At 29.2% G+C, this 57,671-nt stretch carries 51 protein-coding genes and 1 other annotated feature (1 of these 52 only partly in view); of the genes, 13 read left to right on the plus strand and 38 right to left on the minus strand.

Going from position 1 to position 57,671, the window contains the following annotated elements:
• Window positions 1-84 precede the first annotated feature (84 nt).
• Window positions 85-1,632, minus strand: coding sequence for a malonate decarboxylase subunit alpha (locus tag L3B98_RS16950; protein ID WP_238917621.1), 1,548 nt, complete (start codon window positions 1,630-1,632; stop codon window positions 85-87).
• A 392-nt stretch (window positions 1,633-2,024) separates the two neighbouring features.
• Between L3B98_RS16950 and L3B98_RS16955 the strand changes: the two genes are divergently transcribed.
• Together L3B98_RS16955 and L3B98_RS16960 are read left to right on the plus strand one after the other, a co-directional pair.
• The gene (locus tag L3B98_RS16955) at window positions 2,025-2,939 is read left to right on the plus strand and encodes a YIEGIA family protein (RefSeq protein ID WP_015393902.1); all 915 of its coding nucleotides are present in this window, start codon (window positions 2,025-2,027) and stop codon (window positions 2,937-2,939) included.
• 4 nt (window positions 2,940-2,943) lie between these two features.
• Window positions 2,944-3,150, plus strand: coding sequence for a hypothetical protein (locus L3B98_RS16960; RefSeq protein ID WP_238917622.1), 207 nt, complete (start codon window positions 2,944-2,946; stop codon window positions 3,148-3,150).
• A gap of 243 nt (window positions 3,151-3,393) precedes the next feature.
• Here L3B98_RS16960 and L3B98_RS16965 read toward each other — a convergent pair whose 3' ends face one another.
• From L3B98_RS16965 to L3B98_RS16990, 6 genes are all read right to left on the minus strand, one after another.
• Entirely contained in the window at window positions 3,394-4,614 is a 1,221-nt protein-coding gene (locus L3B98_RS16965) for a U32 family peptidase (protein ID WP_238917623.1), read from the minus strand.
• Window positions 4,615-5,201: 587 nt separating this feature from the next.
• A complete protein-coding gene (brnQ, locus tag L3B98_RS16970; protein WP_015393905.1) occupies window positions 5,202-6,551 on the minus strand; it encodes a branched-chain amino acid transport system II carrier protein in 1,350 nt (449 codons plus the stop codon).
• 348 nt (window positions 6,552-6,899) lie between these two features.
• Window positions 6,900-8,342, minus strand: coding sequence for a proline--tRNA ligase (gene proS, locus L3B98_RS16975; RefSeq protein WP_238917624.1), 1,443 nt, complete (start codon window positions 8,340-8,342; stop codon window positions 6,900-6,902).
• Between the two features lie 65 nt (window positions 8,343-8,407).
• Window positions 8,408-8,629, minus strand: a binding site (T-box leader).
• Between the two features lie 89 nt (window positions 8,630-8,718).
• Entirely contained in the window at window positions 8,719-8,979 is a 261-nt protein-coding gene (locus L3B98_RS16980; protein WP_015393907.1) for a hypothetical protein, read from the minus strand.
• An 87-nt stretch (window positions 8,980-9,066) separates the two neighbouring features.
• A complete protein-coding gene (locus tag L3B98_RS16985; RefSeq protein ID WP_238917625.1) occupies window positions 9,067-9,942 on the minus strand; it encodes a PHP domain-containing protein in 876 nt (291 codons plus the stop codon).
• Window positions 9,943-9,953: 11 nt separating this feature from the next.
• Window positions 9,954-10,655 carry an MBL fold metallo-hydrolase gene (locus L3B98_RS16990; RefSeq protein ID WP_015393909.1) on the minus strand — a complete coding sequence of 234 codons (702 nt, stop codon included), beginning with the start codon at window positions 10,653-10,655 and terminating at the stop codon, window positions 9,954-9,956.
• A 444-nt stretch (window positions 10,656-11,099) separates the two neighbouring features.
• On the opposite strand from L3B98_RS16990, the gene L3B98_RS16995 reads away from it, so the two are divergent.
• Entirely contained in the window at window positions 11,100-11,306 is a 207-nt protein-coding gene (locus L3B98_RS16995; RefSeq protein WP_015393910.1) for an alpha/beta-type small acid-soluble spore protein, read from the plus strand.
• 92 nt (window positions 11,307-11,398) lie between these two features.
• Here L3B98_RS16995 and nudC read toward each other — a convergent pair whose 3' ends face one another.
• Window positions 11,399-12,220 (minus strand): NAD(+) diphosphatase, encoded by an 822-nt coding sequence (gene nudC, locus L3B98_RS17000; protein WP_238917626.1) that lies wholly within the window; start codon window positions 12,218-12,220, stop codon window positions 11,399-11,401.
• 527 nt (window positions 12,221-12,747) lie between these two features.
• On the opposite strand from nudC, the gene L3B98_RS17005 reads away from it, so the two are divergent.
• From L3B98_RS17005 to L3B98_RS17015, 3 genes are all read left to right on the plus strand, one after another.
• Window positions 12,748-13,503, plus strand: coding sequence for a threonine/serine exporter family protein (locus tag L3B98_RS17005; RefSeq protein ID WP_077364472.1), 756 nt, complete (start codon window positions 12,748-12,750; stop codon window positions 13,501-13,503).
• 5 nt (window positions 13,504-13,508) lie between these two features.
• Window positions 13,509-13,958, plus strand: coding sequence for a threonine/serine exporter family protein (locus tag L3B98_RS17010; RefSeq protein ID WP_238917627.1), 450 nt, complete (start codon window positions 13,509-13,511; stop codon window positions 13,956-13,958).
• Between the two features lie 102 nt (window positions 13,959-14,060).
• Entirely contained in the window at window positions 14,061-14,369 is a 309-nt protein-coding gene (locus L3B98_RS17015) for a DUF6506 family protein (RefSeq protein ID WP_238917628.1), read from the plus strand.
• 250 nt (window positions 14,370-14,619) lie between these two features.
• Here the strand turns inward: L3B98_RS17015 and L3B98_RS17020 are convergent, their stop codons facing one another.
• From L3B98_RS17020 to L3B98_RS17050, 8 genes are all read right to left on the minus strand, one after another.
• The gene (locus tag L3B98_RS17020; protein ID WP_238917629.1) at window positions 14,620-15,693 is read right to left on the minus strand and encodes a phospholipase D-like domain-containing protein; all 1,074 of its coding nucleotides are present in this window, start codon (window positions 15,691-15,693) and stop codon (window positions 14,620-14,622) included.
• A 402-nt stretch (window positions 15,694-16,095) separates the two neighbouring features.
• Window positions 16,096-17,244 (minus strand): FAD-dependent oxidoreductase, encoded by a 1,149-nt coding sequence (locus L3B98_RS17025; protein WP_238917630.1) that lies wholly within the window; start codon window positions 17,242-17,244, stop codon window positions 16,096-16,098.
• A gap of 202 nt (window positions 17,245-17,446) precedes the next feature.
• On the minus strand, window positions 17,447-17,572 hold the full coding sequence (locus tag L3B98_RS28965) for a hypothetical protein (protein WP_275298440.1): 126 nt from the start codon (window positions 17,570-17,572) through the stop codon (window positions 17,447-17,449).
• An 11-nt stretch (window positions 17,573-17,583) separates the two neighbouring features.
• Window positions 17,584-19,356, minus strand: a complete 1,773-nt coding sequence (gene cydC / locus L3B98_RS17030; protein WP_238917631.1) for a thiol reductant ABC exporter subunit CydC — start codon at window positions 19,354-19,356, stop codon at window positions 17,584-17,586.
• Entirely contained in the window at window positions 19,353-21,068 is a 1,716-nt protein-coding gene (cydD, locus tag L3B98_RS17035) for a thiol reductant ABC exporter subunit CydD (protein ID WP_238917632.1), read from the minus strand. The genes cydC and cydD overlap by 4 nt, the downstream gene beginning before the upstream one ends.
• Window positions 21,069-21,085: 17 nt before the next feature.
• Window positions 21,086-22,090 (minus strand): cytochrome d ubiquinol oxidase subunit II, encoded by a 1,005-nt coding sequence (cydB, locus tag L3B98_RS17040; RefSeq protein ID WP_238917633.1) that lies wholly within the window; start codon window positions 22,088-22,090, stop codon window positions 21,086-21,088.
• Complete coding sequence (locus L3B98_RS17045; RefSeq protein ID WP_238917634.1) at window positions 22,081-23,463, minus strand: cytochrome ubiquinol oxidase subunit I; 1,383 nt, start codon at window positions 23,461-23,463, stop codon at window positions 22,081-22,083. The genes cydB and L3B98_RS17045 overlap by 10 nt, the downstream gene beginning before the upstream one ends.
• Window positions 23,421-24,065, minus strand: a complete 645-nt coding sequence (locus tag L3B98_RS17050) for a B12-binding domain-containing protein (protein WP_238917635.1) — start codon at window positions 24,063-24,065, stop codon at window positions 23,421-23,423. The genes L3B98_RS17045 and L3B98_RS17050 overlap by 43 nt, the downstream gene beginning before the upstream one ends.
• A gap of 350 nt (window positions 24,066-24,415) precedes the next feature.
• Here L3B98_RS17050 and L3B98_RS17055 point away from each other — a divergent pair, with 350 nt between their 5' ends.
• Window positions 24,416-25,366 (plus strand): polyprenyl synthetase family protein, encoded by a 951-nt coding sequence (locus L3B98_RS17055; RefSeq protein WP_238917636.1) that lies wholly within the window; start codon window positions 24,416-24,418, stop codon window positions 25,364-25,366.
• A gap of 146 nt (window positions 25,367-25,512) precedes the next feature.
• Here L3B98_RS17055 and L3B98_RS17060 read toward each other — a convergent pair whose 3' ends face one another.
• From L3B98_RS17060 to L3B98_RS17080, 5 genes are all read right to left on the minus strand, one after another.
• Entirely contained in the window at window positions 25,513-26,484 is a 972-nt protein-coding gene (locus L3B98_RS17060) for a methyl-accepting chemotaxis protein (protein ID WP_238917637.1), read from the minus strand.
• 12 nt (window positions 26,485-26,496) lie between these two features.
• Window positions 26,497-27,528: an FIST N-terminal domain-containing protein gene (locus L3B98_RS17065; protein ID WP_238917638.1), complete on the minus strand. Its 1,032-nt coding sequence runs from the start codon at window positions 27,526-27,528 to the stop codon at window positions 26,497-26,499.
• An 809-nt stretch (window positions 27,529-28,337) separates the two neighbouring features.
• Window positions 28,338-29,441: an NADH-ubiquinone oxidoreductase-F iron-sulfur binding region domain-containing protein gene (locus L3B98_RS17070; protein ID WP_238917639.1), complete on the minus strand. Its 1,104-nt coding sequence runs from the start codon at window positions 29,439-29,441 to the stop codon at window positions 28,338-28,340.
• 14 nt (window positions 29,442-29,455) lie between these two features.
• Complete coding sequence (locus L3B98_RS17075; RefSeq protein WP_238917640.1) at window positions 29,456-31,546, minus strand: FAD-dependent oxidoreductase; 2,091 nt, start codon at window positions 31,544-31,546, stop codon at window positions 29,456-29,458.
• Between the two features lie 145 nt (window positions 31,547-31,691).
• Window positions 31,692-33,173 carry an FAD-dependent oxidoreductase gene (locus L3B98_RS17080; RefSeq protein ID WP_238917641.1) on the minus strand — a complete coding sequence of 494 codons (1,482 nt, stop codon included), beginning with the start codon at window positions 33,171-33,173 and terminating at the stop codon, window positions 31,692-31,694.
• A gap of 844 nt (window positions 33,174-34,017) precedes the next feature.
• On the opposite strand from L3B98_RS17080, the gene L3B98_RS17085 reads away from it, so the two are divergent.
• Window positions 34,018-34,914 carry a LysR substrate-binding domain-containing protein gene (locus L3B98_RS17085; RefSeq protein ID WP_275298441.1) on the plus strand — a complete coding sequence of 299 codons (897 nt, stop codon included), beginning with the start codon at window positions 34,018-34,020 and terminating at the stop codon, window positions 34,912-34,914.
• An 89-nt stretch (window positions 34,915-35,003) separates the two neighbouring features.
• Here the strand turns inward: L3B98_RS17085 and L3B98_RS17090 are convergent, their stop codons facing one another.
• The 6 genes from L3B98_RS17090 to L3B98_RS17115 form a co-directional block, all read right to left on the minus strand.
• Window positions 35,004-35,639 carry a tRNA-uridine aminocarboxypropyltransferase gene (locus L3B98_RS17090; RefSeq protein WP_015393929.1) on the minus strand — a complete coding sequence of 212 codons (636 nt, stop codon included), beginning with the start codon at window positions 35,637-35,639 and terminating at the stop codon, window positions 35,004-35,006.
• Window positions 35,640-35,858: 219 nt separating this feature from the next.
• Window positions 35,859-37,559 carry an acyl-CoA dehydratase activase gene (locus L3B98_RS17095; RefSeq protein WP_238917643.1) on the minus strand — a complete coding sequence of 567 codons (1,701 nt, stop codon included), beginning with the start codon at window positions 37,557-37,559 and terminating at the stop codon, window positions 35,859-35,861.
• Entirely contained in the window at window positions 37,556-38,827 is a 1,272-nt protein-coding gene (locus L3B98_RS17100; RefSeq protein ID WP_238917644.1) for a 2-hydroxyacyl-CoA dehydratase family protein, read from the minus strand. Before L3B98_RS17100 ends, L3B98_RS17095 begins: the two co-directional genes overlap by 4 nt.
• Before the next feature lie 313 nt (window positions 38,828-39,140).
• A complete protein-coding gene (locus tag L3B98_RS17105; protein ID WP_238917645.1) occupies window positions 39,141-39,977 on the minus strand; it encodes a Cof-type HAD-IIB family hydrolase in 837 nt (278 codons plus the stop codon).
• Window positions 39,978-40,023: 46 nt separating this feature from the next.
• Window positions 40,024-40,785 carry a GNAT family N-acetyltransferase gene (locus tag L3B98_RS17110; RefSeq protein ID WP_238917646.1) on the minus strand — a complete coding sequence of 254 codons (762 nt, stop codon included), beginning with the start codon at window positions 40,783-40,785 and terminating at the stop codon, window positions 40,024-40,026.
• Between the two features lie 359 nt (window positions 40,786-41,144).
• The gene (locus L3B98_RS17115; protein WP_238917647.1) at window positions 41,145-42,866 is read right to left on the minus strand and encodes a methyl-accepting chemotaxis protein; all 1,722 of its coding nucleotides are present in this window, start codon (window positions 42,864-42,866) and stop codon (window positions 41,145-41,147) included.
• Between the two features lie 480 nt (window positions 42,867-43,346).
• On the opposite strand from L3B98_RS17115, the gene L3B98_RS17120 reads away from it, so the two are divergent.
• Window positions 43,347-43,664, plus strand: coding sequence for a hypothetical protein (locus tag L3B98_RS17120; RefSeq protein ID WP_238917648.1), 318 nt, complete (start codon window positions 43,347-43,349; stop codon window positions 43,662-43,664).
• 62 nt (window positions 43,665-43,726) lie between these two features.
• Here L3B98_RS17120 and L3B98_RS17125 read toward each other — a convergent pair whose 3' ends face one another.
• On the minus strand, window positions 43,727-44,656 hold the full coding sequence (locus L3B98_RS17125) for a ComEC/Rec2 family competence protein (RefSeq protein ID WP_238917649.1): 930 nt from the start codon (window positions 44,654-44,656) through the stop codon (window positions 43,727-43,729).
• A 664-nt stretch (window positions 44,657-45,320) separates the two neighbouring features.
• Here L3B98_RS17125 and L3B98_RS17130 point away from each other — a divergent pair.
• Complete coding sequence (locus L3B98_RS17130; protein WP_238917650.1) at window positions 45,321-45,800, plus strand: S-ribosylhomocysteine lyase; 480 nt, start codon at window positions 45,321-45,323, stop codon at window positions 45,798-45,800.
• A gap of 174 nt (window positions 45,801-45,974) precedes the next feature.
• On the opposite strand, the gene L3B98_RS17135 is transcribed toward L3B98_RS17130, so the two are convergent.
• From L3B98_RS17135 to L3B98_RS28970, 3 genes are all read right to left on the minus strand, one after another.
• The gene (locus L3B98_RS17135; RefSeq protein WP_238917651.1) at window positions 45,975-46,142 is read right to left on the minus strand and encodes a hypothetical protein; all 168 of its coding nucleotides are present in this window, start codon (window positions 46,140-46,142) and stop codon (window positions 45,975-45,977) included.
• 114 nt (window positions 46,143-46,256) lie between these two features.
• Entirely contained in the window at window positions 46,257-46,520 is a 264-nt protein-coding gene (locus L3B98_RS17140; protein WP_015393939.1) for a TfoX/Sxy family protein, read from the minus strand.
• A gap of 121 nt (window positions 46,521-46,641) precedes the next feature.
• Window positions 46,642-46,776, minus strand: coding sequence for a hypothetical protein (locus L3B98_RS28970; protein WP_275298442.1), 135 nt, complete (start codon window positions 46,774-46,776; stop codon window positions 46,642-46,644).
• Window positions 46,777-47,209: 433 nt separating this feature from the next.
• Here L3B98_RS28970 and L3B98_RS17145 point away from each other — a divergent pair, with 433 nt between their 5' ends.
• Window positions 47,210-48,340, plus strand: coding sequence for a DUF362 domain-containing protein (locus L3B98_RS17145; protein WP_238917652.1), 1,131 nt, complete (start codon window positions 47,210-47,212; stop codon window positions 48,338-48,340).
• Between the two features lie 185 nt (window positions 48,341-48,525).
• Here the strand turns inward: L3B98_RS17145 and L3B98_RS17150 are convergent, their stop codons facing one another.
• Window positions 48,526-49,131 (minus strand): superoxide dismutase, encoded by a 606-nt coding sequence (locus L3B98_RS17150; RefSeq protein ID WP_077364516.1) that lies wholly within the window; start codon window positions 49,129-49,131, stop codon window positions 48,526-48,528.
• 239 nt (window positions 49,132-49,370) lie between these two features.
• Between L3B98_RS17150 and L3B98_RS17155 the strand changes: the two genes are divergently transcribed.
• Window positions 49,371-49,784, plus strand: coding sequence for a bacteriohemerythrin (locus L3B98_RS17155; protein ID WP_077364518.1), 414 nt, complete (start codon window positions 49,371-49,373; stop codon window positions 49,782-49,784).
• Window positions 49,785-50,225: 441 nt separating this feature from the next.
• On the opposite strand, the gene L3B98_RS17160 is transcribed toward L3B98_RS17155, so the two are convergent.
• Entirely contained in the window at window positions 50,226-50,693 is a 468-nt protein-coding gene (locus L3B98_RS17160) for a hypothetical protein (RefSeq protein ID WP_077364520.1), read from the minus strand.
• Window positions 50,694-50,864: 171 nt separating this feature from the next.
• On the opposite strand from L3B98_RS17160, the gene L3B98_RS17165 reads away from it, so the two are divergent.
• On the plus strand, window positions 50,865-51,446 hold the full coding sequence (locus L3B98_RS17165; RefSeq protein WP_238917653.1) for a hypothetical protein: 582 nt from the start codon (window positions 50,865-50,867) through the stop codon (window positions 51,444-51,446).
• An 88-nt stretch (window positions 51,447-51,534) separates the two neighbouring features.
• Here the strand turns inward: L3B98_RS17165 and L3B98_RS17170 are convergent, their stop codons facing one another.
• The 5 genes from L3B98_RS17170 to L3B98_RS17190 all read right to left on the minus strand — a co-directional run.
• Window positions 51,535-51,960, minus strand: coding sequence for a response regulator (locus L3B98_RS17170; protein ID WP_015393946.1), 426 nt, complete (start codon window positions 51,958-51,960; stop codon window positions 51,535-51,537).
• Between the two features lie 49 nt (window positions 51,961-52,009).
• The gene (locus L3B98_RS17175) at window positions 52,010-54,859 is read right to left on the minus strand and encodes a response regulator (RefSeq protein WP_238917654.1); all 2,850 of its coding nucleotides are present in this window, start codon (window positions 54,857-54,859) and stop codon (window positions 52,010-52,012) included.
• Between the two features lie 15 nt (window positions 54,860-54,874).
• Window positions 54,875-55,945 (minus strand): HD domain-containing phosphohydrolase, encoded by a 1,071-nt coding sequence (locus L3B98_RS17180; RefSeq protein WP_077364526.1) that lies wholly within the window; start codon window positions 55,943-55,945, stop codon window positions 54,875-54,877.
• A 276-nt stretch (window positions 55,946-56,221) separates the two neighbouring features.
• Window positions 56,222-57,106, minus strand: a complete 885-nt coding sequence (locus L3B98_RS17185; RefSeq protein ID WP_077364528.1) for a cysteine ABC transporter substrate-binding protein — start codon at window positions 57,104-57,106, stop codon at window positions 56,222-56,224.
• 26 nt (window positions 57,107-57,132) lie between these two features.
• Window positions 57,133-57,671, minus strand: the 3' portion of a protein-coding gene (locus L3B98_RS17190; protein WP_275298443.1) for an amino acid ABC transporter ATP-binding protein. The gene runs 211 nt beyond the window's last position; 539 of the gene's 750 nt are visible here — the last part of the coding sequence; the start codon falls outside the window, past its right edge; the stop codon is at window positions 57,133-57,135.

Consider the following 57,671-nt stretch of genomic DNA (forward strand, 5'->3'; position numbering starts at 1 on the left):
TCCGAATTGTGGCATAGCCACTCTTTTTATAGTAAAAATGATCCGAATTGTGGCATAGCCACTCTTTTTATAGGTGTATATCTTCTATTCCTTTATTCCCATTAATTCATCATAAAATATTCTCTTGTCCATAAGCTTAAGATTCTCATCTATTATTGGATTAAAGTCCATTAAATCTAATACATCTTTTTTAATATCAATTCCTGGTGCTATTTCTACTAGATGCAATCCATCTTCTTTTAATTCAAATACAGCTCTTTCAGTTATATACATAACTGGTTGATTAGTCCTCAATGAATATTGTCCACTAAAAGTAATTTGCTCAACAGAATTTACAAATTTTTTTTCTTTACCCTCTTTTAAAATTTCTAGTATTCCATTTACAACATTAACAACTAACCCCTTAGCAGTTAATGTTCCACAAAAGACTACCTTTCTAGCGTTTTGAGTTATATTAATAAATCCACCGCAACCAGCAACCCTTGTTCCAAACTTGCTGACATTTATATTCCCGTGTTTATCCACTTGAGCAAGTCCTAAAAATGCTATGTCTAAACCTCCTCCATCGTAAAAATCAAATTGAGTTGGCTGGTCAAAAATACATTCAGGATTTACCGCTGCTCCAAATTTTTTCCCTCCTTGAGGTATTCCACCTATCGGACCTGGCTCAACAGTTAATATGAAATTCTCTCCTATCCCCTCTTCGTTTGCAACACTAGAAATTGCTTCAGGTACTCCAATACCAATATTTACAATACTATTTTTAACAAGTTCCATTGCTGCTCTTCTTCCAATAATCTTTCTTTCATCCAATTTTAATGACTTCAACTTATCGGCCACGATCTTAACCTCACCTGATAAGGCTGGATCATATGCATTTCCTAATACTTGGGCTTGCTCCTCCTCACAATTTGCTTCCACTACATAATCAACATAAATTCTAGGTATTTTAACACTTCTAGGATCTAATGAACCTTCCTTAACAATCTTTTCAACTTGTACTATTACTGTTCCTCCACAATTTTTAACAGCTTGTGCTATACATGTTGCCTCTGAAAAAGTTGCTTCATGATTCATAGAGATATTTCCCTTTTCATCAGCATATGTTCCTCTTATAAATGCCACATTAATGTTTGGTACTTTAAATAGTAAATTTTCTTCTCCAAGGATATTAATAATTTGAACTATATCTTCTTTTGTAATTGAATTCATTTTCCCACCTTCTACCCTTGGATCAACAAAAGTATTCAATCCAATTTTACTTACAGTTGCAGTCTTTTTACTTGCCATATCTCTAAATAAATTGCACATTACTCCTTGTGGCAAATTATATGCAAATATTTTATTATTTCTAATCATATCTCCAATCTTTGGTGCTAAATTAAAATGCCCTCCTATAACTTTTTCTAATAATCCTTCATGTGCCAAGTGATTTAAACCTTTACTTTCTCCATCGCCTTGTCCAGCAGCAAACATTAACGTTAAATTTCTTGGATGTTTTTCTTCAAAATATCTTTCTTCCAAACCTTTTAACAAGGTTTCTGGGACACCTAATGCTGCAAAACCAGAGATTGCTATAACATCATTGTCACACAATAAACGTACTGCTTCTTTAGAACTAATTACTTTCATTTCAACATGCATCTCCTATAATTTAAAATGTTCAAGCTAAGTTATCTTTTCTTAATTTTGTTAAAGCTGTTTCAAAACTTTGTCTATTTTTTATCAAATATATCACTTATGATTCTCAAATCTTATAATAAGTTTATTAGCGAAATATTATTTTATGCCTAATATTTTCCTACAATTTAATCTTCATGCCTTACAATTCAGTTCAAAGCTCAACTTTCTTACACTCTAAATATTATTTCATTTTATGAAATCCACTCCAAATTTGTTATCATAATATGATATTTTTTTAACCATTTTGATCAAAGATTATAATTCAAAATAATGTATAATTTTTACCGTTATAACAAAAAACTATTATAGTTAATGTTGTTATTTACTATGGGGAGGATTTTATGGAAAAGGAACTACTTTCACAATACTATCTAATTTTGATTTTAATACCTATACTCTGTGGAACTCTTGCAAGATACCTTACGCTTATTGTTGACTACAGACAATATCCAAGTTATCCAAATGGATATCTGATTCACTTAGTTACTGGATTTATTTCTTCTGGAATAGGTGCTATTGCAATTCCTGCATTACTTGAAAAAAACTTTGAGGCTGTTACCTTTCTTCTTCTAGCTACGGAACAATTTCGCGAAGTGAGAAGAATTGAAAAAGAAAGTCTACAGGATATTGATAATGTAGAGCATGTTTTTAGAGGTGAAGCCTATATTGATGGCATCGCAAAAACTTTTGAAGCCCGAAATTATTTTTCATTGCTCGTATCTTTTGGAACCAGTTTGATCATGCATATAATACCTTTAAATAATATTTTCATTACTATATTATTAGGAATTATTTTTGCTGCTATATTACTTTATGTCCTTAAAGCATTTACAAAAGGGAAATCAGTTAGTGATATAGCTGATATAAAACTTGCTAAAATAACTGTAAAAAATTCAGAATTATATGTAGATGATATTTTTGTTACCAATCATTTAGGAATAGACTTAGCTAGAAATCTAGTTCAAAGCAGCGGTATAGCTGCAGTAATTCATCCTAAAGAAAGGTATTATAGCAGAATACTGAATCACAATGGTCAAAGGCAGGCAATAATATTTGAAGCATGCAGAATTTTAGGCCTTAAAAGATATCATTATACGAAATGTGATTACGAAACTGGAAGAATCGCAATTGTGCTAGTGCCAATTATTTATGACGAAGGTGCCTTTATTGAAACTATAAAAAAAGTTCCCCTTTTAGAAAGCATAAAGAAGAACTATAAAATAATGAAATCAAATTCTAATCAAATGAAAGGTTGATATTATGGGTGCAGATTTATATAATACAGGTTATGAAATATTAGCATATATTACCTTAACTAGGGATAGGCCACAAAATGGAAACCCATTAATCTTAGTTGCAAGTGATGTTAATGAGCAAAAGCAATTAACTGAAGAAATTGCAAAAGCACTTAAAGCTGAAGTAGTTCAACTAAGCTGTGGAGACTATATGGTCATCAGTAAGCACTGATCAATGAGAAATTATCAATTACTACTGATCATTGATAATTGACCATTATAAAGCACTCCTTATCATTGATTATCTATCAATTGCAAACTGTTAACTGTGAACTGTAATTTGTAACTCCCTCCAGATCATCTATCAACTGTAAATTTTAAACTGTTAACTGTAATCTGTAATTCCCTCCTGATCATTAAAAATTGACAATTGAAAAAAAAGCCTCCCAAAAATAATTTTTTAGGAGGCACTAATTTAGTTCTTGCTTTTAACAAGAATATCATTTACTTGTAATTCTTCAGAACATTTCACTGTAAAAATCATTTGTGGACGATTAGCTGTTTCTATTTCTACTCCGTTTTCTTTTCTCATATCTTCTAGTTTTATAATTTTGTTATCACCTTTTATAGCTAAAACTTCAACAAAATCACCATTAAAAACTTTATTTCTCTGCTGAATTGTTGCAATATGAGTTTCTTTATTATAATCCCTAACAACACCAATCATATCATAATTATGTATATATGCTGAAGTTTCATAATTTTGTCTTATTTCTTCATCAAAATAAAAACCTGTTGTATATGGTCTATGGCTAGGTTTTTCTAGTTCTTTCAGCCATTTAGGATCATACTTATAATTTTTAGGATCTTCAAAATATTTATCAATTGCCTGCCTATAAGCTTTTACAACCGAGGCAACATAATATGAACTTTTAATTCTTCCTTCTATTTTAAAAGAGTTTATGCCTGCTTCGATAAGTTCTGGAATATGTTCTATCATGCATAGATCCTTTGAATTCATAAAATACATTCCATTTCCATCTTCATCAATTTTTTCATAATTACTTGGTTCTTTTTCTTCATACAAATGATATTTGAATCTGCAAGGTTGTGTACAAGTTCCCCTATTTGAATCTCTTCCAGTTATATAGTTAGATAATAAGCACTTTCCAGAATAGCCCATACACATAGCTCCATGAACAAAAGCTTCTATATCACAACTTTCTGGTAACTCTTTTCTTAAAGTTATTAATTCATTAAGACTCATTTCTCTTGCAGCAACAATTCTTTTAATTCCAATTTTATGCCAAAATTCTGCTGACTTATAATTTAAATTACTAGCTTGTGTACTTAAATGAATCTCAAGCTTTGGTGCAACTTCACGAACTATACTCATAATTCCAGGATCCGCAATTAGTACTGCATCAACTCCAACCTCATATAATTCCGTAATATAATCTTCAATACCATTTAAATCATCATTATGTGGTATTACATTTAAAGTAACATGTACTTTTTTACCTCTTAAATGAGCATATTCAAGTCCCTCTTTTAATTCTTCAATTGTGAAATTATCCGCAGATGCTCTTAAGTTTAATTTGCTTCCTCCAAGATAAACTGCGTCTGCACCGAAATTTATTGCTGTTTTAAGTTTCTCTAAATTTCCTGCTGGTGCTAAAAGTTCTGGCTTAATCATTTACTAACTTCTCCTTTAAATAAAATTCCAATATAGATATCCAATGCGAGAATTAGACTTATGCAACAATTACCGAAATCAAATCCATTTATCTTCCACAGGCCTAGTGAAATTTTCGCTGGAAGGTTCTAAGTGGAAGGTTGCACCCATTTCTGCATGTTCCTAAAGTAAATTTATGACAAGCAGAAAATGAAACAACCTTAGAGGAAACTCGACTCACGTTCGTTCGCTGAGTAAGCGATTCACACCAAATCATAGATTTGGGTTCTCTGCTTAATAACCATCATCAGCTCAATTTCACATGCCTGCTTCCAGAAAAATGTATCTGATTTCTAGTATAGTGTTACGATTATAATTTCTCAATGATGCATGTATATTACATTTGTAAGTTTAAGTATTAATTTGTATATCTATATATAAGTTCCAATTAAGATTATACATATCAGTTCGAGAAATCCCAAATGGAAAAGTGAATGTCCAAAAAGTAAGTGTCCAAAAAGTGAATGTCCAAATTTTATATTTGGAAACATGAACTTTCTCTGTGAGCTTCCCCCTCAATTGATCATTGATAATTGACAATTAAAATCCTAAACTCTTTTAGCATAAATTCCACTAAAAATAACTCCAATAATAAACCCAACAAGTGCTGGTATTATCCATCCAAAGCCATAATCAAAGCCTGGTAAATATAAATGTGCAAAATTTATAATTTGCGAAATTAGCGCATTTTCTTGAAAAGCTTGTGGTAGTGCTTTACAAAAATCAAAGAGTGCTGCTATTATTGTTAATCCAGTTGTCCACTTATAAATCATACCTTGCTTCTTAATAATAGGCGCCAATAAAGATAATAAAATTAATGTTATTACAAGTGGATATAAAAACATAAGTACAGGTATAGATAACTGTATTAAATTACTTAACCCAAAATTAGCAATTACAAAAGAAAATACTGTAAATATAATAGCGTATTTCTTATACGAAATTGATTTTGGAAACATCTCACTAAACATTTCTGAACATGCAGTAATTAATCCAATCGCTGTTTTTACACATGCAACGCCAACGATAGCCGCTAATAGCACCTTCCCAACAATACCAAGATAGTGATTACTTACTAACGATAAAATAATCCCTCCATTTTCTGCACTGCTAACGCTTCCTAAACTAGTTGCTCCCATATATGCTAATGATGCATATATAACTGTCATACCAACTACACTAACAAAACCAGACTTACAAGTTTCGATAGCAATTAAACGCGGCTCTTTAATTCCAAGTTTTTGTATATTAGAAATAATTATTATAGCAAAAGCTACAGAAGCTAAAGCATCCATAGTATTATATCCATCCAACAAACCTGTAAATAAAGGTTGAGTTGCATAATTTCCTTGAGCTGGATATTGACTAGCTTGCCCCATTGGGCTCACAAATGTAGCAATTAATAAAATAGATAATAATACCAAAAAAATAGGTGTTAGATATTTTCCTACCCAATCTAAAATTTGTCCTGGTTTCAATGAAAAATAAATAGTAATAATAAAAAATATTAATGAGAAAATAAATAGTCCTAGCTTTAAATATTCATCAGCTATAAATGGATGAATCCCAACTTCAAATGCAACCGTAGCTGTACGTGGTATTGCAAATAATGGTCCAATAGTTAAGTACAATAAGCAAGTGAAGATTTTTGAATACTTTGAACTAATTGGCTTTGCCATATCAAATAAACTTTCACTTCTTGAAAGAGCTGATGCAATAATACCTAACATTGGTAATCCTACCCCTGTAATTAAAAATCCGATTGTAGCCATAAAAGCATTGCTTCCAGCTTGTTGTCCCATTTGTACTGGAAAGATTAAGTTTCCTGCACCAAAAAATAGTCCAAATAGTAATGAACCAATCAATAGATTTTGGTGAAAACCTAGTTTTTCTTTCATATAATAGTCCTCCTAAAAATGTTTGTAATATTATCAAAACTTTATATAACACTAAATAATACCATTTAAATTTGATTCTTTTGATAATATCCTAATTGTCTTTATTATTATATTATAATTATATAAAATAGTAAAATTAATCCTAAAAACTGCGCAATTGTTATCATAAGTACCCATCAATTAATGAATAATTAATAAATAATATTAAAAAATGAACGATTGATTTTTCAACCCTTATATCCTAAATTATAAAGTTCAAAGTTTTTTATACTAATCTAAACGTTAAAAAAGGCTGGATTTTTTAATTCCAACCTCTATTTAATAATACTATTTAGTAGTACTTTTCTTTTAGTATGCCTTTCCCCAGTAAACCATTTTTTCAGCCTTCTTACCGCAGCACACACATTGAGTATCTATATTTTCTTGCTCAAAAGGAATACATCTAGAAGTTAAACCAGCTACTTCTTTAATCTTTTCTTCACATTCTAGATCACCACACCACATAGCTTTAGTGAAGCCTGATTTATTATCAGCAATTTCTTTTAGTTCCTCCATTGTTTTTGCAACAAAAGTTCTTTCTTCTCTATTTTTTAATGCTTTTTCATATAAACTATTTTGAATTTCATCTAATAAAACTAATACTCTATCCTTTAAATTGTCTAAACTTACTACTTCTTTTTCTCTAGTATCCCTTCTAACTAAAACTGCTACATTATTTTCAATATCCTTTGGTCCAATTTCAATTCTAACTGGAATTCCTTTCATTTCATATTCATTAAACTTCCAACCTGGCATCTTATCAGAGTTATCTAGCTTTACTCTAACTTCACTTGAAATCATATCTTTTAATTCATTTGCCTTTTCAAGAACGCCTTCTTTATGTTGAGCAATTGGAATAATAACAGCTTGAACTGGTGCAACCTTTGGTGGTAAAACTAATCCACTATCATCTCCATGAACCATTATAATAGCACCTATCAATCTAGTAGTAACCCCCCATGAAGTTTGATGTACATATTGTAATTCTGAATTTTTATTTGAATATTTTATATTAAAGGCTCTTGCAAACCCATCACCAAAATTATGTGATGTCCCACTTTGAAGTGCCTTTCCATCATGCATTAAACTTTCAACTGTATATGTTGCCTTTGCTCCTGCAAATTTTTCTTTTTCTGTCTTTTGTCCTTTTAAAACTGGAATTGCTAAATATTCTTCCAACATAGTTGCATATACATTTAGCATATCTATTGTTTCTTTTTCAGCTTCTTCTGCTGTTGAATGCGCAGTATGGCCTTCTTGCCATAAAAATTCTGAGGTTCTTAAAAATGGTCTAGTTGTTTTTTCCCATCTAACAACAGAGCACCATTGATTATATTTTTTAGGTAAATCATTATGACTTTGAATTATTTTTGCATAATGTTCACAAAATAAAGTTTCAGAAGTTGGTCTTACTATTAATCTTTCAGCAAGGTCTTCTCCGCCAGCTCTAGTTACATAAGCAACTTCTGGTGAAAAACCTTCTACATGGTCCTTTTCTCTTTGTAATAAAGATTCTGGTATAAACATTGGCATATATACATTTTCATGTCCTGTTTCTTTAATCTTAGCATCTAAATACTTTTGAATATTCTCCCATATTGCATATCCATAAGGTCTTATAATCATACAACCTTTAACCGTTGAATAATCAATTAGCTCTGCTTTCTTTACAATGTCTGTATACCATTGTGCAAAATCTTCGTCTATAGCTGTAATTGCTTCTACAAATTTTTTATTATTATTCTTACCCATGATTTTCTTCCTTTCATCATTGAAAAATTTAAAGTTTGAAAACAAAAAACGCCAGAAAAAGCCCATAAAGGGACCATTTCTGGCGTTACCACCCTAGTTATTATAAAATTACACGCAATAATTTTATAATCTCTCTTATCTATAACAGGAATACCTGCTGTAGCCTACTATCATTTCGGTACAGAACTCCAAGGCTGGTTCAGCACACAATTTCTAGGAATTTTCATCACCCATTCCCTTTCTAAAAGAAATTAAATATACTTACTATTCCTCTTCACAGTAATAATATTTTTTTCTAAATATTACTCCATAGTTTCTTTTCTGTCAAGTATTGTATATAATTAAAACTACATTTATTGTATATAATTAAACTTATTTATACGATTTCTTCAATAGCTAATAATCTTGGTTTGCTTCCTTCTGTGACTTTAATGTAAATTCTGGCCATTTGCATTTGTAAGTTCTCTACAATCGTTTTTACTCTGCAAATAAAATAATAGTCTTCCATATCATTGGTAATTACTGCAATAGGATTAAAATTCCATCCTTTTATTCCAGCTAATGCTTTTATTAATATTTTCCTATCTTTCTTTGTAACTTTATTCCTTATTTCTAATTTGTCATTTTCTTTTACCATGATACTACACTCCCTTTCTAATATTTATATTAATAGAAGTTTGTGTCAGTTCTTTGTCAAAATTATTAATCTTTTATTAAAATATAGCTAAGTTCTTTTATCTTGCTTGTTACAATGCTTTACAATATTTTTATAAATATTGTAAGGAATAAATAAATTATTATTTTTTCCTGAACCAATTTTTATATCAAGTCTGTGTACTCCATGATAATCTGTTCCTCCAGAGCAAACTAAATTATATTTATCGACTATATAATCTATAAATTTATAATCCTCACAAGTGAAGGATGGATAATATTTTTCAATGCCGTCTAAGCCTAAATCAATTAAGTCCTTAATTTGCTTTTCAATTTCTTCATTATTTAAACCTTCAAATCCTATTGCTTTATTATAATGAGCTAAAAAAGACAAACCTCCAGCTTTCTTTATCATATCAATAGATTCTTCAGCGTCAATGAGTTCACCTTTCCCGTAGGGAATCGGATCCAAATATTTATCCCAAATTTCTTGTGCTGAACTGCAAATTTTATTTTTCATAAAATATCTATAGACATCATATCTATCCAAATATTCACTTAATGAATTTTTCCTTAACTCTTCAAAGGTTATATGAATCCCCTTATTAGCAATCCCATCTAATACATTTTTTAATCCACTTTCTCTAGCTTTTTTCATTTTGTAAAAAGAAGTTAAAAAATATTCATTAGTAATATCAATTCCAATTCCTAAAATATGTACAATTCTGCCATCTTTATAAAGGGAACTTATTTCTATTCCAGGCAAAAAATCTATGTTATTAGCCTGTGCATATTTCTTAGTTTCTAATATACCTGCTATATTGTCATGATCAGTTAATGCTATTGCTTTTACCTTTTCTTTTCTTGCATCACATATTAATTCCTTAGGTGTACTAGCTCCATCAGAAATATAAGTATGCGTATGCAAGTCAACTTTATAATTCATGAATTCTCCCTTTAGACTACTTCTGCTACATTAAAGCCTTCAGCTGTAGCTTTTTCTATGAAATTTTCACCATCTATATGAATACAATAAACTTGTTTTCTATATTTGTAAGGGATTTTGTCGCACAAAACCCTAAGCGATGTATGTACATTATCTTTATTATCATTTAGACAAGTATCATGATATATTAAATTTCCAGTTTCTAAAAATGGAATAATATCAATATTAGTTTCATAAGTGTCTCCACTATAAAAAATATCATTTCCATAATCAAAGTTTAATAAATATGAATATGTATTAATAGTTTTAGAATGCTTAGTTAATCTTGAATTAAAAGTTATACCTAATGAATCAATTCTTTGATTCTCAGTACCATGCACTAAAAAACTTTGCCCCTCTACTGCTCCAGTAAGTTTTAAAAATTCGCCTATTTTTTGTTTTTCATGAAAATAAACATTTGCAGTAATATTTGATTTCCAATAACAATACCCCACAAAACTTCCTAAAGATCCAACATGGTCTGAATGCATATGTGTGATTAATATATAAACATTTTTAATTCTATTAATTAAATCTCTTTTTATAATTTTTTCAAATACAGCTTCACCACAATCAATTAATAACAAAGTATCATCATTTTTTATATAAGCGCAGGTATTTCCCTCATTAACATTGTAACCTGAACCTCTTCCTAAAAAATTAAGTTCATTCATATTGAATCTCCTTACTGTAAGTATATTGGCTAACATTAACATTATTATAATATTATGTAGATACTAAGACAAGTTATATCATATTATACTGCCTTTAATTTATAGAATTCATGTCAATATCATACTTAAGTTTTACTAATATTGTTAAATGTTTGCAAACTTGGATTATGTGATTATATTTTCAAATAATACTGGGTAAACTAAAAAACATGTTATCAAAAACTAGGATAATATATAAAATACATAAAACAATATTTTGTTAAAGTGAGGTTAAAATACTAGTAGAAAGAAAATAGATCAAAAGTTAACCGAAAAGGTTTTCAATACTACTTTTTCTAATAATTTTATAGAGTATTATTATAAAGGCTGGTTAATATAATAGTGCAAAGCAAATTTATAATAAATTGCAAAGCAAAAATAATTTTATTGAGGAGGTAGGTAGATATGGCTTCAAACAATAGTGGAAGAAACAGAACTTTAGTACCAGAAGCAAAGGCAGGGTTAAACAGATTAAAAACTGAGGTTGCTTCAGAAATAGGATTGAGCAACTATGAAAGCGCAGATAAAGGAAACCTTTCTTCAAGACAAAATGGAAGTGTTGGTGGAGAAATGGTAAAAAGAATGATTGAAAGCTACGAACAAGGTCTATAATGAAGTTAGACTAAAAATTGATATCTTCTAACGTAAAAAAAATCATGCATATAGTAGGGAAATTTTTTCCTTAATATATGCATGGTTTTATTTTATTTTGTTTTTTCAACAAATTCATCTATTATTTTTCTGGCAAGTGTAAATTTTTGAGGTATAGTTGGGAAATTATCTTTCGTAAACCAATCAGCATGAACTATTTCTTCTCCATCAACCTTTATCTCACCAGACTCATATTCTGCAAAAAATCCAAGCATTAATGAATTAGGAAATGACCAATGTGAACTCCTATTAAATTTAATATTCTTTACCTTTATTCCAACCTCTTCTAGAACTTCCCTTTTTACTGTATTAGTCAAATCTTCACCTGCTTCAACAAAGCCTGCAATTAAACTATACATATTATTTTTAAATCCTTTATTATGAGCAAGAAGTATTTCCTCTCCTCTTGTAACTGCAACTATTATTGCAGGACAAATTACAGGATACATTACATGCTTACATTTTGGACAAATTTTTGCAAGTTCATTATTTTTGTTCTCTGTCTTTGTTCCACATTTGCCACAAAATTTATGAGTCTTGTCCCAATTTAATATTTGATTTGCTCTACCTATAGCTGTAAATAATTCTTCCTCTATTAAAGTTCCTATTTCATATAAAGGGACCAACTTATAGTTCTCTAATAAAATAAACTCTTCGTATGTTTCAGCAACAAAACAATCTTGATTATTAAATTCTCCAAAAAAGAATTTATCTCCATACTTAATTTTAAGTTTTTCAATTTCATTAAAAACAGGAATAACTATATTATCATTATCTTGTTTTACAAGTAAATTTCCATTAAAAAACATAAAGAATAAGGCATTATCCTTAATTTCTTTATTTATATCTGATAGTACTATAAATTTATTGTTCATATATCTAAAACTCCTTGATCTAATTTATATCTTAATTCTAAAATTGTATACTCGATAATCAATTGTAATTTTAGCATAATGTCCTTCTTAATTCTATAAATTTAACCAAGATTTTAACTTGATAGACTAATAATAAGACTTAATTAATTATCTATGCTATAATTAGACTGTTGTTTTTAATTGTAGATATCCAATTTAAGACTCAAACTTATAAATGGAATATACATGCATCATTGAGAAATTATAATCGTAACACTACACTAGAAATCAGATACATTTTTCTGGAAGCAGGCATGTGAAATTGAGCTGATGATGGTTCTTAATGGGGGCTTGTTTCATTTACAGCTTGTCCAAATTTTACATTTGGAACACGCTGAAATGACCACAAGCCGCCATTTAGAACCTTCCAGTGAAAATTTCACTAGTCCTGTGGAAGATAAATGTATCTGATTTAGGTAATTGTTGCATAAGTCTAATTTTAAATATTAACAAAATATTATGAACTAAATTTTACAAAGGAGATTTCAATGGAAATTAAAAATGTAATTGATATTGCCCTTACTGCCGGGGAAATATTATTAGCTAATGGTGCTGAAAATTATAGAATAGAAGAAACAGTATCCATAATATGTGAAGCGTACAACTTTAATGGAGAATGTATTGCAATGTCTAACGGAATCTTTCTATTAATTGAAGATTCCAACGGTGAAAAAATTACTTCCATGAAAAAAGTTAAGGAGAAGCATGTAGACTTGTACAGAATTGAACTTATCAATTCTTTTTCAAGAAATATTCAAAAAAATCAGCTATCTTATACTGAAGCTAAAAATAACTTAAATGAAATAGAAAAAGCTCCAAATTTCACTATGCGAATTAGAACTATGGCTGCCTGTATGACAGGCTTTATATATACTCTATTCTTTAATGGAACTGTTCAAGATGGAATTGCAGCTGTTATAATTTGTTTAATTACATATATGCTGTTCGAAAAGGTATCTCAACTAGGATTTTTTCAATTTTTAGAATTCTTTTTAGCAGGAGTTTTAATTGGTGGCGCTAGCATTTTTGCCCATTTTCTAATCCCTGCAATAAGCTATCATAATGTAATTACCGGCGCAATAATGATTTTACTTCCAGGTGTTGTACTAACAAATGGTATCAAAGATGTACTTTGTGGTGATTTTTCTGCTGGAATTGCTAAATTTTCTGAAGCAATGATAGTGATTATAGCTGTAGGAGTTGGAATAGGAACCTCATTATTTATTGGATTGAAAGGAATATAATTGATATGCTAATTAAAATGACTTTATTATCTTTTTTAGGAAGTGTATTTCCTGTTATATTATTTAACATTGATAGAAAGAAGATTATATGGTGTGGACTAGCTGGTGCTCTTGGCTGGATTGTATACAGCTTGATTTTTTCAATAACAGGAAGCGAAGCTCTAGGATCATTTTTTGGTGCCTTCGCAGTTAATTTATATAGTGAATTTATGGCTAGAATAATAAAAACGCCTGCTTCTATGTTTTACGTTCCTGGAATTTTCCCACTAGTACCTGGAATCACTGCTTATAGTACTATTATTTCCATTGTTCAATCAAATTTTCCAGTCGCTTTAAATAAAGGGATTTTAACTTTGACAATTGGTGGAGCAATTGCTTTTGGAATAATGCTTTCTTCAACAATTGTAAGACTTATTTCAAATATATTAAAAAGGCAAATTAACCAGCTATCATAACCCATTACGCAACTAAGCAATATTTTACAATTTCTTTTTTATTATAGATGCTATCATATAAATGTTCATTATATTATGTAAATTTGAAAGGGGACTTTTAAAATGAAAGTTAATGCAGCATTTATATTTGTAGCACCAGAAGTCGATTATAAATCACATAGAACTGTAGTTGACACCCCAGTTGTAAACTTAACTGTTGTAGGGGTTAAAAATTATAGTGAAGCAGTTGAAATTGCAAAAGAATTAGTTTCTAATGGTGTTAAGGCAATAGAACTTTGCGCTGGTTTTGGAAATGAAGGGATTGCACTTGTTAGTAAAGCAGTTAGAGGAAAAGCCTCTGTTGGTGCAGTTAAATTTGACCATCATCCAGGTTTTGATTTCAAAAGTGGTGACGAATTATTTAACATTTAATAATTTATATCATTGACAAGAGATAAAATCACAAAAATCCCCCTATAGTAAATACTATAAGGGATTTTTGTTTTCCATAAAATAAATAACTAAAACTATTTATAGATATCCAATTTAATAATCAAACTTATAAATGGAATATACATGCATCATTGAGAAATGCGAAAATTTCATAAGTCCGCTGGAATAAATATGTGTTTAATTTCGATAAGTTCCGCATAAGTCTAATTCTCGCTTTGGATATCTTTAACTAAAAATTAAAATATCTATTTCTTAAATCTTTAATAACTTCAATATTACTACTATAAGTTGCTCCTTCATCTCTAATATCTTTTGAATTTTCATCATATTCCCCAGAGAAAGATAACAAATTAAAGCTTGTCTCCATATAATATTTTTCATCACATATTAAAAGTTTATTATGTGAATTTACTTTTTTAATCTTAAAGGAAGCACCGTAATCACTGAATGTTTCCATTAATTTTTCTGCAATTTTATCGCTGTTTCTATTTTTATAATTATCTTTTTTCGTATTAACTATTGAGCTATTTTCTGCTATACCATAAATTATTTTTATTATCCCGCCTCTTTTTAACAAAGCTTCCATCATAGCAATTAAATCATCATTAACAACATAATTATTCATCCATGGACTTCCAATATTCAGTTCATATTTTGCATCTGAAAAAGCTTTAAGAAATCTCTCTCTTATTTCTTTATTTTGCAAATGATATTCTTCATAATTATTTGTAATTTGATTTAAAGTGCCTAATATCTCTTTATTGTAAGGAGTAATATTTTTAATTTGATACTTACCCTCTTCAAAGCTGATCTCTAATTCACATAGATTTTTAACTGTAAAATTACTTACTTTATATGTTTTTTCTATATTTAGTTCATTTTTATCTAATTTATTTATAACATCTTCTAGTTTAATAATGCTTTCCTTGTCAAAAAACATCAAAACCTTTAAGGCTTTACTATCTATGTTCACACTATCATATTTTATAAATCTTTTACCTAAAGTATCTTGTTTACAATTAATCATTGAATTTAAATCATTAGCTGTTACTACACAATAATCCATATCCATTATTTCATCATCGTATTTTAGTAATTCATCTTCATAGCTTTCTAATTTTTCCTTCCTTGCTTTAATCTCATTAAATTCCTTTTTGGCCTCTTCCAAAGACAAAGCTTCTTTTTTTGAAAACTTTTTACTTTTCTTATTAAAATTAATTAATCTTTTAAACTTATTTATATATTTATCTATAAAATTTTTATTAGCTTCGTCATTTTCAACATATACTGAATCATTTTTCATTAAAATCCTCCAACCATTTTCCACTTAATATATATAAATTTAATTAATATCATCCCTTCAATTTAATAAATCCACAATAATATCATAATTAATTGCAAAGTTACATTAACAACTGCCCATTGTAAATTTATAATTTCCACTTTGAATATATATATAATTATACCATTAAAATGGTCTCTTATTAATATAAATTTCTATATAAAAGTAAAAAGAGAAAAGGTCAATACAGCTTTCTGTATAACCTTTTCTTTGCTTATTATATAAATTCATCTTAATTTCAATAAAAATTATAGTATATGTGTTGCAAACAGAATTGTTCAAAACTTAAAAGTTTCTGAAGTAAAGCAATCTTCATTTATTATTGACTATTGATAATGTTGAGTATTGAACCTTGCCAAAAAATTATTTTAACTGTGTAAATGGATATTTAATTGCAGCTACTAACTCCTTCATGAAATTTTTAAAACTATAATTTTTCATTCCGCAAATAAAGTAATGCATAAATATTCCTTTACGCCCTCTAACTTCAACGCCCATTGCAACCCCCACGCTAGTTATATACATTGGAATTATCCAGCCTAAATCAATAGGTTTAAATCTTCTCTTTTCTAAACCATTTATTACATCTACTAAATTTTTACCTGCATGCTTTCCTGACATTTCAGAAAAAGTTACAGCTCTTCTCAATATACTTCCATTATCGCCTTTTATAGCTGCTGCATCTCCTGCTGCAAAAACTTCTTCATATTTATCAATGTTTAAAAATTGATTAACTATAATTCTTCCATCTGGCAATGCTTCATAGTCACCAACTGCCTTTAAAGGTGCCTTTACACCACTGCACCAGCAAAAGAAAACATCCTTTATTTCTTCTCCATTTTTTAAGGTTATATTTTCACCATCAAAGGTTGCAACAAGATTTTCTGTATATATTTTAAATTTCATTTTATTTAATCTATCGACTACATGGTTTGCAGATTTTTCTGAAAGCATTGGTAAAACCTTTTTGGTTAAATCAACTAAGGAAACATTTATTTTTTTATTGTTCTTTATAGCTAAATCATATAAGTTGCAAGCAAGTTCTATCCCTGTAAAGCCTGCTCCAGAAACAACTAAATTTATTTCTTCTCTTCCTTCCATATGTTTTATAAAATTCTCTCTTACTTTTTTTGCTGCCTCAAAAGAATCCAATAGATTTACTTTATCTAAGTTTTGATTAAAGCCACATAAATTAGTCGTTGAACCTAATCCAAAAATCAAATAATCATAGTTGTATATATTGCCTTTAGTAGTTATTTTTCTTTCATCAAAATTAACATCCGTTACTTCTTCTTTTAAGAAATTAACCTCTCTAGGAACTAAATTTAAAATATTCTCTGTGATATCTTCCTTTACTAATCTACCACTTACAATTTCCGGCAAGTTAGGCAGCATTGTTGTATAATCATTTTTATCAATCAAATAAACTTCATGTTCATTTGATAATCCTTTTACTAATTCCTTTGCTGCTTTAATACCTGCAAAACCTCCACCAATAACAAAAATCTTCATAAACCATCATTCCCTTCCTCTTGTTCTAAATGTAAAATACCCTATATATGTTTCAAAATAAAAGATTTCAAAAGTAAATCAACTTTCATCGTTCATTGACCATTGCAATATATATGTTCCAAAAAAGAATCATTCAGTACAAAGCGCCTAAGACACGCAATTGACTTTGTTAATTAATGAATAAGTAATGATGAATGATTTCTTAAAATGATTTCATATGCAGCATAGCTGCTTTATTTATATAAGATCCGTATTGTGGCATAGCCACTCTTTTTATAGGTGCGTATTGTGGCATAGCCACTCTTTTTATAGGTGCGTATTGTGGCATAGCCACTCTTTTTATAGTAAATTGTTCCGTATTGTGGCATAGCCACTCTTTTTATAAGTGTATATATTCAGATAATCATTTTGCAACTTCAAAAGCTTATAATACATGCCTTTATTATTAATTAGTTCTTTATGTGTTCCCCTTTCCATTACTTGACCTTTATCAAGTACTATAATTTCATGGAACTTGTCCATTTGAACTAAACGATGAGTTACCCATATACAGCTTTTATTGTGAATTTCTTCATGAATGGCTTTCACTATTTTTTCTTCAAGTTCTATATCTAAATTTGAAGTTGGCTCATCTAGCAATAATATTTCACTTGGCTTAAGCAAAGCTCTAACAAGCATAAGTCTCTGCTTTTCTCCTCCAGATATATTGTAGCCAAATTGTCCAAGCAAAGTATCTAATCCCTTTTCATTATTCTTTATTAAATCCAATATTTCAAACTTATCTAATAAACTTAAAATTTCACTTTCCGAAGCTTCTTTTTTAGCTATCAGTAAATTTTCTTTAATGGTCGTATTAAATACATAAGGATTTTGTTCAATAGCTGTAAAAGCCTCTCTTATATCATCTATGGACATATTTTTATAAGACTCTCTACCTATTAAAATTTCACCTTCCCTATACTTGATGAAACCTAATAATGCTTTAAGTATTGTACTTTTTCCTGAACCGCTAACTCCAACTATAGCAACTTTCTTTTTGTAAGGTAGTTCAAATGATAAATTATTAATTATGAAAGCATCTGTATCATTATCATAAATGCTTAAATTTTTAACTGAAAGATCATAGTTTTGTATTTTTTCAAACTTATTGCTGTTGTTAATATGGCTACTTTCTATTACAGTAAAAATATTTTCTCCACTTTCATAAGTTTCTTTAAATTTATACATTACCATATTCATTGGTATTAATGCTTCTAAAGAAGCTATAACTGTCAGTGGAAGCATTGCATAATATATTCCTTCCAACTCACCATTAATTACAAGTGGAGCTGCAATAATAAGAGCTAACCCCATTAAGATTGTTCCCATTAAAGCATTAATATTTGTCCCCAAAATATTTATTAGATTTTTTTTCTTTTGTATACGAGTTAACCTTTTACTTAAATAATTAAATTCATCAGAAAATTCATTTTTTAATGGATAAATATTTATTTCTATAATCCCTTTTAAACTATCAAGTAACATTAAATTTATGCTTTTATTTAATTTACTTTCTTCTTCTAAAAAATTATTATTTAGCTTATATATTAAAATTGGTAATATAAAACCTGTTAATATATAACCTATACCATAAATCCATGCAAGATTAATTGAAAAACAACCTATAAATATACCTGTAGCCACTCCAGTTAAAATAGCTATAATTAAAGGATATATACCTCTTAAATAGAAATCTCTTAATTTATCTACATCTGTAACAATTTTTGTATATATATCTCCTGTTTTAAACTTGCTCTTTTCTGAATAATTTTCATTAAAATTCTTATAAAACCATTGTCTAATACCACTTAAAATTCTAAAGGTTGCATCATGAGATAAAATTCTTTCAAAATATCTAAACACCCCTCTAAATATTCCAAAAAAACGAACTCCAACAATTAAAACCATTAGATCTAACACATCTGGATGAAGAGCTGCTCTTGAAATCAAAACAGCTGAAGTTGATAATAAGCCAACATTACATAAAATAGTAAACACACCCATAATCAATGAGCAAATAACAAAGAAAAACTGCCTTTTCATTAATGAATTCATTACTTTTAAAATTCTCATTGTTCTACCTCTGGTGACATCATTAACTTATAATATTCTCCTTGCTTTTCCATAAGTTCCTTATGTGTTCCCATTTCAATTATTCTACCTTCTTTAAGCATTATTATCTTATCAACCATCTTAATTGTATTTAATCTATGAGCTGCTATTAATACTGTATTAGCTTTAAAGTGTTTTTGTATAGCCTCTAAAATTAGTTCCTCTTTCTCTGAATCCAAGGCTGAGCTTGGCTCATCAAATATTATAAAATTAGAGTTTTTTACCATTGCTCTAGCTATAGCTATTCTTTGAGCCTCTCCACCACTTATTGTTAATTTTTCACCTTCACCAATTACAGTTTCAGCTCCACCTTTCGTAGCTTCACAAAACTCATTGATTTTTGAATATTTATATATGTTTAAAAGCTCATTTTCATCTAAATCTTTATAGCCTACACATATATTTTCTTTTATGCTTTTATTAAAAATATGTGGAAACTGGGGCACCAAAGCTATATTATCAAAATAGTTTTCAATTTGGTTTATATCTTTTCCATTTATAAAAACCATATTATCTTGTACTTTAAGAAAGCCACTTAATATATTTATTAAAGTACTCTTACCACTTCCACTTTCCCCTATTAATGCAACTTTCTCACCAGCTGCAATTTTAAAATTCACATTATTTAAGGCTTTTTTTTCATCATAGAAAAACTCTAAATCCTTAACTTCAATTTCAAACTTATTTTCTTTCATTTCAATATTACTAAGAGAACTATCATTAGCGAGCTTTTTTTCAAACTCTTCTATCTTTTCTATAGCAACAACTCCATTTAGTGACGCATGAAATTTCAAACCTAACTGTCTGACTGGAAGATAAAAATCTGGTGTTATTACAAGAATAAAGAAAGCACTAAAAAAACTTATCTTATCATAAACTAATCGCAACCCTAAATTCACTGCTACTAAAGCTGTACTTATAGTAGAAAAAAGTTCTAGCACAAGAGCTGAAAGAAAAGATACTCTTAAAACTTCCATTGTGGCTTTTCTATGATTTTCACTAATTTCATATATCTTGTCTTCTTGTCTTTTACTTATTCCAAATAATTTTAAGGTACTTAAGCCTTGAAGCATATCTATGAAATGAGAGCTTAATAAATTAAGCTTTTTCCATTGTTTTTCATTTGCTGCTTTAGACTTAAGCCCTATTAAAATCATAAATATTGGAATTAAGGGATATGTAATTACCATTATCAATGCTGAGATTTTATCCACATATGCTACACCTAAGCATATGAGCAGAGGAATTATAAAAGCTGCAAAAAATTGTGGAATATATTCTGAGTAATATTGTCCTATCATTTCAGTTGCTTCTGTAATAAGGTTTATGACTTCACCTAATTTTTCATTCTTAACTTTGTAGGGATTAGCTGAAACAACCAACTGAAACAATTTTTCTCTAAAATTTCCCTTTATATCCTCTGCTGAATTTTTTATATAAATCTCATTTACAAAATTCAAAGTAAATTTTAGCAATGCATTTGCTATAAACAAAATAAAGTAAATTTTCATATCTTTAAAAGTTTTAGCCTTTAAAAATATTCCTGATATCATAGCTGATAATAAATATGCTGAAATGACTACAAATAAAGCATTGAATATAGATGATACTGCTGATACTACTATATAAAACCTTTTAAAGTTGCTTTCCTTTAATAATCTTTTGTTTATCATATATCTTAAATAAACCTCTAATACTCTAAATCTTTAGCCGTAACTCTTTTTCTAAAGATCCAGTAAGTCCAAATTTGATATGCTAATACTATAGGAACAAATATTATTGCAACTTTAGTCATTAATGTAAGTGTATTCATGCTTGAAGATGCATTAGCAATTGTAAGATTATATTCAGGCTTTATGCTTGAAACCATAACTCTTGGGAATAATCCTGCAAATAGTGCAGCGACTCCAAGTCCAATAGAAAGTCCATTAGTAATCATTGCAATTTTAGCTTTTCCTACTCCCAATAGATACCAGCTCACTATTAAAGAAATAAATGCAATCACTGCTGCTACTAAAGATAACTTACTATTAAATAAATCTGTTTGTAAAAAGCTTAATAGAATTAGTAATGCTGATACTATTATTGCTCCAATTCCAATTGGTTTTGCTATTTTCTCAGCTTTTTCAGCTATAGGCTTATCTGCTTTTAATGCTAAAAAGACTGCTCCGTGGAAAGTAAAAACTAATAATGTTGTTATGCCAGCAACTAAAGTGTATATTGATATCAAATCAAAAAATCCACCTACATAATTCATTGTTTGATCAATTGGAACACCTTTTATAAAATTTGAAAGCGCAACTCCAAAAAGTATTGCTAAAAGCAAACTTGTAGTGAATATTACTTTATCCCAACCATCCCTCCATTGCTGACTTTCATTTTTACTTCTAAACTCAAAGGAAACACCTCTTAAAATAAGAGCAACCAGTACTACAAGCAATGCTAAATAGAAACCACTAAACATTGTTGCATACCAATTAGGAAATGCTGCAAATATTGCACCACCTGCAGTTATAAGCCATACTTCATTTCCATCCCAAACAGGACCAATTGTATTAATTATAATTCTTCGCTCTGTATCATCCTTACCAATTAACAAAAGCAATATTCCAACTCCAAAATCAAAACCTTCAAGAAAGAAAAATCCTGTAAAAAGTACTCCAATAAGTATAAACCAAATAATTCCTAAATCCATACTGACTCCTCCTTCTTATTATTAATGTTCTTTTTTTCTTCTTCTGGCATTACTTTTGCAAACTTAACCATTAATGTAACATCTATTATTGCTAACACTGTATATACCAAAGCAAAAGAAACCAAAGAAGTTACTACATAACTTAAAGATACTGTTGGTGATACTGCATTTTCAATTTTTAATAATCCAAATACAATCCAAGGTGCACGACTTACTTCTGTTAAAATCCAACCACTCGAATTAGCTAAATAAGGTAAAGCTATTGATAAAAGCATTAGTTTTAATAGAGTCTTCTTGTTATAAATTGTTCCTTTTTTATAAAAATATAAGCCAAGTAAGCCTATTAAGATCATTAACATACCAGCTCCAACCATTAATCTAAAGCTGTAAAAAGATAAATTAACTTGTGGTATGTAATTTCCTGGACCATATTTTTTTTCATATTCTGCTTGTATATCATTTAAACCTTTTACTTCTCCAGTAAAGCTGTTATAACTCATAAAGCTTAATAATTTAGGTACACTAATTTCAAAAGTATTCTTTTTATTTTCTTCATCTGCTATTGCTACTACTGCTAATGGTGCTGGGTCTTTAGTTTCCCATAAAGCTTCTGCTGCTGCCATTTTCATCGGTAAATTCTTAACTAAATACTTACCTTGTAAATCCCCCATTAATGCAACTAAAAAACTTGAAACCAAAGCCATGATTATTCCCATTTTCAAAGATGATTTTACCCATTCAGTGTTATTTTTCTTGATTACATGATATGCACTTATTCCCAATATAAAAAATGCACCTGTACATAAAGCTGCAAAAATTGTATGAGGAAATTGCACCCACAAATGTGGATTAGTAATCAAATCTGTAAAGCTTGTCATTTCAGCTCGTCCATTATTTAATGTATATCCAACAGGTTCATGCATAAAAGAATTTGCTGTTAAAATCCAAAAAGCTGAAATCATTGTTGCTATACTTACAATCCATATAGATAATAGATGTATTTTTTTTGATACTTTTTCCCAGCCAAAAACCCAAATTCCAAGAAAAGTTGACTCTAAAAAGAATGCTAATAAAGCTTCAATTGCTAGTGGTACTCCAAAAATATCACCAACATATCTAGAATAATTTGACCAATTCATTCCAAATTGAAATTCCTGTACTAATCCTGTTACAACTCCCATAGCAAAGTTAATAAGAAATAGTTTTCCCCAATATTTAACCATTTTCTTATATTTTTCATTCCCTGTTTTTACATAAAAAGTCTCCATAATTGCTAAATAAAAACCCAAACCAATTGTCAATGGAACAAAAAAGAAATGATAGACCGTTGTTATTGCAAACTGCCATCGTGCAAAATTAATAACGTTATCCATAATAATTCTCCTCTCATAAAAAATATTAATAAATAATCTATATGTATAATTATATAATAAGTATGTCTAAATTGGAACATTTTTGTGCAACCATATATTATTTTGAAGAAGAAATTAATTATAGAAATTGCAAGAAGATCTGTTTCCCTTTCTTTCAATTCTTTTATGATACTATGTATTGGTATATTAGATCCTAAATAAAAAGTATCCCATCCATCTAGTTCAAAAAAATCTGTAACCATTCTAATTCCAATTTCATGTAATTCATTTCCTGCACTTACCGAAAACATTGTTCTTCCCTTTTTCAATTTATTTTGAAATAAATATGGATACATAAGTGATATAATATGCTGAACAACATCAGTACAGTAATGTTCTTTAGCCACAGATATCTTGCCCTCCATCCATAGTTCACCGATTTCATAAAGAGCACCTTGTAGATATTTGATATAGATTTCTTTAAGATCAACATTTTTCTCTATCTTGTCTAAAATTAGCTGCGTTGCTTTCTCCTTTTGAAAATTAAGCAAATATCCTATAAATTCTCTCATTTCAATACATATTAGATTGGTTTTTTTCTCAATATTTTCACTTTCATACATACTAATTAAATAAGTAATATCTTATTTTTTTACTTTTTTTAATTCTTCTAACTTTTTATATCTATATTAATTATATTTCTACATTTATATCTTTTTCCCTTTTAAATTTTTCCTCCTTTTTCCTTTTAATTGTCTCATTTTTCAACAGTACATGTCCTATTCTGTCGTTTTATTTTATAATCGCCCACAAATTTCAAGTTGTCGAAATTATCCAGTTAATATTGTACTCTATTATTTATTGCTACTTATTAACTAAAAATATATTAATATGTTATAATTAGAAATATAAACGTTTAAACTTATTAACAATTATTTTATATATCATAACTAGGGTGTAGAGGGGATATGACATGATAACAAGTGCTAATCTATATGATTATTTTGAAAATGATTTATCTGAAATTAAAAATATTATTACATTAAATTTAAAAAATAGAGATTCTAGTACTAGTACCTTGCTAAATTCATTAGCAGCAACAGAAGGAAAAATGATAAGAGCTATTTTTACATTAATTGGTGGTTCTTTTGGTGAAATTGATAAATCTAAACTTTATAATATTGCTGCTGGAATAGAAATCCTTCATCTAGCAACACTTGTACACGATGATATAATAGATGATTCTGGTCTACGTCGCGGAAAAGAAACTATTAATATTACTCATGGAGCAAAAACGGCTTTGTTTACCGGAGATTACCTTTTTGCACAAGCCTTTATCTTATTTTCCGAATCTGCTTCGCGAGAAAGTTTTTATAATATTTCTAAGACAATAAAATTCATATGTCAAAGTGAAATAAATCAATTTTTATCAAAGTATTCTTTAAACTCCACTATTCTTGATTATTTTAGAAGAATAAACGGTAAATGTGCTTCACTTTTTTCATTAAGTTTGTCTTTAGGAGCCTTAGATGGACATGCTGATGATAAAATAATAAATACTTTAAAAAGAATTGGATATTATGTTGGTACTGCCTTTCAATTAATTGATGATATATTAGATATAACCACTCCAAATGCTGTTTTAGGTAAGCCATCAGGAAATGATTTATTCGAAGGTATATACACCTTTCCACTTCTATTTGAAATAAAAAATAAAAATGTGAAGTTATTATCGGCATTAGAGTCAAATGACCTTTCAACTGTTTCAGATATTTTAAAAACATCTGATGGTATAAAAACTGCTAGAAAGCTTGCAGAAAAATACACACTTAAAGCTTTAAGTTTAATAGATACGCTTCCAGATAGTCATGAAAAAACTATTCTTAAAAGCATAATAGATAAGTTACTCAAAAGAGAGTATTAGGAATTATACATTTTTCACATCTCATATTGCATAATAAAAGAGCATTTATATCACAATATGAACTTCTCCCTTCTAAGTAAAACAGTTTTATTATTTCAACTGTCTACCTAGAAGGAAGCATATCATGATAAATGCTCTTTTAAATATTATTCTTCTCTAAGCATCTTTATTTGATTCAAATAATTGAATACATTAATATAATAATCTGCTTTTTTCTGAATACTATAAAGTATGTTTTCGAGTTCTTTATTTTCAAGCCTTGATCTATCTACCAAATTATTTAAGTTCATAGATATTTCTTTTATTCCTTGTAAATTTTCCTTTTGAGATTCCTGAACTTGTTGAACATTTTCATTTACTTCTGATTCAGATTCAATTATATTTTCTAAAATAGTAGAAGATTTTTCAATAATACCCGTAGTAGATCCAATAAGTGAAGTTCCTTCAGTTGATTTATCAGACAATTCTCCCATAGAATGTGTTAAATTTTTTAAAGAATCAATAATATCTTTTGCGTTCTTTTGAGTATCAACTGATAATTTTTTTATTTCATTTGCCACTACAGAAAATCCTTTTCCTGCTTCACCTGCTCTTGCTGCTTCTATTGATGCATTTAATGATAATAAATTTGTCTGTTGAGCAATTCCTGTTATTATTCGTGCAAAATCTTGTATGCTATTATATTGTACTTGGATATTGGAAATCAATTTTATAAATTCATCAAATACAGTTGAAACTATTTTAACTTGTTTTATCAATTCATCAAAATCTAGTTTAGCAGTTTCAATCTGCTTTTGAGACTTATTCAAACTTGTAATTACATCCATTAATAAATTTTCTGTCTTATCACTATTTTTAGATAGCATCTGTAAATAGTCATTAACCTTTTCTGTTTGTTCTGTTGTGAATTCTACTCCCTTTAACAAATTTCCTAATCCATAAGTAATATTTCCTTCTTCACTAACAACTAAAATCACATTATTCTTAATCTGATCAACTAATTCTATTACTTCCTCTATATATATAAAACACTCTTCCCCATCTTTTGAATATCTAACAATATTATCTTCAGAAATCCTTACATCATCAATTTTTGTATCTTTCGCTTTCTTCAACATAAACTTCCCCTCCTATTCAACAGCCAATAAAACCATAGTTTGATTAACATGTTTTCTATAAAACTGTTCTCCATAACTTACAAATCCAGTTATATTTGGACATAACCCTGTTAATTCATTGTCAATCGACTTCCAAATTCCATCTTCTTGAAATTTCAAACTTCTTAATATACAATTTATAGCCAAAACGAAACTAGGTTTGAAATCTATTTCTTTCACAGTTTTTCTTAGTTGTTGAACTGGATCAACTGGTCTAAGCATCTCTACAAAAGTATCTGAGAGCATTTGACAATAAAAAGTAATCGACTTGTCTGGATTAACTTTCATAGGGGATGCTATGTATATTTCATCTTCATAAATCCTTCCCAAAGGATTATTTATAAAATAGTTTGGTAATTCTTGCTCTCTTACATTTAAAACTTTAGCATATTCAGTACTTGCAGGAATTTTATTAAAAGTTTTTACAGTTCTACTTATTAAATCTGAATCTGTAATTAGCAGCCTATTTCCAGTAGATTCATAAATATTTTCCTTAATAATCTTCGTTCTTTTTTTCATATTAAAGAAAATAGCAACACTCTTCACCCTTCTTGCCCCAATAAAAATAAGCGTTTCTTCAAATTTGAGGTTATCTCCAGCACTTCCACCAATTATCTTAAAATCATTATCTGTAAAATAAAAAGTTGTAATAATACTTTCTTCTGTCCCATTTAAACCATCACATAATAACAGTGCAAAAGCATTTTTATTACTTTGAACCCTCTTATAGGCTTCCTTTAATTTTTTAACATTCTTTATTGGAGGATTTGTTATTTCAACAACTTCTCCTTGTTCCAAATCATATTCAAATCCAGTAATCACACCATTTTTATAGCCACTTTTGCAGTATTCTCCAGCTGTTGAACAAAGTATAACATTTGATGATACCTGCTTAGATAATTCTGTAATTAATTCAGTATTAGAAAAAACAACAAATCCTTTATCTAAATTATTTTTGGTATAATTCAACGCTTCTGCAACATTTGAAAATAAAAATTCTCTCATAACTCCATCTCCTATCAATACCATTTAGTTATTTTTTATTAAAGTATAATTTAAACACCCTAATTCTTTCACAAGATTATATAATTAATTTTTTAGTGCTGATAATTCTTGAATACTTTCATATATCTGTTCGGTTGAAGCGCTTACTCTTCACTTTCATTCAATATACAAAAAAATTATTCACGTTGAAAAGGTATTGGTTTCTAATTGCGCTATAATTCTCAAAACTTCTGAATGTTTGATATTAACCATAGTCACCCTCCTAAATTATTTTTATCCTGTTAGTAATAATTATAAAAATTTCACTATACTAACATAAATTTAGTTAACAAAATTCTACCCAAATTAGCTAAATTTTATTTTATATGATAGTTATATTCATATTTTATATATTTCTATTTATCTTTCTTATTTCCTCTCACTTTTCGATTTGTTGATCTTTTTTTATTCCCTCATAATTCTGCATAATATATAGTTTTTCAGTTTTATTTGTCAGAATGTTCTATGATTTTTTTAACATCTTATCTTTTACGAAGATATTATGTATTAATTTGTAATACTATTTATTTTGCCTGAATTTACTTTTTATCTTATACTTTATATATAAACAATTTAATTATATTAAACCCTTTATTATTGGAATGACTTGTCCCTTAGAGTCATTCTTTGTTTTATTACTAAACAAAATCTTTTAAGTATAAAATATAAATGCTTCAATGTTTATTCTTATAAAAGAATAAATAGGTGTTTCAAATAATATTTTTATCTGAAACACCTATTTATTTTACAATTAATTCGTATAAAATGTTTTATCGCTTACATGGTATAGGCTTTTGCGGGCATCTAGGTTTAATTGCTCCAGCCTTAACTATTGCATCTTCTTCACAAGCCTCTACACATTTACCACATTGAGTACATTCATCTTGATCAATTACATGTATAAACTTCTTCTTACCAAGAATTGCATCATCATCACATTCATCTATACAATCTGTACAACCTATACACTTATCTGCAAGAATATGATAAGTAACAAATTTACTACATGCCCCAGCTTTGCAAGCTTTTTTAGTAATATGCTCTTCTATCTCTTCTTTGAAATTATTCATAGCACTTAGTACAGTTAACGCAAGTGTTCCATCAACTTCACAAAGCACTTGATTTTTCATTTCACTACAAAGATCTAATAATAAAGCTATATCACTTGTCTTTCCCTTTTTTTGCGTAAGATCTGAAAGAATCATGTTAATTTGAGTAACCCCCTCAAATCCAAAGACACATCTTCCACAAGATTCTTTTACGTAGCTTTCTGCTATAGTTTTTAATTTATCTAAAATACAATCAGTTTCATCAAATATAGTAATATAGTCTGTTGTTAGTTCAAGTTCAGTATTAAGATCAGCTTCTCCTATGAAAATTGCCATTGGATAACCTAAATACATTCCTTTAAAGGTACCTTTAACACCAGCAGTTTCTACAATTTCCTTTGCAGAAACCTTTTTATTAAAAGTATAACTTCCACTTTTCTTTACACTACCATTTATATATACGTTCTTTGAATCACTACCTAGAAGCATTTCAACTGTAAATACAGCTTTATCTTCTTCTTTAGAAGCAGGTATTGCCTTTTCTCCTTCTATAACTTTTAAAATTGCACTTGAGTTTCTATAAACAAATCCAAAACTCCCATCAACTAATATAATTTTTAAGTTCATATTAGGATAATTTTTAGCTTCTGCTTCTAATTTATTTTGAAGCTCTTTTTCCTTTTGATCTAATACGATATAATTCTCTTCTGCTTTTTTTAAGTTTATTGCTTCTAAAACTTGAGAGGTATTATTCTTTAAAATATCAATTGAAACTGGTGCTTCTTTATATGCAGTTACTCCATTACATATTAAATAATTATTCATATTCTTTCACCTCTCTAATATTCATTCCACATTTTAGGAGCTTTTAAATTTAATCTCAAATCACATTGTAAACAACGACTTGCTTCACACATAGCCTTTTCCTTTGATAAAGTTTTTTCTACAATATCAAAATTACATTTTCTCTTATCTGCCTCTACAAGTTCTATTGAAATTCTTTCTAATTTAGAGAACCCAGAACAACTTCCAATGTATGGATCTGGTGTTTCTTTTTCTAAAAGATTTTCTGATATATCACCATTTCCACCTAAATACTTATCAATTTCTTCAGCACTTTTACGTCCTGCTGCAATTGCTGAAATTACTGATTTAGTTCCTGTAACTACATCTCCAGCTGCAAAAATTCCCTTTACGCTTGTTTCTAAAGCTTCATTAGTTTTAATATATGGTCCATGAGTTAATTCAAGTTCCATAACTTCTGTTCCAGCTGGTTTTTGCCCAACAGCAAAAATAACATTATCAACTGGAATTATCTCATTAGAACCTTCTACTAATTCAATCACAGCTTTTCTATCACTATCAAAATAGAATTTATCAACTTTTTGCAATTCTACACCTTCAACTTTTCCACTTCCAGTAATTCTTAAGAAGGAATGTGCTGCATGTGAAATAATACCTTCATCTCTACCTTCTTCAATTTCTTCTTTAGTTGCAGTTATTTGATCAAGATTTTCAAGACATGCTATATGAACTTCTTTTGCACCTAATCTTAATGCTGTTCTAGCACAATCATAAGCAACATTACCACCACCTAAAATCATGACTTTTTCTTTCACTTCAAGAGGCTTACCTTGACGTGCTTTCTTAAGGAAATCAGCATTTACATATGTCCCTTGTAAGTCATTTCCTTCAAGTGGAAGCATTGTCCCTTTATGAGTACCAATAGATACAAGCACTGAATCATAACCCTTTTCTAACAAGCTCTTTGGAGCATCAACTTTAGTGTTAAGAACAAGTTCTATTCCTTCTGCTAATATATCTCCAATTTCCCTATCAAGTACATCATCTGGTAAACGATAAGCTGGAATTCCATAACGGCATTGTCCTCCTGCTTTTTCATTTTCTTCAAAGATTGTAACCGAATGGCCTTTCTTTGCTAAAAAATATGATGCTGTTAAGCCTGCTGGTCCTGCTCCTATTACTGCAACCTTCTTTCCAGTTGCCGCTTCTCTTCTAACTTTGCTCTTCCAAGAACCATCATCACCTTCAGCTGCTGCCTTTTTTAATTTACAAACTGAAATTGGATTCTCGAATTCATTTCTCTTACAGTTATCTTCACATACGTGATTACAAATGTTTCCTAAAGTTTCTGGGAAAGGAACTTTTTCACGTATTACAGCTGTTGCTTTTACAAATTCGCCTTCTTTAATGTAACGAATATATCTAGGCACATCTGTATGTGCTGGACATGCAGCTCTGCAAGGTACTACGGAATCACTATAAGACATATCTTCTTTCTTCATGCCAAGAGAATCCATAATAGATCCTGTTGGACATACTTCTATACAAGCACCACAGAATTTACATCCTGCTTCTTCAAGAGATAGTCCTCCGTCAACTCCAACACGGATACCGTCCTTTGTTCTTTGATAATCTAGTACTCTAACTCCTCTTAGTTCTCTACATGCTCTAATACATCTTCCACATCTGATACATCTTGTAAATAAATGATCAATTAATGGATTACTAGAATCGTTAGGAACTGGTCTTGATTTTTTTCTCCACCTTTCCGCACTTACTCCCATATATTGATATAAAGATTGTAATTCACACTTTCCATACTTTGGACATCCTGTGCATTCTGCTGGATGAGTTGCAAGAATTAATTCCATAGCCATTTTTCTTGTTTTATCTGCTTTTTCTGTACTTATTTTTATTGACATACCATCTTGTACTGTTGTCTTACAAGCAGGTACTGGATTTTCCACTCCATCTACTTCAACTGAACAAAGACGACAGCCTCCTACAGCTTCCAAGTCAGGATGCTTACATAAATGTGGTATGTAAATTCCAGCTTCAAGAGAAGCCTCTAGTACCGATGCTCCTTCTTTCACTTCTATTTCTTTTCCCTCTATTATGATCTTCATATCATATTCCTCCTAATGAAATAAAACAACAAGTCTTGCAAAACTCACATAGACTTGTCATTTTTATGTAGCTTGTCAAGTAATTTAAATTACTTGACAATCTCTAATATCTGCTAACTAAATGACAAAATCTAAAATCTGTTAATTAAAAATCACTTAATTTAGCTGCTGCATTTTCTCCTGCAATACGTCCACTGTTTAAGCAGAAGCCCATTGTGTTACCTGATAATATAAATGGATAACTATCTCCAAAAATGTTACATGCATCTGTACCTACTGCATATAATCCAGGAATCACTTTATAATCTCCTGTCATAACTTCTGTCTTATGATTAATAAGAACTCCACCTATTGATCCATAAGCTCCAACATTTTGACGACAAATATAGAAAGGTCCTTTTTCAATTGGTTGCATATATTGTCTGTCTTTTTCAAATAATTCATCGAAACCTTCAGCGCACATGTCATTGTACTCTTCAACCTGAGCTACTAAACCTGCTACATCAACACCTGCTTTTCCAGCTAATTCTTCAATAGTATCAGCTTGAGCTATTGGTTCATATCCAGCTTCAAGATCTTTTTCCCATTGTTCATCAAAATGATCAAATAAATCATGTGGATGTACGTGAGATACTATATCTGGTCCTCTTTTCTTATATTTCTTAAGAAGTTTACTATCAAATATTGCATATGCTACGCTTCCAGGTTGTGCAGTAATTGCATTTCCAGTAAAGGTTGTATTTGCAATTTGATCTTCTGGCATAAATCTTTGTCCTAGTCTATTTACCCAAAGACAAGGTTGACGAAATGCCCCATCAAGGATGAAGTGATTCATATTATCTGGTAATTGATACATTAATTCCATTGAACATGGTGTATGTCCTGCACCTGCTTCCCAAGCCATTTTGATACCATCACCCTTCATTCCTGGGATAGCAAAATTGAAAATAGTTTTTCCAAATTCATAGCCTGTCTCTTCTTTAATCATTTGAGGATTATCTCCAAAGCCACCAGTAGCTAAAATAACTGATTTAGCTCTTGCTTGAATTTCTTTACCATCTTTATTTTTAGCTATTACTCCAACAGCTTGGCCATCTTCCATTATGATCTTGTTAACAGGTGTTTCAAAAAGTATTTCTACTCCTAATTCTACAGCTTTTTCTGTCATTCTCTTTGTCATTGTAGTAGCTGCACGAGGGCCTGGAGCACCGCCACCTTCTGGTTTTACAACATGCCATGTAAATTCTCCATCAGAATATGCTCTTGTATTTTCTGGTGCACCAAAAGCTCTTGACACCCCCACAAATTCAACTCCCATATCAATTAGCCAATCAATTGTATCTCCTGATTTAAAGTAATAATCTCGAACCATACGAGCATCTACACGGTAATGAGTAAAATACATATGCTTTCTAAAAGCTTCTCCCGGAGTAAGTGCTACCATTTGATTTCTTTGAACTGATGACCCTACGCCGAGTGGCCCCATTCCCATGTTAGCAGCTCCACCTGTTGTATTTGATTTTTCAAAGACTGTTACCTTTGCTCCATTCTCTGCTGCTGAAATAGCCGCGGCTAACCCTGAAAGTCCTCCAGCAACTACAATTACATCTGTTTCAATATTTCTCATTACTAATTCCTCCATTTATAATTTTGATAAAACTTTAACATTTTTACATATAATTTTTTAAATATAACGTATACATCAACATAAGAGTATATTTGTTCTTAACTATAATTAGTATGTCTTATAAATAAATTATACATATGAAACGTATACATAGTCCAATATCAAATTAGAATAATCTATTATAACTTTTAGTTATAACAGATTATCTATTGTTAATAATTCTACTTTTAGATATAATCTAAAAGTAGAATTAAAGTTATATTCATTACAATTAACAGTTTACAGTGTACATTTTATGCCCTTTACGGGTAGTCTGTGACCAATTGATAATTGAGCATTGGAATATATATATTAAACTAATTTTACTATAGATATCCAAATTAATACTCAAACTTATAAATGGAATATGTTTACACTCTTGAGAAATTAAAATTACTAAACTACACTAGAAATATGATACATTTTTTTCTGGAGCAGGCATGTGAAATTGAGCTGTTGAAGGGTATTAAGCAGAGAACCCAAATCTATGATTTGGTGTGAATCGCTTACTCAGCGAACGAACGCGAGTCGAGTTTCCCCTACGGCTTGTTTCATTTCAGCTTGTCCAAAAGTGAATGTCCAAAAAGTAAGTGTCCAAATTTTATATTTGGAAACACGAACTTTCTCCTTGGAGATTTTACATCTGGAACACACTGAAATGACGACAAGCCCACATTTAGAACCTTCCAGCGAAAAATTCACTAGTCCTGCGGAAGATAAATGTATCATATTCCGGTAATTGTTGCATAAATTTAATTCTTACATTGTGTATCTATAACTGATTAATAACTATTGAGGTGAATCAATGTATAGAATATCTTTTCAACAAATTCATTATTTCCTTGTAATGGCTGAAGTATTAAACTTCACTGAAGCTTCTAAATTACTATACATATCCCAACCAGCTCTCAGCAAACAAATACAAATATTAGAAAAAGAACTAGGAGTCTCCCTTTTTATACGTAATAATCAATCTGTGGCACTAACACCAAGTGGGAAATTTCTTTTCGAAGAATGGAGTTGTTTAGAAGACAAACTGAATTCATCTATTTCAAATGCAAAATCATTAAGCCATTCTTGTTCAGGTTCATTAAATATTGGTAGTACTGAGACCTTTGAATGTGAGGAGTCTATACTTGAAATAGTAGATTCATTTCGAATAAACTATCCTAATATAAACGTTAATTTAGAACTTTACGGCTTTAGAAGTTTACGCGAAAAGTTAAATTCGAAGGAATTAGATATAATATTCGTTCCATATTTTGAACTGGCTTCTTACAAAGATATTGAGTTTGTTCACTTTCAAGAAGTTAATATAGCAATTGCTGTTCCAACTTCTAATCCATTATCTAAATTGGATAACGTTACAATAAAAGATTTAACTGATCAGCCTTTTGTAGTAATTTCCTCTGATGAATCTGCAAATGGCGTTGAAACGATAAAAAACACTTGCCGACTAAATGGTTTTAGTCCAAATATAGTAAAGTATACCAAAAATATGAACTCATTAATTCTTGCCGTGAAAAATGGTGAAGGAGTTACTTTTTGCAACAATAAAATACCTGTTGATAAAAAAATACGCTTATATGAATATCAAAATCCTTTAAAAGATTCAGATATTTATGCTGTTTGGAAAAAAAACAATTCCAAACTCGAATTAAATTTTTTAAAAAACGAATTATTAAAGCTTAATGAGAATTAAATCCTCAAGTAAATATCTTCATTTCTAATTTCATTTAAATATAATAAAAAACAAGAAGAGGCCTTCAAAACTTCTTCTTGTAAGATTTTTCAATTGCTTAACTTTACTCCATTTGCTCCCGCTTTAAACCTTTTTATAAACAAATCAAAGGTGTCCTTAACTACTTGTGCATTTTTAAACTCATTGTTTAATTTAAGGATTTCAATTGCTGTTTCGATTGTACACAATTCACCTTCTGATGCTCCTCTTCTCAACTCATATTCTGACTTGTGAGTTGGATTTAATGAAATCCTTGGTAACTTATATAAATAATCACTTTTTCTTAATATCTTAGCAGCTTCTTTCCATGTACCATCCAAAATTATAAAAACTGGAATCTTTTTAGAAATTTCATCTTTAAATTCTCTTTTTTGTAAAGCGTTGTTCTCTGTAGGAAACAATATATATGTTTCATATTTTTTACTATTAATATATTCAATTAATTTTTTAGGAGGCTTTGTTCTCTCCCATAATATTAATTCCGTTGATTCTTGATTAATTAATTTCAGTAATCTTGCTGTATTAGAAGGTCTATAAAATTCACTTTCCGTTGATAAAATCAATATTTTTGCTTTAGACTTTATCTTTGGCGCAATACTACAGATGCAATTTATCATTGGTATTCCACATTTATTACAACTCTGATACAGTTTTGTAACTTGCTTGACTTTAAATTCAGACTCCATTTTGCCTCCTACTTTGTAAGTTGTATTTTGATATCGCTTATTGATTATAACATATTCGTGACTTCTATTAATCATAAAGAATATAAAAACTAACTTTCCAAATATAATGCGAATAATTCTAACAGCTAATCTTCTTCATGACAGAATATAAAAAAAACACCACATATTCATTTTGAAAATGTGGCATTTTACTATTTTCAACCTTTGATTTTTATAAACCTATAACTTCAAGTCCTCAAGTCCAAATATAGCTGCTCCTAGTGCTCCAACTATTTCTGGTTCATCTGAAATGAATAATTTTTCTCCAACTTTTTCTTCTATTGCTTTTACTACCCCTATGTTTTGTGCCACTCCACCAGTCATCATAAATCCACTTTCTTTTCCAACTCTTCCAAGAAGAGCATTAGTTCTACTTGATATTGATTGATTTAATGCATGAATAATATCTGCTTTTTCTTTATTTTGAGCAATAAGTGAAATTACTTCAGATTCAGCAAAAACTGAACACATGCTACTTATTTTTATATCCTCTTTCCATTTTAAAGATTCTGGCCCCATATCCTTTATATCAATTTCCAGAGTTCTAGCCATCATTTCCAAAAATCTTCCTGTTCCAGCAGCACATTTATCATTCATTACAAAATCAATAACTTCACCCTTATCATTTAGCTTAATAACTTTACTATCTTGTCCACCAATATCTATAATTGTTCTAATATTGGAATTCAAATAATGTGCTCCTTTTCCATGACAACTTATTTCTGTTACTTCTTTGTCAGCAAAGGTTATACTTACCCTTCCGTAACCAGTAGATACAATTAATGAAAGATCTTCTCTGGTTAATCTAGCCTTTTCCAATACTTCTTCCAGGGCCCTTTTAGCACTTTCACTGCTTTTTGCTCCTGTTCTAACAACCGTATATGCTACAATTTCTCTATTGTTCTTAAGAATAACAGCATTAGTCGAAGTTGAACCACTATCAATTCCCATCACGTATTTTGTTACTGCAGAACTTTCTTCAAATGCTTTATTTAACAAGCTATCGTTATTATCCATATTGTTATCACCTTTTTCTTTATTCGCATTTAACGATTCAACAAAAGCTTCTACTCTTGTTTTTATTTGTCCTTCACATTGTTTGGTATAATCTGTTTCCACCTTTAATACTGGAATATCATAATTTCCTTTAATGTCAGCATATTCATATGAGTAAATGTCACAAAACTTAACAGTATGATAAATTATTCCATCTAAATTTTCTATTTGCTTTTTAAGAAAATCATTTCTCTCACTAATATCTGCCATATGTAAACATGGCAATTTACTTAATAAATCTCTTATATAATCACTATATATGTTATCATTTCTCAAATTGTACTTCCTCTCATCTCCAGTACATGAAATGTTAAACAAAATATTAGCATCATACTTTTCAATCATCTCAACAATTCCATCATTGCATCTTGCGCCCATTAATCCAATATTTAATCCCTTGGATGGTTTAATATTATCACTCTTTATAGAATCACAGACTTCTTTAAGTTTTTTCTCATCAAAACTCTTATTACTAAATTCTTCATAAGCTCTTATCATTTCAGTAACCACTGATTTGTATATTTTTATAGAATCCTCATTAACCTTTCTTGGTAAGTCTAATATATATATGAATTTATCTGGAAAATTTTCTTTTAAAGTATCATAAAGTCTTCTTGTACTATCACAACAACTTGTTAATATTATACCTTCATAATCGTTTAAAATAGCATCCTCTAATACTCCTTTAACATATGAACATAAATTTGTGTGCATCATGGTTTCAGCTTTATCATAGCTTGTCACATTTGGTTCAATTCTCTTAATTTCCACACCTAAGCTAGTAAATATTTCTATAGGTGTATATTTACAGGTATATCCAATCATTTCTGTACCTCCGTATTATTTAAGATTTCTAAAAATGCTTCTAACCTAGTTTTTAATTGACCATCATGACAATTACGCCTATCCATACAATCTCCATCTAAAATAAGCATAGGAATATTTTTTTCTTTCATTGCTTGTTTAAGCTGCATTACTCCTCCAGCAGACTGCTTACATCCCCAATGACAGAAATTTATAACTGCTTGCGAACCGAGTTCATCAACTGCATTTTTTATTGCTTCAATCTTTCTTTCAAAAGAACCATTATATATATTTAAAATCAATTTCTTTGCTAATGCTTCCAACGGATGCTTTATATCTAATTCATCCATATAATCAAAATTTGTATCATAAGATTGAATTTGATATTTTGGATTAAAGTTAAAGTATTCTTTCATAGTTTCTTGATAATATGGCAAAAGATGAACCCAGAATACCTTTAATCCTTCACTATCTGGATAGCTTTGTATATCTTGAGCTAATAATTTATAAAAATCATATATTTCCTTAGTCCCTATACCTACATGTGATGCAAAAAGCATATACATATGCAATGTTAAAGAACTTGGATAATACTTTGTTTTTTGGTATTTTAAAAATTCTTTAAAGAAATTTTTTGATTCATTTTCTCTTTGTAATATTTCCGATAATTTTTCTATATCAAATTTCTTATTACACTTTTCTTCAAGCATAGAAATCATATGATTCAATTGAGTAACTACATATTCTTCATTTTCTATAGAATATTCATATGGAATATCTAAAACGTATGAATCTATACTATGTTTCTCTCCAAGATAACGTATTGTGTTTACATTTCCATCACAACAGGTTGAAGTTGTAAATGCAAATTTAGGTTCTGGCAAAATCCCACTTTCAACAGTTCCTATAAACCCTTTATGATAAGAACACAATGTTTCTGCCACTCCTATATTTTCAGCATATTCATTTACAAAATCTTCACATTCAAAGCCTGACATAAAGCAAGACATACACTCTAAAGATATTGGATTGATATCAAAACATTGTAATATTTCTACAGGAGTAAAAATATTAACCCATGCAGAATTTTCTGGTTCCCTCAAGCCTTTTAATATTGAGTTAATTGCAATTAAATTCAATTCTTTATAAGCTTTTGGCACTTCTTGAGATGAAAACTTTACTATTTGCTTTTCTAAAAAAAGTCCTAGCTTTATCATTTTATATGCATTTTTAGGATTTACTTCTGCTTGTTTCTTAGTTAATTCTTCATATTTTTTTACTAAGTCCATACTTCACCTCATTCTTACGACTAAAACTATATTTATGCACAATTTTTATTCTTAGTTTTTTCAACCACTCATATTCTATTCCTATTTATTCCAACATTCAAACATTTATACCTTTTCATTTTTTAACTTTTTGTGAACATTTGATTAATTTTCATAATTTTTACTAATAAAAAATTAATTCCCTATTATAAACTATTAGTTAGTTATAATAGGGAATTAATTAGTCTCATAAATTTATGTAAGTCTCAATTAACAATATTCAATTATCCTGAAAATTTAATTAGATAAAGTTCGAAGAACCAGATATGAAAATTTAATATTTTGAAAAAATAAATTTTTCTATAGCCTTAGCTACTCCATCGTTATCATTTGTATCAGTTATATAATTTGATATTTCTTTTACAGCATCACTAGCATTGCCCATTGCAATTCCCATCCCTGCAAATTCAATAGCCGACAGATCATTTTCGCTATCACCTATTGCTATTATCTCTTCTTTTTTTATTTTATAATGATTAGCAAGTATTTTAATGGCATTTCCTTTTGAGGTTCCTTTGGTGGTAATTTCAATGTTATGATTAGATGAACTTGTAATTTCAATTCTATCCATATTTAATAATTCTTTTCTAAGGCTATTTATTTTATTCTTACTTCTACTTATAATTTCACATTTTACTATATTATTTTTCTCACTATGAAAGACTTCATCCCATCTCTCACTATTTTTTACAAACTCTATTTTAACTGATTTGTTCACATAACCTTTGAATTTTAGATACCTCATTATAGTAGCTACTATTAAGTTGCCACAATATGTTTTACTTAATGAATTAAAAATTGGCTTTGCATTATACTTCTTTAATATTATTAATAATTTTCTACTTAACTCTTCATCTATAGTACTCTTATAAATAACATCAGGTTCATGTTTTTCTTTAACAATAGCTCCAGTACAAGCAATAATAGGTGAATTTAATCCTATTAAATTTGAATAGTCCTTAGCGTCAAGAAAAGTTCTCCCCGTGGTTATTACAATATATATTCCGAGCGCCTCAGCTTTTTTGAGTATTTTTTTTGAAGCTTCACTAATTCTACGTTTACTATTTAAAAGAGTTCCATCTAAATCAATACAAACTAGTTTATACTTCATAATAATTTTCTCCAATATTTTCAAACTTCATCTGTAGCCTCCGAAGCTAAAATTTTACCTTAAGTAATCTTGTCCAGCAGTAATTTCCTGATTTAAATTGAGTTCTTAATGAATTATAATTATGATACCAACAACCAGAAATAGCTTTCTTATTTCTTACTTTAACAATTTTCTTCAATTCATTTAATATACAAGTGCCAATTCCTCGTCTTCTGTACTCTTCTCTAACATACATTCCAATGCTCTGCAAATCATTTCTTATTATACCAGGTTCAATTATGCCAAATCCCACTAATTCATTATCCTTTTCTGCTATGTAAATAAATTTGTTATTAATATATTTATTTATATCATCAAAAAAATCTTCACTATATTTTTCTATACTTTGTGCATCTAAAGGTGTTGCTAACCTCAAATTTATAGCACAATTATTTTCATTATTTAAATCTAAATCTCTAGTAAAATATGCTTGTTTGTGCAAACTATCAAAATCATCTAAACATAGACTCAACAAAAATTCATCTCCAGTAGGTACCAATGCTTCAGATACTTGTTCTAAGTATTTTGCTTTTGTAAATATATCTTGAGCCAAATAATTATACTTATTATCTAAACCAAATGATGTTAGTAATTTCTTATTATAAATACCACAATATCCTATTTTTTCTTCATCCAATACTATATGAAAAAAATCAGAGGAAATAACATGTTCCTCAAAAAAGGATTCTATTAATATGTCATTTTCCCTATAATACCCGCATAACTTATCTTTTATTTCATCAAATTCACATTTTTCAAATACAACCATCCTTTAATCTTTCCCCACTCTCTGTCACATTATCATCTAAACAGCATTATCTATTATAATATAAGATTTTCTCTTCACTGCCAATGAAAAATTTTACATATATAAAATTTAAAGAGAATAATCACTTTAAATATTCAATGCTTTTATTTGTCATTAGTTTACTATCACAAGTCAATTATATCACAAATTGTAATTATTATTGAATAATAAAAAATACCGCTGATTATATATCGCGGTATTTAATAAAGTAGTTCTTATCTGTCATTTTTCATCTTTGCATATCTTATATGGCACACTCCGTCTATTCACTAACCAGATTTTTATGATTTAATTTGTTATAGCTATTTTTAAATTAAAAATTATACTTTAAATTTTTGAATAATATCTTTCAAGTCTTCAGACATTTGTGCCAAAATTTTACTAGAGGTTGCTATCTCTTCAACTGAAGCTAATTGTTCTTCCGCTGCAGCTGATATAGTTTGCGATTCATCTGCTATTTTCATACTTATACTTTGAATATTGTTTACTGAATTAACTGAAGCTTTAGTTCCATTATTTATATCGGCTATAGATTCTGAGATTTCACGAATCTGTTCGGCTATTTTTCTTATCATTTTAAGTATTTCATTAAAGCTTGTACCAGCAAAATTAACAACTTTTGCACCATTATCAACTTCTTTTGAATTTTCATTCATTACTGTAACGGCATTACTTGTCTTATTTTGAACTTCATTAATAATTTCAGCTATTTCTCTTGTAGCCAATTGTGATTGTTCAGCAAGTTTTCGAATTTCCTCTGCAACCACACTAAAACCTTTTCCAGCTTCCCCAGCTCTTGCAGATTCTATAGCAGCATTTAACGCAAGTAAGTTTGTTTGTTCAGAAATACTATTAATTGTATCTACAATCTGTCCAATCATGGCTGATTTTTCTTCAAGTTCGCTAATAATCTCTGCTGTTTCATCTGTCTTTTTCTCTATTAATTCCATTTGTTTAATTGCTTTTTCTACAGCTTCTCCACCAGCATTAGCTGATGTTTTAGCATCTTCCGTTAATTTTGAGACTGATTTTGTATTTTCAGACACATTATGTATTTTCTCAGATATGTTTCCAACTGCTTGAGTAGTATCATTTGTTAATGAAACTTGCTTATCAGTTCCATCAACCATATTAGTCACTGCTGAAGCTACAAGACTTGAGGCATCAGCTGATTGTTCAGCACTAGAATTTAACTCTTCTGCTGAAACAACTAGATGTTCTGATGAATCTTCAATCTGCTTAATTAAATCATGTACATTCTTTCTCATTTTTTCAATTGAATTTGACACAATTCCAAATTCACTCTTATCCTCTAAACTTTCTTCATTTACAAAAATTGTAAAATCACCTTTAGCCAGTTCATCCACAAATGCAACGATTTCATTTAACCTCTTAGTAATTCGCTTTGTTATTAATATTCCTAATAAAATTATCAATATTGCTGCTATAACAGTTATACCAATGAATATTATCGCCGCTTTGCTAAAACTTACTTTATTACTATCATAAATTTGCTCTGCTGTTTGCCTATTATGACCTCCAAGTTCTGATAAATTAGTTAATACTGTTTGAGCATATTTATCAACATTTTTAACAAATTCACTATATGCTTCTTCATTTTTGTTATCCATGGCTAATTTAAGGACATTTGTTCTACCTTCCCTGAACTTTGCTATATTTCCTTCTAATTCTTTAATTTTGTCTATTTCAAAAGAATCTAACTTCATTTTTTTATAATTATCCAAATTTTTATTAAACTCATTAACCCTATCATTTATATCTTTAGACAGACTTTCATTTTCTTTATCATTACTTGTTGCCATAAGTCGATAAATATCTGCTATAATAGCCTCTTCTTGTATTCTTCCTTCATTCAAAGCTTCACTAGACAATAATCTTTCATTATACATAGAATCAAGATTTCTACTAGAACCCAGTAAGTAATAATACCCAGCTATACCTACTGAAATCAAACCAATTAGGGAACATACCACCAACAATGTTAACTTTTCACCAACTTTTAAATTGTTAATCCATTTCATTTTTCTCTTCCCCTCCCACTTTATACCTACATCAATTTGACATTTTTAGTCCATTTTCTATATTATAACATAAATTTATATTATTAGCAGCAATCACACACACTATTTTTCAAAACTTTTTATATTTTATTCAATCATTACCATAAAATTACAATATTTTTATATTGTTTTTTCTGTTTTTCTTATAAATACTAATAAACATTTATTAAACAATTAAATGATAATCATTTTTATATATTAATTTTTTACCAACTATTTTTATATAAAACTCGAAGTAAAAAATTATATTCTATATTTTGAATAAAATTATATTCAAAGTAAAACAATAAATTTTGATAATTAATTTTCTATTTGTAGGTGATTAATCAAATTCCAATTAATCAAGAAAGTAGTATTCATTAATATTTTTTAATTTTATCTTCTTTTATGAAATAGATATTTGTATTAATAACATTAAGATTACGGAAGAGGGATGATATAATGAAGAAATTCTCAATTCTATTATTTGTTTTTATATTTTTAACTTTTAATTTTAATATTAATACTGCTTTTTCTGACACAAAATCATTCACACAAGGACTTTATAATTTTACAGACACAGGCTTAGTTACTGGTTCTTCTTATAATATCAAAAACGCTTCTTCTACTGGCAGAGCAGTTGTTATTATTTTTGATTCTAATCAAATGATGCAAGAATTTATACGTCTTGAACCTAGTTCTCCTAATTATATTTTAAAACCTCTTGATTATGGTTACATAATTATAATAATTGGTGGAGGTTCTGTAGAATTTTTTTAAAATATCCACTTTAGACCATAAATTGCCACTTATTAAAATGGCAATTTATGATTTAAAACTTTTTAATTTTTCTTTGGATTTCCAGGGATATCTGCTGTTTTATCTACTGGTTTTGTATTAAATGTTATTTCATCGCCATCACTCGTAGCAATTATAGTTCCTTCTAAATCAGTTCTAAATACATTAATGTTTTTAGCATTAAGTTTATCTATGGTAACCTTATGGGGATGACCATAATCATTTCCTTTTTCACAACTAATGACTGCATATTTAGGATTTACTTTTTCAAGAAAAGCTTTTGTTGATGATGAACGACTTCCATGATGTCCCACTTTAATTACATCAGCTTTTATATCTAGCTGCTTTTGTAATATCTCACCTTCACTTATTTCTTCAGCATCTCCCATAAAAATGAAACTTGTATTCCCATATTTCAATTTACATACAATAGAATAGTTATTTAAATTTTCATATTTATTATTATTAGGAGCTAAAAATGTTAGAGTAGCATTTCCTATAGTCAATTCATCACTAACTTTTGGTACAGTTAATTTTAGATTTTTTTCTTTTAATGCATTTATCATGTTTTCAAAGGTTTTCGTAGTCGTAGTAACTTTTGGTGAATAAAATTTTCCGATATCAAAGGCTTTAATTACATCATCCATGCTTCCAATGTGATCTTCATGAGGATGTGTTGCAATTACATAATCTAATTTTTTAATGCCAAGTGACTTTAAATAATCTAACGCTTTTCTATCACTAGTTCCTGCATCAATTAATATATTTTTATCTTCAACTTGAATAAGTTCACTATCCCCTTGGCCTACATCAATATAATGAATTTTCACCATATTCCCAATTGTTTTTGTTTCGGTGATTGTATTTGTATCAGCTTTTTCTGTCTGCATATTCTCATTTTTACTACACGAAATCATAAATATAAATAATACCAAAGTTAGTAATATGCTTATAATCCTTTTACTTCTCTGCAATTTTATCCCCCACTTTTTTATAAATCATTATCATTCTATCATTAGTAACTATTTCTACATATTTCTACTAATTCCTTTTATACCACATATTAATTATATAATTATGTAATATTTTAAGTTATTATGCTTTAATATAGATATCCAATTTAATAATCAAACTTATAAATGTAATATACATGTAGTATCGAGAAATTATAATCGTAACACTACACTAGAAATCAGATACATTTTTCTGGAAGCAGGCATGTGAAATTGAGCTGATGATGGTTGTTAAGCAGTGAACCCAAATCTATGATTTGGTGTGAATCGCTTACTCAGCGAACGAATGTGAGTCGAGTTTCCTCTATGGCTTGTTTCATTTTCTGCTTGTCATAAATTTACTTTAGGAATATGCAGAAATGGGTGTAACCTTCCACTTAGAACCTTCCAGCGAAAATTTCAATAGTCCTGTGGAAGATAAATGGATCTGATTTATGTAATTGTTGCATAAGTCTAATTCTCGCTTTGTATCTCTATAAAAAACTTAGTAAATATTCATATTTAGAAGATTCTATTGATAATAGAATCTTCTAATGCTACAATTTAATAGAAACAAACGTAAAGATAGAATTACTAAATAAAGTAATATAGTTTATTATTTATTAGATACTGAGGAGTGATATTAATGGAAAAGATAGCAAGTTTCACAATTAATCATTTGGATTTACTTCCAGGTGTATATGTTTCAAGACAAGATAAGTTTGGAGATACAGTTCTTACAACTTTTGATATAAGAATGACAAGACCAAATTTCGAACCAGTTATGAATACTTCAGAAATGCACGCTATTGAGCATCTAGCTGCCACATTTTTAAGAAATCATAACGAATATGCTGACAAAACGGTTTATTTTGGTCCAATGGGATGCAGAACTGGTTTTTATCTAATTTTGCATGGTGATTACAAATCAAAAGATATAGTTCCATTACTTACTGAGCTTTATAAATTTATAGCGGAGTTTGAAGGTGATATTCCTGGGGCTTCTGCAAGAGACTGTGGTAATTACTTAGACATGAATCTTCCAATGGCTAAATATTTAGCAAATAAATTTCTTAAGGAAATTTTATTAAATATAAAAGAAGAAAATTTAAATTATCCAGCTTAATATTTTCTTCAAAATCGTATTAGCATACACTTTATGTTAATACGATTTTTTAATCCATATTTTTAATCATGGACACCTATAACCTTTGGTATTATAAATACAAAAAAGCATTTTCTTGAAGCAAGAAAATGCTTTTTTAAATTTATTAAATATTACATTACTTTTTAATGATATTTATTTATTAATTACTTTTAAATTAGTAACTCTTGCTAAAGTTGGAACATCATCTTCTTCACCGTCTACTACAACAACAGCGCTGTGATCTCCCATTAGCTTAATTACTGTTCCTTGTTTCCCTTTATTATCATTTTCTAAAAATTCAACTCTATCGTTTATTTCCATGATTAATTCCTCCATATTTTCTGCATAATAATTTTGTAACAACTTAATTATACCATACTTTATTAATTTTTTTCATAAATAACATTTGACTTTTAGTAATATTAAGTTATATAACTATATTTCAATTTTATGTTTATTATAAAAATCTTTGAGTTCTGCTTTACGTTCCTTTGATAATTCTGTCTTCTTGATTCCTTGAATTGCTCCTTCAAGTGCTAACAATCTATGAATGCACGCAGATATATCAATTTCTTGTATTCTTAACCATGCATTTTCTGTACCAATATTTTTTAATTCCTCACAAGTAAATATACCAACTTCATTTAACTGTCTTTCAACTTCTTTTCCTATATTAGATAACTTTGATAACTCACCCAAAACGAAACCTCCTCTTAAATTCCTCTCAACTTTTTATTTCACCATATCTTTTAAGTTCGATATAAATATTGCAAAATCTTCTTTTTCTGACTTTGCTGAAAGGCCTTGAAAAATAACTTTTTTACAACATCATCAATTTGCCTGGCACATTAGCATCCTTTATGTTGACCTTAAACTTTGAACTAATCTTGTGAATGATAAATGCAAAAAACAATATCCCTACTATAAACAATATAACTGGTTGTGCTTGTTCCATATTTTCTCCCCATTTAATTTGTAAACATTATTAATAGTACCATGATCATTTAATTTATACAATATTTTGCTATGGATTAAATTCTACTTATATTAATAAAATGATACTTCAAATTTCATTTAAGGTAAATTTTATCAAAAAAGTAGTGCAAGACTAAAGTCATTAATCACGAATTTAATATTGCAAACAAGAAATTAACTTTTCATTTTAGGGTCTAATTATTAAAAAACTATTGACTTTGAGTTAACTCTAAGTTCTATAATAAAAATGAAACTAAAATTTTAGCAGATATTTTTTCTAAAATATAAGGCTTTAGGCTTTTTTCACTTGGATAATTATTTCTTATTGTTATAATAACTTAAATTATCCTAACATTTAAGTCAGGTTTCGTGATAAATTAAATTAATAACTTTTATACAAGGAGCGATTAAATATGGAAAAATCAAAAGTTTATTTTACTGACTTTCGTACCAAATTAGGAGAGGGACTTCCTACAAAGCTAAAGAGATTAATTAAAGATGCAGGTATAAACCAAATTGACATGGATAATAAGTTAGTTGCCATCAAAATGCATTTTGGTGAGCTTGGAAACTTAAGTTATCTTCGTCCAAATTATGCAAAAGCAGTTGCTGATATTGTAAAAGAACTTGGTGGTAAACCATTCCTTACAGATTGTAACACTCTATATCCTGGCAGCCGTAAAGATGCCCTTGAGCATCTTGAATGTGCATGGGAGAACGGCTTCACTCCTCTTTCAGTAGGATGTCCTGTTATAATAGGTGATGGATTAAAAGGTACTGATGATATTGCAGTTCCTGTAATAGGTGGTGAATATATAAAAAAAGCTAAAATAGGACATGCAATTATGGATGCTGATGTATTTATCAGCCTTACCCACTTCAAAGGACATGAAATGACTGGTTTTGGCGGAACAATCAAAAATATTGGTATGGGGTGTGGTTCTCGTGCTGGAAAAAAAGATCAACATATTAACGGTAAGCCACACATTATAGAGGAACAATGTCGAGGCTGTCTAAGATGCCAACGTGAATGTGCTAATAATGGCTTGTTTTTCGATATTGAGAAAAAGAAAATGATAATAAATAAAGAAAACTGTGTTGGTTGTGGTCGTTGTCTTGGTGCATGTAACTTTAATGCAATCGAGTTTGCAAGCTATGCAGCTAATGGAGAGTTAAATTGCCGTATGGCAGAATATACAAAGGCTGTAGTAGATGGTCGTCCTTGCTTTCATATATCTCTTGTCATTGATGTTTCACCAAATTGCGATTGTCACAGCGAAAATGATGCTCCGATCCTTCCGAACTTAGGTATGTTTGCTTCCTTTGATCCATTGGCACTTGATCAAGCATGTGTAGATGCTTGTCTGTCAGCTAAACCTTTACCAAACAGCCAGTTAGCAGATAACATATCTAAGCATGATTTTAAAGATCATCATGATCATTTTACAAACTCTACACCTGAATCTGAATGGCGTACATGTCTTGAACATGCTGATAAAATAGGTCTTGGAACTCGAGAATACGAACTTATGGTTATAAAATAAATCAAGATTAATAAATTCATTCTTTTAAATTTTATAACATAAACAAATTCTTTCATTCTAAAATTCTTCTGAATTATAGGATGAAAGAATTCCACTATAATATATTTTATTAATGCTATAGGATTAAATTTTCATATCTCACTATTTTATTATTTTATATCTAGTTTTACTTCAAAAAATTTTCCTTATCTTATATATAATTCTTCAACCTTTTTCCAATCAATTATATTCCAAATATTTTTAACATAATCAGGTCTCAAATTTTTATATTTTAAGTAATATGCGTGCTCCCAGACATCTATAGTTAAAATTGGTATTAATCCTTCAATTAAAGGAGAATTTTGATTTAAAGTCTTTTTTACTGATAGTTTTCCGTCTTCATCTTTTACTAACCACCCATACCCAGAACCAAATTGGCTTACTGCAGCATTACTCACCTCTGACTTTAATTTTTCTAAATCTCCAAAAGCGCTATTTATAGCATCTAATAATATGCCTTCTGGTTCTTTTTTAGCAGTTGGTGATAAAATAGAAAAATATAAGTTATGGTTTGCTACTCCACCACCTTGATCAATTACCCCCTGTCTTATCCTCACCGGTAGTTCATTAACATTGGCAAGTAATTGTTCTATAGATTTGCCTTCTGTATATTTCTCATATCCTTTTAAAAGTTCATTTAAATTATCCACATATTTTTGATGATGCTTGGTATAATGTATTTCTACAGTTTCAGCGTCAATATATGGTTCTAATGAATTATAGGCATATGGTAGTTGAATTTTTTCGTACATGCTTCATCTCTCCTATCTAATAAAATTTCATTTTTCCTATTTTATTATAGACTTGAAAAATTTATTTATGCATTATATTTCCAATGCTTTACAATATTTTGAATTTAACAAAAAAATTATAACTTTAATTTACAAAAATCATTAAAAATATTATCTATATATAATTATTAAATGAAGGTTTTTTTTATAATTTGTAGAATATATAACTTAGTTTTAATTATTTTATGGAGGTAAATTTTATGAATTTAACTTGGAATTGCAGTCTATCAATAGGAGTCGATATTATCGATGATCAACATAAGGAGTTAATAAATTTCGTTAACCAATTCTTTTCATCTATAGAGAATGAAAAAAGTAGTGCAGATATAATTAATGCACTAAACTTTCTTGAGGAATATGTAATTAAACATTTTACTGAGGAAGAAGAAATTCAAAAAAGTACAAATTACCCTTTACTCGATATACAGCAAATGCAGCACGAAAATTTTAAGAAGGATCTTAAAGAATTCAGGAAGATTTTTGAAGCACATGGAGTATCAACCGTATTGGCTTTAAATATCCATCAAAATTTGGTTGATTGGATTAAAAATCATATAATGAATTTGGATAAAGATTTGGGAGATTTCTTAATTGAGATTGGATATAATAAATAAAGTCTTGTGATAGCTACTGCTATTTCCTTTTGTGTATCCTAACTTGTCCTTTACTATATATTTATTAATTTGAGCTATAGATTTATCTTTTTTCAACAAAATTCAAATATGCGCGTTTGAAAATGATAAAATTATATTAATTATTGTAATAATGCTTATAAGCAATAACCTTGAAAGCCTTTTATGTCATATAAATATATTTAATACAATTTGCAATAAAAATAAAGATAGAAAACATGAATATAGATTTAAATTTTTTATACATGTTTTCTATTCTTTTAAAACAGAACAAAAGTGGCTGCTCCACGCTCTCTTTTAATCACATTTTTACAAGCCATATCATTCTTAAGCATTGATATAACTGGATTAAAAAATCGAAATTTTTATACTTTCCTAGACAATAAAAAATAGTTATACAAAAACCTCTCAATTACTTTTGTATTAAAAATAATATTTTTGATTAACCTCTTTTGTAAAACCATAATCTATAATCACAGGATGTCCCTTAATTACTCCCCAACTACTTTTTCTCTCAAGATCACCTAATTCTAAATTATACTCATGTTTAATCTTCTGGAATTCCATTAATTCAAAAAGTTCTATTTCATTTTTCACATTAAAATATTCCCATATATACGAAAGATTATATAGCTTATCTGCTTTTTCCATTATAAGCATACTTGAATCATTTGATATTTGAATAATTTTTGCAAATAATTTTGATTTATCGCTTTTAGAAATTTTATATTCCGATTTATTTTGAGCAATTCCTGCCATATTCTTAGCAATTTTCACTACATACCCATTTCCTAAATCAAAGACATTCCTGCAAGATCCAGAACCTAAAAATGAATAATATCCTTGTCTTATATTCATCATAATATTATAAAAAACAATCGCCCAATTCATTTTAAACACCTGCTTCACAATAATCTCTTTATATTCATTGGTAAAAAACTATTTTTATTATTTTATTCATTTTGAAGCACATTGGTTCTTTCTCTAATTACAAGTATAAACTCTCCATTAATTTCATTTCTATTTGACTTATGATAAAATTAGACGAAAGGTGGTTTTAAAATGATATCTTTTATACAAGCAAATTTAAATATAATCATATTTATTTTTCTTTTATTATTGACAATTGATAGTTTTATTTTACTTAATAAATATAGAAAATACATAGAATCTCTTCCCAACTTAATAATTTCATATGATATTTTCAAAAGTTATTTTATTAATGCTCCCAATTATTATGAAAATAATCTTATAATTGTATACTTGACGTTGAAAAATCTTTCAACTACTTCCCTCGATATTGTAGAAATAAAATTAATTGATGAATCTAATTCATATTCTGCAATTATTCCTGAAGTTAGAGACAAATGTTACAAAAACGAAATTTTACTAATAAATGATGACGAAGCTGACCCTAAAACCATTAACATAAATATTTTATCAGAGAATATTCTTATGAATAAAAATATATCTTCACATAATGATCAAAAAGGTTATGCTGCTTTTGAAAATCTTCAACAAATAGTTAGTCCCAAAAATTACAAACTTGTTATTGAAGTTTCTGGGAAAACAAAAAAAGCTTTTGAAAAAGATATTACTATAAATCCAATTGATACTGAATTTCATGCAATAAATGAAAAATAAGGTTGGAAAGTTATATTTTAACTATCCAACCTTATTATATGTATGTTTATTTATTTCAACAATATCACACTGCTCTTAATTCTTCAAATTAAACCTCTTCAGTGTTCTTTTTTTCAATCGATTCACTAACAATTCCATCTATACTAAATTCATCATCATTTAATGGTAATACGTTCAATAGTTCTTTAGCATTAAATGGTTTTATTAAGTATCCTTTAGCTCCTAAAGCCATGCATCTTTCTTTAACATCCTCATATCCTATTGCAGTAACAACAACTACATGAACTTCTGGATTCATTTTTATCATCTCACTTAGCAAATTCATACCATCCATTCTAAACTCTGACATATTCAAATCAAGAGTCACAATATCTGGCTTTTCATTCTTAAATATTTCTAATGCTTTCCCTGCTGATGCTGCTTCAAAAGATATACATAACCCACCTTTTTCAACAACCTTCCTTACCATCATTCTCATGTAAGACGAATCATCAACTATTAACACCTTTTTCATACTAAAACTCCCTCTTATATATTATATATTATTTTATTTGCTTTATAATTTAATCAAACAATTTTTTCATTTCAGTAAATATACTAATACACTCTTCTATTTCATGCTTTCGAGATTTCTCTTCCAGCTTTATTGCTAATTTATGAATCGAATCTATTCTCAGAGTTCCTGAAGATCCTTTTAATTCATGGGTAAGCCTTGCCATTTTTTCAAAATCTTCATTTTCAATAGCTTCGTTAATACCGATAAATAAATCAGGTAAACATCTTACATAATCCTCTAAGATTTCTTTTGCATCTTCTTTATCTAGCCCTGAAATTTCAGCAAAATTATCAATATAATCATCTATTATACTATTAAAGTTTATAGTGGCTTCTCTAGTTTTAGTATTTGACTCTATCATACTAAACATAAGCTCAAAATTAATAGGTTTACTTATATAATAATCCATACCTGCCTGAATACATTTCTCACTATCGCCTTCCATAGCATTAGCTGTCATTGCAATTATTGTTGTATGCTTTTTTTCTCCTTCAAGTTCCCTTATTCTAGCGGTACTCTCATAACCATCCATAACTGGCATTTGGCAATCCATGAAAACCACATCATAATCTCTTTCTAATACTGCTTTCACTGCTTCGCTACCATTTACTGCTATATCACAAGTCATTTCTCTAGATTTTAGTATACCAATAACTATTTTACGATTAATTTCATTATCTTCAACTAATAAAATCTTTGGTTTTAATGAATGCTTAATCTCTTTAACAGTATGCTTTATAACGACTTCTTGTTCTTCTTCATGATCTTCTTCAAGCCCCAATAATATGGCAATACAACTAATTAAGTCGTCCTTTCTAATAGGTTTTGATAGATAAGATGAAAAACCATATTCTTTAGCTGCTTTACTATCTACAATTTTAGCTGATGAAGTTAAAAGAATTAATTTTATATCCTTTGCAATTGGTATACTCTTTAATGTGGTTGCTAATTCATATGCTGTCATGTCAGACATTCTGTAGTCTACAATAGCAACATCAATTTTATTTTTTGAATTCGAATTTTTAATAACTGTAGTAATTGCATCCCCTGCATCTTTAGCTTCAAATAAATTAATATCTGCTCCATGAAAATATGATTTTATAGATTCTCTATTATTATCATTACCATCTACAACAAGGATGTTTACTCCCTTAAGTTTTTCAAGATCAAATTTTGGTTCTGAAGATCTTTTGGCTATCTTTAAGTTCACATTAAATTTAAAGGTTGAACCTTTTCCAAATTCGCTTTCAACGTTCATTTCACCATCCATCATTTTTACCAATTCACTGGATATAGCAAGTCCTAATCCAGTTCCACCATACTTTCTTGTAGTAGACGCATCCGCTTGGTTGAATGATTGAAATAACTTATGAATATCTTCCTTACGTATTCCTATTCCTGTGTCTTTTACTTCAAAATAAAGATTAGCCATATCATTTTCTTTCTCTTCATAATCAACAGAAACAGAAATATCACCGCTTTCTGTAAATTTAACCGCATTGCTTATAAGGTTATTTAATATCTGTCTAATCCTTGATGGATCTCCTATAACTTCTTCTGGTACACCATCTTTAATCATTACATAGATTTCAAGTCCTTTTTCAACTGCTTTATGAGAAAGAAGTGAAACTGCATCTTCAATAGTTGTTCTTAAGTTAAATTTAATACTTTCCATTACAAGTTTTTTAGCTTCGATTTTAGAAAAGTCTAATATATCATTTATAATATATAGTAAAATTTCAGATGCTGATTTTGCTTCACGTATGAATTCCTCCTGCTCTAAAGATAGTTCAGTAGTTTGGAGTAACTCAAGAAAACCAAATATTCCATTCATCGGCGTTCTGATTTCATGTGACATATTGGCTAAAAATTGACTCTTAGCAACATTGGCAGCCTCTGCCTGCTCCTTTGCCTTTAATAATTCTTTTTCAGCCTTACGTTGCTCAGTGATATCCTCAGCTGTACATACAAGGTATTTTGTATTTCCAGCTTCATCCCTATAAGGATTACTATTAATCTGGAGCAGTCTCTTTTCTCCTTTACCATTTTCAAGTTCAATTTCTGTTTTTGAAGGTTCATTCTTTCTAAACAAATCCCAATTAAGTTCAGATAATTTATTGGCAATATCAATGCTAAATATATCGTATAAATCCTGATATTCTAAATCACTTTTGTTTAATCCAAAAAACTCAGCATGAGCTTCATTTACTGTTGCATATGAAGTAATATTCTTTAATGCCCAAATCTGTGATTCGCAATTATTAAGTAAAATAGCTTGCCCATCAAGTATTGATTCATATTCCTTTTCCTTTGTTAATCTCGCTCTTGTATTAGAAAACGCGCGTGAAATATCAGTTAATATCTTGATTTGTTCTTCTTCCCATTGTACACTCTCTGACAGACTTTCATACCCAATAAAACCTATTAATTTATTTTCACTTTTTAATGGAATTATAAGTGCAGCTTTTATACCTTCATTATTAAAAACTTCAGTTTCAAATACAGCATCCTTTGGAAGTTCCTCAGTACTATTTATTGCAACAAAATCGCTGCTCTTAATTTCACGCATAAGCCATGGAAGGGCATAAACCACTTCTTCTTCTTCAACGGTTCTCTTTGGGCGCATACCTTCATTATTCCATTGACATTCTATTTTCATAAAAGTGGGATCTTTAGAAAAATAGTAAATATAAATTCTATCTAAATTAAAAAAGGTTCCTACTTCCTCCAAAGAATTTTTCAATCTATTTTGATAATTAATCCAATCTACATCCAAAAATTTATGAAACGTATTATAAATCTGCTTTAGATAGTCATTGGAATAACTAATATTTGTAGTTTTACTCCCATCACCCATATATCTCCCCCCAATCTAAATATCACAAGTCTTTGCGATAAAAAGAGTTAATTCCTTTAACAAATCCATTTCATAAGGTTCTAATAATATATTTCCACTTTTATCATATATAATTTTCACCACTGGACGCGTTGGCATTGAGTTATTTTGCCTTACTACAAGTCCTTTTTCATTAGAACTCAAGACAACTCCACTTCCTGTTGGAAAGGCTGCTATATTCATTGTGAATTTATTTACAATTTCAGCATCAAAATAGACGTTGCTCATTCCAACAAGATATTCTATAGTTTCTGATACTGGTTTTGGTTCATTATTATTCCTACCAGTTATTAAATTATCAAAAACATCACATATAGTTACTAGCTTTGCTATTTGATTTATTTCATCACCTTTTAATTTTAAAGGATAACCACTCCCATCAATTCTTTCATGATGCATTAGTGCTGCCACCTTAACAGTTGCATTCCAGACTTGCTGTTCCCCTAAAAAATCATATCCAACCTTTGGATGCATAATTTCAACATACTTATCTAGCTCATCCTTATTTGTATATTCAGCCAATATCTTCTTATCATTTAATAGTTTTATTTTCCCTATATCATGCATTATTGCAGCTGAAGCAATATCTTTAAGCTTTAACATACTATATCCCATATGAGTGCCTATTATTGTTGCCAATACACATACATTTACTGAATGAGAGTACAAGTTGTTGTCACTTGAACTTATTTCTGACACATTTATCAATATGTTCTTATTTGAAATAATATCTTCAATTACTGAAGTTACAGAATCCATAACACTACTGCTATCAGTTTTACCTTCACGACAATACTTTCCAATCATTTCTTTAACTGCATGTTTGCCCATTTGTCTAGTTTTTTCGGAAATACTTTCTTCAATAACAACATTTTTTGACAAATCATCATCAATATATACTGATTGTATTCCTAATTCTTTTATTCTCTCAATATAATACGGTCTCAGCTTTACTCCAACACTAAGTAAAACTCTACCACTTTCATCAAAAATTTGTTTTCCTAATATTTCATCACCCTTTAGGCTTGTAACACTTACAACTCTCATCTTATATCCACCTCCAAATGTACTGATTATTTTCCAATTCAACATTTAAAAGTTATTGTAAAAATAAACACATATTATGCTAAAAATGTCATATCCTCTTATTACAATTCCCCAAAGGAGATTACAATTAATAGCTGTCCTCTTTAATAATATTAGCATAATCTTACACTTTTGGCTACTTAAAAAGGCTGTCGAATTTCCCCCAATTATATTCATACACAATAAAGGATGTGGTTTCAAAATACCCACATCCTTCTTAAAACAATCTTTAGTTTTTTATTGTACTTTTCCACCTTCAACTACAAGACTATCTTCAAATTCTGCCCCATAAACTGATTTTAAAGTTTCATCATAAGCCTTATGAATAAAATTTTCCTTACCTAAAGTTTCAAGTTCTGTATTTACCCAGTCTCTAAGTTCAGTATTTCCCTTAGTTACAGCTGGTGCTATCGTATCTGCACTTCCAAGCGATGCTATGCCAACAGTAAATCCAGGATTTTCTTTAGCCCATGCAATAACTTCTGTATTATCACTTAATATTGCATCCCCACGTTTATCTTTTAATGCTTGGAATATTTCTGAATATTGCTCATATTTCACTAGATCAACATCTGGATGATTTTTTGTCATATAAGTTTCTGCTGTTGTTCCTTTTGCTACGATAATTTTTTTACCTTTTAGCTGATCTTCTGAAGTAATTTTAGCCCCATCCGGTGAAACTACTCCAAGAGATACTTTCATATAAGGATTAGTAAAATCTACTTTTTGTTTTCTCTCATCAGTAACTGTAAAGTTTGCCATTATTATATCTACTTTCTTAGATTCTAAATATGACACTCTGCTAGCAGCATCAACTAAAACAAATTCAACCTTCGATTCATCTCCAAGAAGATCTTTTGCAAATCTCTTAGCGATATAAACATCAAACCCTTGATTTTTTCCATTCGAATCAACATATCCAAATGGGGCTTTATCGCTAAATACTCCTATTTTTATAGTTCCTCGTTTTTTTATTTCATCAATTGAACTTGATGATGTAGTGCTTGAATTAGAGTCACCTTTATTTGCACTTGTTGCTGCTGAATTACCGCAACCTGCTAGCCCTCCAATTACTATAGTACTTAAAAGCAATGTTGCCATAATTTTTTTAATTCTTTTCATAATTATTCATCCCCCATTAATAATATTTAATATTGAAATATATTTAGAAAGTGCTTTGCACGTTCAGTCTTTGGATTTGTAAAAAATTCATCTGGTTTTGATTCTTCGCATATTCTACCATTATCCATAAAAATAATTCTATCTGCTACAGCTTCTGCAAACGCCATTTCATGAGTTACTATCACCATAGTCATTCCTTGCTTAGCAAGCCCTAAAATAACATCTAAAACTTCTCTAACCATTTCAGGATCCAGAGAGGCAGTTACTTCATCAAATAAAATAATTTCTGGATTCATACACAAGGCTCTAACAATAGCAATCCTCTGCTTTTGACCTCCTGAAAGCTGCCGTGGAAACGAGTCCTTTCTATCTAATAACCCAACTTTATCTAATAGCTGTTCAGCTTGAGCAAGAGCTTCAGTTTTATCTCTTCTCTGAACCTTTAAGGGCCCAAGTAGTATGTTTTCTATAACAGTCATATGAGGAAATAATTCGTAGTTTTGAAATACCATTCCTATTTTTTCGTGAATCTTCTGCCATTCTATATTTTTTGCTGTGAAGCTTG

The organism is Clostridium sp. YIM B02555 (assembly GCF_022320955.1).
Lineage (GTDB): Bacteria > Bacillota > Clostridia > Clostridiales > Clostridiaceae > Clostridium > Clostridium saccharoperbutylacetonicum.

Excerpts from the sequence above, each read along its gene's own strand:
- L3B98_RS16950 (WP_238917621.1), bottom strand. The coding sequence starts at position 1,632 with ATGAAAGTAATTAGTTCTAAAGAAGCAGTACGTTTATTGTGTGACAAT.
- L3B98_RS16955 (WP_015393902.1), top strand. The coding sequence starts at position 2,025 with ATGGAAAAGGAACTACTTTCACAATACTATCTAATTTTGATTTTAATA.
- L3B98_RS16960 (WP_238917622.1), top strand. The coding sequence starts at position 2,944 with ATGGGTGCAGATTTATATAATACAGGTTATGAAATATTAGCATATATT.
- L3B98_RS16965 (WP_238917623.1), bottom strand. The coding sequence starts at position 4,614 with ATGATTAAGCCAGAACTTTTAGCACCAGCAGGAAATTTAGAGAAACTT.
- brnQ (WP_015393905.1), bottom strand. The coding sequence starts at position 6,551 with ATGAAAGAAAAACTAGGTTTTCACCAAAATCTATTGATTGGTTCATTA.
- proS (WP_238917624.1), bottom strand. The coding sequence starts at position 8,342 with ATGGGTAAGAATAATAATAAAAAATTTGTAGAAGCAATTACAGCTATA.
- L3B98_RS16980 (WP_015393907.1), bottom strand. The coding sequence starts at position 8,979 with ATGGTAAAAGAAAATGACAAATTAGAAATAAGGAATAAAGTTACAAAG.
- L3B98_RS16985 (WP_238917625.1), bottom strand. The coding sequence starts at position 9,942 with ATGAATTATAAAGTTGACTTGCATACGCATACTTATATTTCTGATGGA.
- L3B98_RS16990 (WP_015393909.1), bottom strand. The coding sequence starts at position 10,655 with ATGAATGAACTTAATTTTTTAGGAAGAGGTTCAGGTTACAATGTTAAT.
- L3B98_RS16995 (WP_015393910.1), top strand. The coding sequence starts at position 11,100 with ATGGCTTCAAACAATAGTGGAAGAAACAGAACTTTAGTACCAGAAGCA.
- nudC (WP_238917626.1), bottom strand. The coding sequence starts at position 12,220 with ATGAACAATAAATTTATAGTACTATCAGATATAAATAAAGAAATTAAG.
- L3B98_RS17005 (WP_077364472.1), top strand. The coding sequence starts at position 12,748 with ATGGAAATTAAAAATGTAATTGATATTGCCCTTACTGCCGGGGAAATA.
- L3B98_RS17010 (WP_238917627.1), top strand. The coding sequence starts at position 13,509 with ATGCTAATTAAAATGACTTTATTATCTTTTTTAGGAAGTGTATTTCCT.
- L3B98_RS17015 (WP_238917628.1), top strand. The coding sequence starts at position 14,061 with ATGAAAGTTAATGCAGCATTTATATTTGTAGCACCAGAAGTCGATTAT.
- L3B98_RS17020 (WP_238917629.1), bottom strand. The coding sequence starts at position 15,693 with ATGAAAAATGATTCAGTATATGTTGAAAATGACGAAGCTAATAAAAAT.
- L3B98_RS17025 (WP_238917630.1), bottom strand. The coding sequence starts at position 17,244 with ATGAAGATTTTTGTTATTGGTGGAGGTTTTGCAGGTATTAAAGCAGCA.
- L3B98_RS28965 (WP_275298440.1), bottom strand. The coding sequence starts at position 17,572 with ATGCCACAATACGCACCTATAAAAAGAGTGGCTATGCCACAATACGCA.
- cydC (WP_238917631.1), bottom strand. The coding sequence starts at position 19,356 with ATGAGAATTTTAAAAGTAATGAATTCATTAATGAAAAGGCAGTTTTTC.
- cydD (WP_238917632.1), bottom strand. The coding sequence starts at position 21,068 with ATGATAAACAAAAGATTATTAAAGGAAAGCAACTTTAAAAGGTTTTAT.
- cydB (WP_238917633.1), bottom strand. The coding sequence starts at position 22,090 with ATGGATTTAGGAATTATTTGGTTTATACTTATTGGAGTACTTTTTACA.
- L3B98_RS17045 (WP_238917634.1), bottom strand. The coding sequence starts at position 23,463 with ATGGATAACGTTATTAATTTTGCACGATGGCAGTTTGCAATAACAACG.
- L3B98_RS17050 (WP_238917635.1), bottom strand. The coding sequence starts at position 24,065 with ATGTATGAAAGTGAAAATATTGAGAAAAAAACCAATCTAATATGTATT.
- L3B98_RS17055 (WP_238917636.1), top strand. The coding sequence starts at position 24,416 with ATGATAACAAGTGCTAATCTATATGATTATTTTGAAAATGATTTATCT.
- L3B98_RS17060 (WP_238917637.1), bottom strand. The coding sequence starts at position 26,484 with ATGTTGAAGAAAGCGAAAGATACAAAAATTGATGATGTAAGGATTTCT.
- L3B98_RS17065 (WP_238917638.1), bottom strand. The coding sequence starts at position 27,528 with ATGAGAGAATTTTTATTTTCAAATGTTGCAGAAGCGTTGAATTATACC.
- L3B98_RS17070 (WP_238917639.1), bottom strand. The coding sequence starts at position 29,441 with ATGAATAATTATTTAATATGTAATGGAGTAACTGCATATAAAGAAGCA.
- L3B98_RS17075 (WP_238917640.1), bottom strand. The coding sequence starts at position 31,546 with ATGAAGATCATAATAGAGGGAAAAGAAATAGAAGTGAAAGAAGGAGCA.
- L3B98_RS17080 (WP_238917641.1), bottom strand. The coding sequence starts at position 33,173 with ATGAGAAATATTGAAACAGATGTAATTGTAGTTGCTGGAGGACTTTCA.
- L3B98_RS17085 (WP_275298441.1), top strand. The coding sequence starts at position 34,018 with ATGTATAGAATATCTTTTCAACAAATTCATTATTTCCTTGTAATGGCT.
- L3B98_RS17090 (WP_015393929.1), bottom strand. The coding sequence starts at position 35,639 with ATGGAGTCTGAATTTAAAGTCAAGCAAGTTACAAAACTGTATCAGAGT.
- L3B98_RS17095 (WP_238917643.1), bottom strand. The coding sequence starts at position 37,559 with ATGATTGGATATACCTGTAAATATACACCTATAGAAATATTTACTAGC.
- L3B98_RS17100 (WP_238917644.1), bottom strand. The coding sequence starts at position 38,827 with ATGGACTTAGTAAAAAAATATGAAGAATTAACTAAGAAACAAGCAGAA.
- L3B98_RS17105 (WP_238917645.1), bottom strand. The coding sequence starts at position 39,977 with ATGAAGTATAAACTAGTTTGTATTGATTTAGATGGAACTCTTTTAAAT.
- L3B98_RS17110 (WP_238917646.1), bottom strand. The coding sequence starts at position 40,785 with ATGGTTGTATTTGAAAAATGTGAATTTGATGAAATAAAAGATAAGTTA.
- L3B98_RS17115 (WP_238917647.1), bottom strand. The coding sequence starts at position 42,866 with ATGAAATGGATTAACAATTTAAAAGTTGGTGAAAAGTTAACATTGTTG.
- L3B98_RS17120 (WP_238917648.1), top strand. The coding sequence starts at position 43,347 with ATGAAGAAATTCTCAATTCTATTATTTGTTTTTATATTTTTAACTTTT.
- L3B98_RS17130 (WP_238917650.1), top strand. The coding sequence starts at position 45,321 with ATGGAAAAGATAGCAAGTTTCACAATTAATCATTTGGATTTACTTCCA.
- L3B98_RS17135 (WP_238917651.1), bottom strand. The coding sequence starts at position 46,142 with ATGGAAATAAACGATAGAGTTGAATTTTTAGAAAATGATAATAAAGGG.
- L3B98_RS28970 (WP_275298442.1), bottom strand. The coding sequence starts at position 46,776 with ATGGAACAAGCACAACCAGTTATATTGTTTATAGTAGGGATATTGTTT.
- L3B98_RS17145 (WP_238917652.1), top strand. The coding sequence starts at position 47,210 with ATGGAAAAATCAAAAGTTTATTTTACTGACTTTCGTACCAAATTAGGA.
- L3B98_RS17150 (WP_077364516.1), bottom strand. The coding sequence starts at position 49,131 with ATGTACGAAAAAATTCAACTACCATATGCCTATAATTCATTAGAACCA.
- L3B98_RS17155 (WP_077364518.1), top strand. The coding sequence starts at position 49,371 with ATGAATTTAACTTGGAATTGCAGTCTATCAATAGGAGTCGATATTATC.
- L3B98_RS17160 (WP_077364520.1), bottom strand. The coding sequence starts at position 50,693 with ATGAATTGGGCGATTGTTTTTTATAATATTATGATGAATATAAGACAA.
- L3B98_RS17165 (WP_238917653.1), top strand. The coding sequence starts at position 50,865 with ATGATATCTTTTATACAAGCAAATTTAAATATAATCATATTTATTTTT.
- L3B98_RS17170 (WP_015393946.1), bottom strand. The coding sequence starts at position 51,960 with ATGAAAAAGGTGTTAATAGTTGATGATTCGTCTTACATGAGAATGATG.
- L3B98_RS17175 (WP_238917654.1), bottom strand. The coding sequence starts at position 54,859 with ATGGGTGATGGGAGTAAAACTACAAATATTAGTTATTCCAATGACTAT.
- L3B98_RS17180 (WP_077364526.1), bottom strand. The coding sequence starts at position 55,945 with ATGAGAGTTGTAAGTGTTACAAGCCTAAAGGGTGATGAAATATTAGGA.
- L3B98_RS17185 (WP_077364528.1), bottom strand. The coding sequence starts at position 57,106 with ATGAAAAGAATTAAAAAAATTATGGCAACATTGCTTTTAAGTACTATA.